Raw genomic sequence first — 55659 nt, 5'->3', positions numbered from 1 at the left:
GCACCGCGCTCGGCAGCGTGCTCGCCCTCGCGCCGGTCGCTGCTGCGAGGCCGGCAACACCGGCATATGCGCCCGCGCCGGGGGTCAATCGCGCGCCGCTGGCACCGCAGCCATTCTATGCGCTGCCCGTCGGCGCGATCCGGCCGGCGGGGTGGCTGCGCCGCCAGCTCGAGATCCAGGCCGCGGGCATGGGCGGGCGGATCGACGAGACCTGGCCCGATCTCGGCCCCGACAGCGGCTGGCTGGGCGGCAAGGGCGAGAGCTGGGAGCGCGGTCCCTATTTCCTCGACGGACTGGTGCCGCTCGCCTGGATGCTCGATTCCGCGCCGCTCAAGGCCAAGGCGCAGAAGTTCATCGACTGGACGCTCGATAATCCGGCGCCCAACGGCATGATCGGCCCGCGCAGCAACGACGATTGGTGGCCGCGCATGGTGATGCTCAAGGTCCTCACCCAATATCACGAGCTGACCGGCGACAAGCGCGTCATCCCGGTGATGACCAACTATTTCCATCACCAGCTGGCGGAAATGTCCGGCCGACCACTGCGCGACTGGGGCCGGTCGCGCTGGCAGGACGAGGTCGTGTCGGTGATCTGGCTCTACAACCGCACCGGCGATGCAAGGCTGCTCGAGCTGGCCAGGCTGCTCAAGCAACAGGGCTATGATTGGCAGGGACTGTTCGGGCCGAACTATCCTTATCGGGCCAAGACCGTCAAAACGGAGGTCGGCCTCGACAAGACCGGCGCGGAAGGCACCGCCAATGGGCTGGCGGACCATGCGCAGTCGCTGCACGGCGTCAACAATGCGCAGGCGCTGAAGGCATCGCCGGTATGGGCGGTGGTTTCGGGCAGCGCGGAGGACCGCGAGGCGATCCACACCCAGCTGGCGATTCTCGACCGCTATCACGGCCTGCCGATCGGCATCTATTCCGCCGACGAGCATCTCGCCGGGCGCAGCCCGAGCCAGGGCGTCGAGCTGTGCGCGATCGTCGAGGCGATGTACTCGCTCGAGCTGGCGCTGGCGATCACCGGCGACGGCGCGCTCGGCGACCGGATCGAGCGCATCGCCTATAACGCGCTGCAGGCAACCTTCAGCGACGACATGTGGGCGCATCAATATGATCAGCAGCCCAACCAGATCCGCTGCGCGCACGAAAAGGGGCCGTGGACGACCAACGGCCCCGAGGCCAATCTGTTCGGGCTCGAGCCCAATTTCGGCTGCTGCACCGCCAATTTCCATCAGGGCTGGCCCAAGCTGATCGCGAACCTGTGGATGGCCTCGGCCGAAGGCGGGCTCGCCGCGACGATCTATGGTCCGTGCGAAGTGGCGACCACGGTCGCCGGGGTGCCGGTGAAGCTGCGCGAGGAGACGGGCTATCCGTTCCGCGAGCAGATCGTGATCCATGTCGATCCGGCGCGGCCGCATCGCTTCCCGATCGCGCTGCGCGTCCCCGGCTGGGCAAAGGGCGCGCGCATTCGGGTGAACGGCAAGGCGATGGCTGAAGGTACGCCCGGCCAGTTCGCCCGCATCGAGCGTGAGTGGCGTGCCGGCGATCGCATAGAGCTGGCCTTCACGGCGCCACCGCAGCGTGTCTCCACGCCCGAGGGGAGCTTCGTCGAGCAGGGGCCGCTCGTCTTCGCGCTGCCGATCGAGGAGAAATGGCAGAAGCTGCGCGATCGCGGGCTCACCGCCGATTGGGCAGTGCTGCCGGAAAGCGAATGGCGCTACGCGCTTGCCGAGGGCGCGGCGATCGAGCGGGTCGAGCGACCGATCGGGCCGGTGCCCTTCTCGCGGCGCAGCCCGCCGGTGGTGCTGGTGACGCAGGGGCGGCGCGTCGCCAACTGGGCCGAACAGGACAATGCCGCCGCGCCGCCACCGGCGAAGGCGGAAGTTGTTGGCCCTCCCGAGCGGATCGTGCTGATGCCCTATGCCGCGCCCAAGCTGCGGATCACGTCGTTTCCGCTTGCGGCCAAGACGTGATGTGCCATTATATGGCACCGCATGCCATAGATTGAGCGCAGCGCGGCAAGACCGGTGCCCGAGCCGGCGAGCAATGGAGGGGAACATGCCGCGCACCGCCAAGCTGATTGCAGCCATGCCATTGAAGTTGGCGCTGTTTATGGCTGCGATTCCCGGTGCGCAGGCGCAACTTTCGGCGCCGGCGGGCGGGATGCACCGCGACGCGGTGACCGATGTCGCCGACGCTCCCACGCGGCTCAAGCCTGCCTATCCCGCGCCCTATGGCAGGCCGTCGGAGGCGGAGGTCAAGGCAGTGCTGGACCGCGTGCTGGGCTATATCGATCGCGAGACGCCGACCGCGCTCGTCGACGCCGCCGACAGGGAACAGCCGCGCAGCGGTCCGCTCGCACCCGGCGCGCGCCTGCGCTCGGCCTATCGCCTGACCAGCTATGAATGGGGCGTCACATATTCGGGCGCGCTGCTTGCCGGCGCCGTGACCGGCGATGCGCGCTACACGCGCTATGTCGCGGACCGGCTGGGCACCGTGGTCGACCTCGCCAACCGCTATCGCGAGCAACGGACCCCCGGCGAGCAGACCCCGGTCCGCCAGATGCTCGCGCCCGGCAGGCTCGACGATAGCGGCGCGATGGCCGCCGCGCTGATCAAGGCGCAGCGCGCCAATATCGTCACCGCGGGGCGCGGACAGATCGACGTCTATCTCGACTGGATCTCGAACCACCAATACCGGCTGTCCGACGGCACGCTCGCGCGCGAGGTGCCGATGCACAACAGCCTGTGGCTCGACGATCTCTACATGAGCGTGCCGGCGCTCGCGCAGATGGGAGCGCTGACCGGCGAGCGGCGCTATTTCGACGACGCCGTCCGCCAGATCCTGCAATTCTCCGGGCGGATGTTCGTCAAGGAGGCGGGGCTCTATCGACACGGCTGGGTCGACGGCATGGACCCGCATCCGAGCTTCTTCTGGGGCCGCGCCAATGGCTGGGCGATCATGGCGACGGTCGAGCTGCTCGAGGTGCTGCCCGCAGACCATCCCGGTCGGCCGGCGATTCTCGATCTGCTGCGCGCGCACGCCGCCGGGCTCGCCCGGCTGCAATCGGGCACCGGCCTGTGGCACCAGTTGCTCGATCGGCCCGACAGCTATCTCGAGACCTCGGCCACCGCGATCTACGCTTATTCGATTGCGCGCGCGATCAATCGCGGCTGGCTCGATCGCCGGGCCTATGCGCCGGTAGCCGTGCTCGCGTGGAACGCCGTGACGACCAAGGTCAACGCCGCGGGCGAGGTCGAGGATGTCTGCGTCGGCACCGGCATGGGGTTCGATCCGGCATTCTATTATTTCCGCCCGCGCCACGTTCGCGCGGCGCATGGCTATGGGCCGGTGTTACTCGCCGGGGCGGAGATCATCGCACTGCTGCGCAAGGATCCCGGCGGGCCGCGCGGAAGCCTGCTCTTTCGCTAGGCCCGGCCGGCCGGGCGGCGATCAGACCTTGGCGGAATAGATCATCCGGCCCGGGCCGAGGCGCTCGAACACCTTGGCTAGCTCGTTCTCACCGACCGCGAAACAGCCCTGGCTGCGGCCGAGCTTGCCGTGCTTCGCGATCATGTCAGTGTTCGAATACCAGGCCGAATGGACCACGATCGCGCGATCGAACGCGTTGTTGTTGGTCGGGTCGAGCCCGAGCAGGCGCTGTGAATCGCCGTGCTTGCCGACATAATAATCGGCGGTGAGGAAGGCGCCCTCGCTGGTCGCCTCCGAATTGATCGCGTTCGAGAAGCTGTGCAGCAGGCCGGTATGCTCGGGATCCGAGCCGACGCCGTGCGCGACGAGGAAGCTCTGCACTTCGCCGCTGCCGAGATGCACGATGTGGAAGCGCGCCCGCGACGACGGCGTGGCGAAATCGGCGATCGCGATGCGATCGTGCGAGGGAATGCGGACCGAATGACGGTCGAGCGCCGCGACGGCGCGCTTGAACAGCTCGGGACGGATCGTGCCGGGGACGCGCGGACCGCTCCTGGCGACTTGCGGCGCGGCCGGAATCGGCGCGACCGGGCTGGGCACCGGCAGCGGCGCAGCCGGCATCGCCAGGTTCATCGTACGCGTCGCACAGGCCGAAACTACCGCCCCGCTCGCCATAACCAGCGCCGACTTGATCAGCGCGCGGCGCGTCTGCGCCGTATCGAGATGCTTCGTCACTATGTACTGCTACCCGCTATTATGCCCCGAGCTATAACAGAGCTCTCCTTTCATATGGGATGACCATCGGGCGCATTCCCTGCGACTCGCCGCATTCATTGCCCATCTCGCCGAGTTAAAACCCGGGGATTGCAACCAAATGCCGGATCGCGGGGCAGGCGAGAGGTGATTCGCACCGCGCTTAAATATCGGTTAACCTTGTTAAGACGGGCGGGGTGCCCGTGCCGGCAAGGGGAGCGATGAGATGGTTCGTGGCGCGCGCGTGCTGGTCTTGCTGGCGGCGGGGATGCTGGTGCCGATGGCGCCGGCGGCGGCGCAATCCCCCGTGGACGCCGCGCAGCCCGCTCTCCCCAGGCTCAAGCCGGGGCAGTCGGTCTGGTTCGATACGCCGCAGCTGATCAAGACCGGCACGGCGAGCGCGCCGGTGAAGATCGTGATTGCGATCCAGCAGCAGCTGGCGATGGTCTATCAGGGCGAAAGGCTGGTCGGGGTCTCGACGGTCTCGACCGGCGCGCCGGGCTATGAGACGCCGCTCGGCGAGTTCACCATCCTCGAGAAGAAGGTGTTCCACCGCTCGAACCTCTACAGCAACGCGCCGATGCCGCATATGCAGCGGCTCACTTGGGGCGGCGTCGCGCTCCATGCGGGGCAGCTCCCCGGCTATCCCGCCTCGCATGGCTGCATCCGCCTGCCGCGGGATTTCGCGCGCGCGCTCTACGATCTGACTGCGATGGGCGGGCGCGTGGTCGTGGTCGACGATGTCGTCGATGCGCCGCTCTATCTACCGGTGACGCCGCTGCTCACCGCCGATACGCGCAGCTTCGATCCCGGCGGTATCAGCTATTCCGCGCCCGTGCTCACCGCGGAGACGCGCGATCTGGGAGGCGCGGCCTATGACGTGCTGACGATGCGCGGCGATCCGCCTGCCGAGGAACGCCCGGCCTCGTGGGTAACCGGCGGGACCCAGGGCGCGGGCCAGCCGCCGGCGGGGCGCGGCTCGCGCTAGCCTTTCCGCAATCCGTCACAGTCGCCGGCTAGAGCAGCGGCATGACGGGAATTTCCTTCGCCGCGGCAGTGCCGATGCTGATCGAGGTCGGGCAACGGCTCGACGCGCGCGGCTGGGCGCCGGCGACCGCCGGCAATTATTCGGCGCGGCTCGACGACGGCAGCTTTGCGGTGACCGTGTCGGGCACGCATAAGGGCCGGCTGACGCCTGACGGGATCATGCGCGTCGATGCGGCAGGGCGGGGGCTCACCCCCGGCAGGCCTTCGGCCGAGACCGCGCTGCATCTCGCGCTCTATCGGCTGTTTCCCGGCACGGGCGCGGTGCTGCACGGCCATTCGCCGCATGCGGTGGGCCTCAGCCGCGCGGCAGGCGAGGCCGGGGAATGGGTGTTTCGCGGGCACGAGATGCTCAAGGCTTTCCCGGGGGTGGTCTCGCACGAGGGCGAGGTGCGGCTGCCGATGGTCGACAACAGCCAGGACATGGCCGAGATCGAGGCGGCGGTGCGTTCGGCGTTGGTCGAGCCGGGCGTCGCACCGGCTTATTTGATCCGCAGCCACGGCCTCTATGCCTGGGGTGCTGACCTCGATGAGGCCGAACGCGTACTCGAGGCGACCGAGTGGCTGATCGCGGCCGAGCTCGCCGAGCAGAATTTCAGGGAAGCTCTGCGATGACCCGGCTCAGCGTCTACAGCCTCGACGGCGGGCAAAAGCTGGACACGCGCGATCCGGCGTGCATCGCCGGCGCGCTCGCGCCGCTCGGCGTGCGCTTCGAGCAATGGCCGGCGCGGCCGTTGCCCGCCGATGCCGATCCGGCGGCGGTGCTCGATGCCTTCGCGCCCGAGGTCGCGCGATTGCAGGCCGAGAATGGCTATCGCACGGTCGACGTGATCCGGATGACGCCCGACCATCCCGAGCGCGCGGCGCTGCGCGCCAAATTCCTCTCCGAGCATCGCCATAGCGAGGATGAGGTGCGCTTCTTCGTCGAGGGCGCGGGGTTGTTCATGCTGCGCGACGACGCGCATGTCCATGCGGTGCTCTGCGAGGCGGGGGACTTGATCTCGGTGCCCGCCGGGATGCGTCACTGGTTCGACATGGGGCCGCATCCGCGCTTCACCGCCATCCGGTTGTTCATCGAACCCGCCGGCTGGGTGGCCGATTTCACCGGCGACGCGATCGCCGATCGTTTCCCGCGGCACGAGCCGGTCTGAGCATGGACGTGCCGCAGGCCATTCTCCTCGATATCGAGGGGACGACGAGCAGCATCGCGTTCGTCGCGGACGTGCTGTTTCCCTATGCGCGGGCGCACCTGCGCGATTTCGTCGCGGCGCATGGCGAGGCGGTGGCGCCGATCCTCGCCGAGGTGCCGGGTGACGATCCGGTCGCGACCTTGCTCGAATGGATCGACGCCGATCGCAAGGCGACGCCACTCAAGACGCTGCAGGGGATGATCTGGGCGCAGGGCTATGCCGAGGGTGTGCTCGAGGGGCACGTCTATCCCGACACGCCGGTGGCGCTGCGGCGCTGGCGCGGCGCGGGCATTCCGGTGCACATCTATTCGTCGGGATCGATCGCGGCGCAGAAGCAGCTGTTCGGCAATTCGATCGCCGGCGATCTCCGGCCGCTGATCGCGGGCTATTTCGACACGACCAGCGGGCCGAAGCGCGAGAGCGCCTCCTATACCGCGATTGCCGCCGCGCTGGGGCTGCCGCCATCGGCGCTCCTGTTCGTCTCCGACGTGCAGGCCGAGGTCGATGCCGCGCACGCCGCCGGGTTGGGGGCGGTACTGATCGCGCGCGACGGTGGAGGCGATGTGCAGAGCCTCGATGCGGTGCTGCCATGATCCTGCAGGGCGAGCATCGCCGTTCGATTGCGCGCACCGACGACGGCGCAGGCGTGCGGATCCTCGACCAGCGGCTGCTGCCATGGGAAGTCCGCTGGGTCGAGCTGCGCAGCGCCGATACCGCCGCGGTGGCGATCCGCGAGATGTGGACGCGCGGCGCGCCGATGATCGGCGCGACCGCGGCCTATGGGCTGGCGATGGCGCTGGCGGCCGATCCGGGCGATGCGAGCCTCGCGCGCGCTTACGACACGCTGCTGGCGACGCGGCCGACCGCGGTCAACCTGCGCTGGGCGCTCGATCAGGTGCGCGCGGCGGTGATCGATCTGCCCGCGGCGGCGCGCGCTACGGCGGCGCTCGCGCGTGCCGATGCGATCTGCGACGAAGATGCGGCGCTCTGCCGTGCGATCGGCGAGCAGGGGCTCGCGCTGTTCCGCACGCTGCACGCGAAGAACCCCGATCGCCCGCTCAACATCCTCACCCATTGCAATGCCGGCTGGCTGGCGACGGTGGATTACGGCACCGCCACCGCGCCGGTCTATCTCGCGCACGATGCCGGCATTCCGGTGCACGTCTGGGTCGACGAGACGCGGCCGCGCAACCAGGGTGCGCTGCTCACCGCGTTCGAGCTCGCCAATCACGGCGTTCCGCACACGGTGATCGCCGACAATGCCGGTGGGCTGCTGATGATGCAGGGCAAGGTCGACGCGGTCATCGTCGGCACCGATCGCGTCACCGCCAATGGCGACGTCTGCAACAAGATCGGGACCTATCTGAAGGCGCTGGCCGCGGCCGACAACGGCGTGCCCTTCTATGTCGCCTTGCCCTACACGACCTTCGATCCGGACACCGCGACGGGTGCGGACGTGCCGATCGAGGAACGCAGCGCCGATGAGCTGACGCGACTGACCGGGCCGGCGGAAGGCGGAATCGCAACCGTGAAGGTCACCGACTCGCCTGCCGCCAACCCGGCCTTCGACGTCACCCCCGCGCGGCTGGTGACGGGCTACATCACCGAGCGCGGGGTTCTCGACCGGATCTAGTTGTTCTTGGTCTCGACCGTCGTGGTCGTCGTGGTGCGCGGCGCGGCGGTGGTCGCGGGCTTGCGCACGGTACGTTTCACCGTGGTCTTCTTGCTCGAATAGGAGCGAGCGGCCGGCGCGCTGGTCGTGGTGGTGATCGTCGTGCTAGATTCCTTGGCGGCAGCGGCCTCCGCGGCGGCTACCGTCGCGGCCTGCTGCGCGGCTGCGGCCTGCTGGCTCGCGGCCGCGGCCTGATTCTGCGCCTGCGCGGCCGCGCTCTCGGCGGCGGCGCGCTGCTCACGCTCGGCGGCGGCGTCCGATGCTGCGGCGTTGGCCGCTGCCTCGGCGGCGAGGCGCTGCTCGCGCTCGTTCGATGCCTGGGCGGTCTTGTTGCGCTCGGCTTCCTCGAGCGCCTGATCGGCGAGGCCCGAAGCGCGACGCGCCTCGTTGATCGTCGAATCGCGATGGTCGCGGGCGAGCTGGTCGCGGGCGACGCGCAGCGATTCCTGCGCACGGGCCATCGTTTCGGATGCATGGGTCGTCGCGCCGGCCTTCTCGGCGGCCTCGACCTTGGCGGTGGCTTCTGCGACAGCGGTACGCGCGCGGTCGATACGGCTCTGCGCCAGCGTCGGCGTCGCGACCAGCAGCGCCGCGATGCCGGCGCCCTGCATGAACATTTTGATCGTTCGCATTTTTGCAACTCCTCGTTGCCCCGGCCGGCGAACGGACTCGGGTGGCAAGGGTTGCCGCGACGACGACGAAGCGACGCTGGCTATCGGCCAAGCGTTTCCCGGGCCGCGCCGATGCGTTCGATCGCCGCGTCGAGCGTCGCATCCTGCTTGACGAAACAGAAGCGCACGATGCCGGTCACCGGCGCCTCCGCGTAGAAGGCCGAGACCGGGATCGCGACGACGCCGGCCTCGATCAGGCGCTCGCAGAACGCCACATCGTCGAGCGCGATGTCCGACGCGGCAAGATCGACCGACAGGAAATAGGTCGCGACGCTGGGCAGCACCGCGAGGCCGGCGTCGGCGAGCCCGGCGGCGAGGCGGTCGCGGCCGCGCTCGAAGCGGTGGCGCGCATCCTGCACCCAGGCGTCCTGCGTCGCGAGACCCTCGGCAACCGCCCATTGCAGGTTGGGCGGGGTGGTGAAGGTGAGGAACTGGTGCGCGCGGGCGAGGACGCGCGCGAGCGGCGGGGCGGCGCACATCCAGCCGACCTTGAAGCCGGTCAGCGCGAAGATCTTGCCGGCGCTGCCGATCTTGACGCTACGCTCGCGCATGCCGGGAAAGCCGATCAGCGGCAAATGGCGCGCGCCGTCGAAAGTGACATGCTCCCAAACCTCGTCGCAGATCGCGATCAGATCGTGCGCGACGCAGAAATCGGCGAGCATCGCGAGCTCGGCGGCGCTGGCCATCGTCGCGGCGGGGTTGAGCGGGTTGTTGAGCAGCAGGAAGCGCGTGCGCGGGGTCACCGCGGCGGCGAGGGCTTCGCGGGTGATCTTCCAGTGCGGCGGCTCGAGCCGGACGAAACGGGGCACGCCGCCGGCGCGGCGGACGAGCGGGACATAGGCGTCGTAGAGCGGCTGGAAGAGGATGACTTCGTCGCCCGGCGAGATCAGCGCGAGCAAGGTCGCGGCGAGCGCCTCGGTCGCGCCCGAGGTGACGATCACTTCGTCGGCGGCAAGATCGAGCGCCTGGTGGCGGCAATAATGGTCGGCGACCGCCTCGCGGAGCTCGGCGAGGCCGGCCATCGGCGGATATTGGTTCGATTTCCCGAGCAGCGCGCGCGCCGCGGCTTCGAGCACCGCCGGCGGGCCGGGATCATCGGCAAAGCCCTGGCCGAGGTTGATCGCCCCGGTCTCGCGGGCGCGGGCCGACATCGCCTCGAAGATCGTCGTGCCCATTTGCGCGTAGACCGGGTGCATGCACGGCTTGTGGCCGCTTGCAACCGACCACGCAACCGCCGCATTAGCGGCTCGTTGAAGCATGGCGCATCAGAAGGATGATCATGAGCAGGAAGCCGCCCGTCCCCGCCGAAAACCAGTCTCCCTACCCGATCGAGGAGCCGCCGCACGATCCTGTCCCCGACAATGAGACGGTAGCGGTGGTACGCGAGATGGCAGCCGCGAAGAAGCGGCGCGCGGGCCCGAGTTCGCGCCAGCTCGGCATCGGCGCGGCGGTGGGGATCGGCTCGGCAGCGATCGTCGCCGGGCTGCTGTTCTGGCGTGGCAATCGCAAGGACGGGAAGTAGGTCAGCCCTCGACCGGCACCGTCAGGTCGAGCGTATTCGAGCCGCGGCGTACCCGCAGCACCAGCTGCGTGCCCACTTCGGTCCGGCCGACGAGATCGCGTAGCGCGGCGGCGGTCGGGGTCTCCCGTTCGCCCGCCGAGACGACAATGTCGCCGCGGCGCAGCCCCGCCCGCTCGGCGGCCGATCCCGGCGCGACCGCGGCGATCAACGCGCCCCGTACCGGCGTATCGGCATTCGCCCCCGCCAGCGTGGCGGCGTCGAGCAGGGTAACGCCGAGGCGGCCGCGGTGGACGGTGCCGTGGCGGAGGATCTCGTTCATCACGAAGCGCGCGGTGTTTGCCGGTACGGCGAAGCCGATGCCGATATTGGCGCCGGGGCCGAACAAGGCACTGTTGATCCCCACCACGGTACCGCCCATGCCGATCAGCGGTCCGCCCGAATTGCCCGGATTGATCGATGCATCGGTCTGGATGTAGCTCTCGAACCCTTCGCGACTGAGCCCGCGCCCCACCGCGCTGATGATACCCGAAGTCACGGTCTGACCGAGCCCGAAGGGATTGCCGATCGCGAGCACCTGATCGCCGACGCGCGCTGCATCGGAATTGCCGAGCGGAAGCTGGGGCAGGTTGGCCGCGGGCAGGCGGAGCAGCGCGATGTCCGAAGGCGCGTCGCTGCCGAGCCGGGTGGCCTCGAAGCGTCGCTGATCGGGAAGCACGACTTCGATCGTCCGCGCATCCGCAACGACATGATGATTGGTCAGCACCAGCCCGCGCGCGCTGTCGACGATGACGCCGGATCCCGACGAGAGCCGCACCTGCCCGGCATCGGGAACGTCGAAATAGCGCCGGAAGAAGGGATCGCGCAGCAGCGGGTTCTGCTGCGCCGGCGATGCCTGCACGACGGCGATGCTGACCACCGCGGGTGCCGCGCGGGCGACCAGTTCGGCGAAACCGGTCGTCCCGCCGGGACGCGCGCCAGAGGTCTGGGCGGGTGCCCCGGGTGTCGCGGTCGGCGTGGGGAGGGGCTGGCCGCGATCGTTCGGCTGCGAACGACACGCGCCGAGCAGTGCCGCGGCCAGCAACACCGGGCCGATCAGGGGCGCGGACTTCCGGGCATCGCGCATGGCGGACGTTCCTTTCCGATTGCAGCGCGACGTTCAGCCGGTCGCGGATGGGCCGGGGGTGCCTGGATCGACGGGGCCCGGCTCGATCGGCGCCGGCGTGGGCGGGACGTCGACGGCGGTCTCGCGGCGCTGCTCCCGATCGCGCACCTCGACCGCATCGCTGCCGGTGCCGATCGCGATGAAGGCGGCGCCTTCGAAGAGCAGCGCGATGCCCAGCGCCACGCCCGGGACGAAGAAGCCGGCGATCGGCAGGCGGAGCATGAGCCAGACACCGCCGATCAGCGCCACCAGCCCCGAGACGATGAGCCAGCGCCAGCCACGATCGGGCCGGATGCGAAAACCGAGGATGATCTCGCCAATGCCGGTGACGAAGAGCAGCCAGGCGAGCAGCAAGGTGATCGCCAACGCGCCGGTGATCGGGCTCAGCAGGAAGGCCGCGCTACCCGCGAGATAGATCAACCCGAGCAATACGTTCAGGAAAAACCCTTTCCATGCCGGTGCGCGAAACGCCTGGATCACCTGCGAGACGCCGGCAATCGCCGCGGCGATGCCGGCGATTACCGTGGTGGCGAGCGTCGAAAGGAGCGGCGCGAGCAATGCGAAGATCCCGCACAGCGCCAGCACGATGCCGAGCAGGACGAACCAGTGCCGCTGCCCGGCGCGTGAGTCGAAGCCGGCAAGGGGCGAGGATTGAAGGGTGGAGCTGTTCATCGCGAACTCCCGCTGGGGGCGGCGGCGATACGATGGCGCACCGCAGGGCCCTGGGAAGCGTCATAGATGGGGGCTAGTCCCTCGGGGTATCGAGATTAGTCCCGATACCCGATCAGTATCGTCGTCTCGTATTTCCTTCGGTTCCAATCCCCAAGGACGGCCCGGATGCCGACCATGGGGACAAACCCGCGCATCCCGTTCGGCGCATCGCCGCCGGAATGCGAAAACAGGGAGAACCGCCGTGCAGAGTATCGCGTTGATGATCGGATTGACGATGGTGGCCACGGCGGTTCCCGCCGAACCGCAGCGCGGCCGCTGGATCACGCTGGGCACCGCCACGCTTCGCCTCGATTCCAGCCAGGGCATCATCCGTGTGCGCGGGACCGATCGCTATCGGCAGGTGCGGCTCTGCGTCGAGCGTCGCGCCGTCCGTATCGAGACCGCCCGCGTGGAATTCGCGCGCGGCACTCCGCAGGTGCTGAACGTTCGCCGGACCGTGGGTGCGGGCAACTGCACCACGGCCGAGACGCTGCGCCGGCCCAATATGCGCACCGTCCGGCTGAATGTCGGCCGGCAGAACCACGGCGCGCGCCCGATCGTCTCGGTCCAGGCGCGCTGGTAACCGCGGCGGGCGGCCGCCATCGACCGTGAAATCCGCGACAGGCTCGGTCACGATCGGGCGATCGCGGATTCGCGCGGCATCGCATAAGGACGCGCGACAGCATCGTGCGACGGTCGCGCTCTTTTCGTCGCAGGGGACAGCGCGGTCGCGTCAGCAAAGCCATTTGTGCGCCGCGAGCGCCGCCAGCCTGTCGGTGTCGAGCGGGCCGCGCTGGATCGCCGCGGCATTGGCCTCGAGCTGCGCGCATGTCCGCATGCCGACCGCCACGGTCGATACCGCGGGGTGCGACAGGGCGAAGCGCAGTGCGAGATCGGCAACCGATCGATCGGGCGCCACGACGGCAGGCGCCAGCCGCTGCACGCGCGCTTCGGTCTCGCGGCGATGCGCGTCGTAGAAATAGGCGGTGCGCCAGTCTTCGGTCGAAAAGCCGGGCATGGCGCCGTCCGGGCGGGCGGCGAGCGCGCCGAAATAGAGCGGCGATCGCACGACCACGCCGACGCCATGCCCCTGGCAGAGCGGGAACAGCGCCGCCGCCGCGCCCTGATCGAAGACATTGTACATCAGCTCGACCGCATCGATCGTGCCGCTGGCGACGATCTCCAGTCCCGCCGCGACATCGTGGTCGAACAGCGACACGCCGATGCCTGCGATCTTCCCCTCGGCGCGCAGAGTTTCGAGCGTCTGCCGCCAATCGCCTTCGCCGCGCCATTCGGGGCACCAGGCGTGCAGCTGCTGGAGCGCGAGACGCTCGACGCCGAGCCGGCCGAGCAATGCCTCGGTCGCGGCACGAAGGTGCCAGCCGGGATAGGCCTGATCGGCGGGGACATGCGGCGAGGGGAGATCGAAGGGCACCAGCGAGGCGGCGCGCGCAATCACATGGACGCGGTGGCGCGCGCCTTCGCGGCGGAGGATGTCGCCGAGCAGAGTCGCGGTTTCGGCGTCGCTCGAATCGATTTCGACCGTATTGATGCCGAGCGCGAGCGCGCGCGCCAGCATCGCGCCGGCCTCGCCGGGGTCGCGCGCCGCGCTCCGCAGCGCGGCGGTGCCGATGGCCAGCTCGGAGAGATTGAGGCCGGTGCGCCCGAGCGGGCGGAAACGGATCATGAATCGGACGCCGCGGTGATCACGATCTGCATCCCCGGCGCGTGGCGGTTGGCCCAGGCCGAGCGATGCCATGCGCCCGGCTGTGCCGGGGTCTGGACGCGGTGAATGCTCGCCGCGCCCGGGGTGACTTCGCATTCCGCTTCGCGGTCGAGGAGAAAGGGGAAGCGTCCCGAGGTCATCGCCGCCAATTGTTCGGGGCGGTGCGCCCAGAGCGTCTCGACCGGTGCGCCGGTGCGCAGCACCCGGCTGTCCATCTGGCAGAGCAGCGGGAACTCGCGGCGCATATAGGCGCGATAGATGTCGGGATCGATGTTGGCGGCCGGCGTGACGCGCATGCCGGCGGGGCGGCCGATCGGCCAGAGCAGCCGGACGGCGCGGGCTTCCTGCACCCGATCGACGTGCCAGACCAGATCGCCGGGGGCGAAGGAAGTGCGGATCGCGATCGATGCGCGTCCGCCGGCGAGGTGCGACGCGAAGCCGGCGAGCGTCGCGATCTCCTCGGCCAGGAGCGCGCGGGCGCGGACGAAGCTGGCGGGGCCGAGCAACTGATCGGAGACGAGCGCGAGCGCCGCGTCGGGCTCCAGCCGGTTGAAGTCGAGCTTGAAGCCTTGGCGCGCGAGGAGGGCGCGGACGAAATCGCGATAGGGCAGGTCGTCGAGCGGCGGTCGGGCGAGCTCGAGCGCGCCGAGCGGCGCTCGATCGAGCCGGTCGCGCGCCGCATCGTGCGGAGAGGGGAGCGACAGAGTGTCGGGCAGCGCCATGTCAGCGGCCGGGCGCGATGCAGGCGGTGACGGCGCGGAACCCGGCGAGCGCGATACAGGTGCTGCGCATCCGGACACCTCCCGGCCGAAAATCAGAGCATATCGGAGGGCGGCGCGGTTTTCGAGCCGCGCGTCGCCGCGCCGGAGGCCGGCGGGCGCGCCCGAAGACGCGCCCGCCGCCGATCAGTTGCCGAACTGGACGCGGACGCCGCCCATGATGCGGCGGCCGCCGTAGAGCAGCCGCATGACGCGCGGCGTGCCGTCGCCGAAGGGCACATAGCTCCCCGTCGAGATCGTCTGCGCCTCGCGCGTCATGTTGCGGCCCTCGAGATAGATCTGGGCGTTGCGCGTGACGTTGTACGAGATCTTCGCGTCGATGAAGGTGCTCGAGTCATTGAACCGCGGCACGCCCGGATTGTAGCCCGGCGCAACGAGGCGGACATTGGTCCATTGCTCGCCCGGATAATTGATGTCGGTCGTGTTGCCGCCGCACGGCGTGATGCACGAGAAGCGCGACGTGCGGTACTGATAGGACACGCGCATGTTGAGCTTGCCGTCGTCATACCAGAGCGACGCATTGGCATAATATTTGGACTCGTCGGGCGGCGCCATCACGTCGCCGGTCAACGGATCCTGCTGGCCGCTGGTCGCCGCCGACGAGAGGACCGAGAGGTTGGCGTCGACGCCGGTATATTTCAGGAACCAGGGCAAGAAGGTGTAGGCCGTCTTGACCGAGAATTCCCAGATGTTGCGCTTGTAGCCCGGTCCGTTCGCCCAGGTCGGAACGAGGAAGGCGATATCGGCCAGCGGGGCGCCGGTGATCGGATCGATCTCGGTGCTGCCCTCGAACGGCTTTTCGAGCACGGTCACCGCGATCGGCTTGCCGATCTTCACGTCGAGCTTGCCATAAGCGACCGAGAAGATCGTGTCCTTGTTGGGATACCATTCGAGCGAGGCGTTGTAGCTCCACGCGGTGAACGGCTTGAGGCCGGGATTGCCGACGCGATCGCGGCAGCCGAAGCTGTCCTCGGTCGCGGTGTCGAGAACGTCACGCTCGTCAACGGTGCAGGTGCCGCCGGGGATGAGGTTGTCGATGCTCGGCCGTGCCACCGTCTTGGCGCCATAGAGGCGGAAAACGACCTGGTCGTCAAAGCCCCAGAGGTTGAGGTTGACGCTGGGCAGCCAGTCGGTGGTGCTGCGCTTGAAGGTGACCGGGCGGGCGAAGGACTGGGTGGAGAAGCCGCCCGCCGCGTCCGGATTGGCCGGATTGTAGCTCGAGGTGACGCGGATCGCCTCGATCGTCTGCAACCCCGACGACTGGGTGCTGGTGAACACGCCGCGAATGCCGGCATTGCCGTTGAACACGAGGCCGAAGGGCAGGCGCTGCTCGAAGTCGAACATGCCGTAGACGTTCTTGATCGTCTCATTGGCGCGCGTCACCGGCTGGTCGTACATCTGGCCGTCGCTGCCCATGCATTGCTTTAGGCAGTCGAAGTTCATGAACTGCGCCGCGCCGAGCTCGGCGAACAGCTCGTCGGTGCGGATGCCTTGCCACGCCGGGGGCAGACTGCCGCGGTTCGGCAGATCGCCGAAATATTCCGAGGTCGGGCTCTCGAGCGTACGGGCGAACAGATCACGCAACTGATCGGGAGTGAGCGTGTCGACGCCCGAGCGGACCGCGGACGGATTGGTGCTCGGGACGAAGCCGTAGTTGCACGACAGCCCGCCCGCCGCCGACGAGCCGGTGGTCGGCTGGCAGGCGCGATAGCTGCCGCGGACGATTGCGGTGGGGACGATCACCGCCGGGACATAACCGGCCTGGCCGAAGGTGCCGATCGCCGAGGAGGCGGTGTAGCCGCCATTGCCCCATTTGCTGATCTGCTGGTTGCGGTACATCGCGCCGACCTTGATGCGCGAGATGAAGGGGACCAGCTCCTCGGTCTTGTAGGCGAGGTCGAACTTGGCCGTCTTCTCGGTCGATTCGCCGAGCGACGGCGTGTACTGAATCTGGAAGTTCGGCGTGACCAGCGGCATCTGCGATACGAGATACTGGGTCGTCCCGCCCGGGTTGGTCGCCGATGCGGCGGCGGATTGCTGGCCGATGCAGGTGGCCGGATTGGTGCCCCCCGCGACGCAGGCCGGCGGATTGAGCTGGACGAAGTTGCTCGGGTTGGTCTCGTCATAGGTGGACGGCAACGCGATGTCCCAAAGGCCGTTGGGCTGCAGCGTCAGCGTCGCGTCGCCATAGGCATAGGAGCGCGCGGTGCGCATGTCGGCGCGGCTCGTCGTCGCCTTGGTGTAGCCGCCCCACAGATCGATCTCGAGCCGGTCGCCGCGATATTCGGCGCCCGCCTGCGCATATTTGGTTTTGGTGTCGATCGTGTTCTCGATCTGGTCGATGCCAACCGAATTGTTGGTCAACGTCATCTCGGTGACGTTGTGCGCGCCGTCGACCTTGATGCTGCCCGGAACGACGTTGAGGACGTTGCCGAGCACCGGATTGGTGACGAGGCTGCTGCCGCTGCCGGTGCTGGCCGCATTGAGGCCATAGGCCGGGTCATACAGATAATAGCCCGCCGGCGCGTTGGGCGAGACCGAGCGGGTCAGCGGATACCCGCTGGTCGAGTTGACGAAGGTGCCGTTGAGATTCTGGTTGAACAGCGAGACCGGGTTGCGGCTCCGATTCTGGTCGTGAACCTTGCGGTTGGCGATCGTGCCCTTGGCGAAGATCGTGAGATTGTCGGTGAGGCGATAATCGAGACGCGCGTCGATCGAATAGCGCGTGTCGTTCTGCTCGTTCATGAAGTTGCGGATCAGCGACGGCGTATAGTCGTTCCACTGATTGAGGCAGGTCTGCTGCTCGAGAATGCGTTGCGCGCGCTGGTTGGCGAGCGTCTGCCCGGCGACCGTGCCGCCATTGCCGGTCGGGTTGTCCGGGAAGATCTGCAGACATTGCGCCTTGCTGGTGGCGCCCGCCGCGAGCGTGACCAGCTCGCGCGGGGTCAGCGTCGTGCCGTCGGGGGCCCGGCTGTTGGCGAAGGCGACGTCGGCGGCATCGGTGCCGACCGTGGCGGGATTGAAGCTGAAGGTCTTCTCGGGCGACTGATCGAAGTCGAACAGGCGCGAATAGCCGCGATTGTTGCTCGTCGTGGTCTCGAAGCCGTGGCCGTTGTTCTGGATCTTCGAATAAGTGCCGCTGACGATCACGCCGAGTCGATCGTCGAGGAATTTGCTCGCGGCGACGCCGTTGAAGTCCGGCGTCCAGTTACGGCCGAGCGAGTTCTGGCCCACGCCGGCGCGCAGCGAGAAATAGGGCTTCTTGAAATCGAGGCCGCTGCGGGTTTTGATCTGGACCGTGCCGCCCAGCGAGCCCTCGGTCATGTCGGCGGTCGAGCCCTTGACCACGTCGACGCTCTTGATCAGCTCGGCGGGCAGCTCGCGCAGATCCGCACTGCGGCCCTGGCCCGAGGCGATCGCGAGGCCGTTGGTGCTCTGCACGCCGATCCCGTCGAGCTCGACGCGCGTCAGATCGGCGCCATTGCCGCGTACCGCGACGCCGTCGCCCTCGCCGAACTCGTTGCGGCTGAGCGCGACGCCCGGGATGCGCGAGATCGCTTCGTTGACGTTGCGGTCGGGGAAGGAGCCGATGTCGTCGGCGACGATCGAGTCGGTCGCGGTGCGCGCATTCTTCTTGCGTGCATTGGCCGATTGCTGGCTGGCACGCGAGCCGACGACGACGACCTCGTCGTAGTTCTGCGAGACGCCGGGCGCCAGGTCATCGTCGGCCGGAACGGCCTGCGCGTTGGGATCCGGCGCGGTCTGCGCCGTCGCTTCGCCGCCACAGGCGAGGAGCAGCCCCAGCACCGTCCAGGAAGCAGTCGCGCCGATACGGACGCGCGAAATCGATCGTTTAGACATGGTTTTCCCCTCTCCACCCTGTGGTTCACGTACCGGTCGTGGCAGGTCTCGGTTTTGCCGATGTCCCTGTCCGGCCAGCTTTTGTTGGGGATTTCGGAGTGCCTCGCTCCGCATCCCAAAATGTGGCACGTAAACTCAGCTTTTAGAATTACTCATTTTTCGCGTCGGTGCAATAGTCTGACTAACAGGCCAATTTGCGCCGTAGCTTCCGTCGCTTAGGCTGCTCGCAAATGGGTATGCGTCTGATTTGCCGACGCTAGCTCCGCCGCGTTGGAGCAACCGCAGGAGCGAGGCGCGATCTCTGGTAAGGCCAATGCGCGAGTCGAGTCGCGAATGGCTTGACCATTTTTGCCCACATATCGTAGTATTTGTTCAAATAGTAGAACGTTGGGACGCGTGGGCGAGAGCTTCTCTTTCGCGCGCAGGAGGAGAAGGTCCGTTGAGAGCGCCCAGCCTTGCCCTTGCCGCGCTGTTGACCGTTGCCGGCGGGCCCGCGCCGGCGCACGACGCGTCCACCATGGTCAGCTCGCCGCGACGCACCTGGAACCTCAATCCCGAATGGCGGATGGCGATCGGCGAGCAGCCGGGCGCCGAGCGCGAGGGGTTCGACGATCGCGGCTGGAATCGCGTCACGCTTCCCAACGCCTTCAACGAGAAGCAGGCCTTCGCGCGCGACATCAAGGCATTGTCGACCGGCATCACCTGGTATCGCAAGCGCATCCTCCTGCCGGCGGGCGCGGCCGGCGGCCGGGCGTTGCTCGAGTTCGAGGGCGTGCGTCAGGCGGCGGAGGTGTGGGTCAACGGCAAGTCGGTCGCCCTGTCAGAGAGCGGCGCGATGGCGTTCGGCGCCGACATCAGCGCGGCGCTCAAGCCCGGCGAAAATCTGATCGCGGTGCGCGTCGACAATGACTGGAAGTACAAGGAGCGCGCGACCGGCAGCGGCTTCCAGTGGAACAACGACAATTTCAACGTCAACTATGGCGGCATCACCAAAAATGTGCGGCTGCATCTGACCGGGCCGGTCTATCAGACGCTGCCGCTCCAGGCGGGGCTGGGGACCAGCGGCCAATATGTCTGGGCCGACGGCTTCGATCTCGCGCGGCGCAGCGCGACGGTGCACGCCGAGACCGAAGTGCGCAATGCAGGCGCGGCGGCGCGGCAAATCGGCTTTCGCATCGAGCTGCGCGATCCGGCCGGTAAGATCGTCGCGAAGTTCGATGGCGCAGCCGCGACGCTGGCGCCGGGCGAGACGCGCATCCTGGCCGCCGCCGCGCGTGTCGCGGGGCTCCACTGGTGGAGCTGGGGCTATGGCTATCTCTACACGGTGACGACCAGCCTGACCGAGAACGGCAAGGTCATCGACAGCGTCGACACCCGCACCGGCTTTCGCCAGACCAAATTCGCCGACGGGATGGTGACGCTCAACGGCCGCGTCCTCCAGATGCACGGCTATGCCCAGCGCACCTCGAACGAATGGCCCGCCGTCGGCGTGTCGGTGCCGCCATGGATCAGCGATTTCTCGAACGCGCTGATGGTCGAGAGCGGCGGCAATCTGGTGCGCTGGATGCACATCACTCCATCGAAGCAGGACGTCGAATCGGCGGACCGGGTGGGCCTGATCGAGGCGATGCCCGCGGGCGATGCCGAGAGCGACACCACCGGCCGGCGCTGGGAGCAGCGCAAGGAGCAGATGCAGGCGGCGATCGTCTACAATCGCAACAACCCGTCGATTCTGTTCTACGAGGGCGGCAACGAGAGCATCAGCGAGGCGCACATGGCCGAGCTGAAGGCGATCCGCGATCGCTGGGATCCGCATGGCGGCCGCGCGATCGGATCGCGCGAGATGCTCGACAGCAAGATCGCCGAATATGGCGGCGAGATGCTCTACATCAACAAGAGCGCGAAGCACCCGATGTGGGCGATGGAATATTCGCGCGACGAAGGCGCACGGCTCTATCAGGACGCGCTGACGCCGCCGTTCCACAAGGATGCGCCCGACTATAACCGCAACCAGGACAGCCACGCGATCGAGGACGTGAAGCGCTGGTGGGACTATTATCGGGTGCGGCCGGGGACGGGCAAGCGCGTCAGCTCGGGCGGCGTCAACATCATCTTCTCGGACTCGAACACCCATTTTCGCGGCGACAACAACTATCGCCGCTCGGGCGAGGTCGACGCAGTGCGGCTACCCAAAGAGGGGTTCTACGCGCACAAGGTGATGTGGAGCGACTGGGTCGACAGCGTGACGCCCGCGACGCACATCATCGGCCACTGGAATTACGCCGCGGGCACCCGCAAGGACGTCACCGTCGTCTCGAATGGCGCCAGCGTCGAGCTGTTTCTGGGCGGTCGCTCGCTGGGCAAGGGCACGCGCAGCAGCGGCTTCCTGTTCAGCTGGAAGGACGTGCAATGGGCGCCGGGAACGCTGCGCGCGGTCGCCACCCACGCCGATGGACGCACCTCCGTGCACCGCCTCGAGACGACCGGCGCGCCGGCGGCGCTGCGGCTGACGCCGCATCTCTCGCCGCGCGGCTTCGTCATGGACGGCGCCGATCTGGCGCTGGTCGATGTCGAGGTGGTCGATGCGAAGGGCCGGCGCGTGCCGACCGCGAACCAGAGGGTCGCGTTCACGCTCGACGGCCCGGCGGAATGGCGCGGCGGCATCGCGCAGGGCGATTCCTCGGGCACGCCGCGCGCGGCGACCGCCTCGGGGCCTGCCGAACCCGCGAAGCCGGCGGGCGCCGATCAGACGACGCAATATGCCGGCACCGCGCGGGGGGAGGACAATTACATCCTCGCGCGGACGTTGCCGGTCGAGGCGGGGATCAATCGCGTGCTGCTGCGCGCCGGGACCGCGAAGGGCATGGTGCGCGTCACCGCGACCGCGCCCGGATTGAAAACCGTCACGCTGGCGATCCCGACGATCCTGCCCAAAGCGGCCCGCGGCGGACTCTCCGGCGATTTCCCCGAGGATCACCAGCCCGGGTTGCTCACGCGCGGACCGACCCCTTCCGGGCCGTCGTTCAGGATGACCCGCACCACCGCGCTGCCGGCATCAGTTGCGGCAGGATCGAACGCCGCGGAGGCAGGGCGCAGCATCGACGACAACGAGCTTTCGCGCTGGACCAGCGACGGGCGGCCCGACACCGCGTGGATCGAATATCGCTTCGATGCGCCGCTGACGCTGAGCGAGCTCGACCTCAAGCTCGTCGGCTGGCGTTCGCGCAGCTATCCGCTGCGCCTCACGCTCGACGGCCGCGTGATCTGGGAGGGCCAGACCGAACGCCAGCTCGGCTATGCCAATATCGCCTTCGCACCTGCGACTGGACGCGTGCTGCGGATCCAGCAGATCGGCCAGGTCGAGGACCGCGACGGCTTCGGCAAGATCGTCGAGCTCGACACCGCGCGCAAGGCGGGCGACACCGGCGCCGATGCCGTGCCGCCGGGCTGGCGGCTGGGGATCGTCGAGGTCGACTTTCACGGGCCTGTCGCGGGCGGGACTCGATAAGCGCGAAAGGTGGAATGGACTGGCGCGGAGCCGGCGGCGTTCGGAAAATTGCGCGACCTCGGCAGGGCAGGATCTGAAAAGGATCTCTTCGGCTCGCGCCATGGCCCCTCGGGCGCGTCGTGTCCGGCTATTCGGGCCGCGCCAACGATTGGCGCAGCGCCTCGTTCTCCGGCTCGCCGAGTTCGGAGAGAAACGCGATGCGCAATGCGTCCGGAAAGCTGGGCACGCGCAGCTTGAGCATGATGTTGGCGCGATGCACTTCCACCGTGCGCGGGCTGATTCCGAACATCAGCGCGATCTCCTTGTTCGAATGCCCCCGTGCGAGGCGATCGAGTATCTCCTGCTCGCGATCGGTCAGCACGCCGAGGCGGCGGCGGGCATGCTCGCGACGGTCAACCTGGGTCGAGAGATCCTCGAGCTGGTTGAACGCGCGCTCGACCACCTCGAGCAGCGCGTGCCGCGAGACCGGCTTCTCGAGGAAATCCAGCGCGCCGTTCTGGGTGGCGCGAACCGCGGTCTGGATATCGCCCTGGCCGGTGAGGATGATCACCGGCAGCAAGACGCCGTGCGTGTTCATCCATTCCTGCACGCCCAGCCCGTCGATGTCGGGCATGTGCAGGTCGAGGATCACGCAGGCGCGCTGCGGACGCTTGATGTGGCGGATGAACTCGGCGCCGCTCGACCAGGTCTTGGGGAAATAGCCCGCACTCTGGAGAACGAAGGCAACCGATCTGCGAATCGGCAATTCGTCGTCGACGACGTGGACGATCCCTTTCTCAGGCATGCGAGCTTCCTCCGATTTTCGCTTTTTTGAGGCTCAGTCTGATTTCGGCGTTTCTTCCTGGATCCTCCGCGATCGAGACATGTCCGCCGTGCAGGCTCATCGTCACCTGGCAGATGGCGAGCAGCCGGACATCGTCATTGTCTGATGGATAAAGCTCCGCCGGGACCCGGCCCGGCACCGCGCCGTCGAGGTCCCATGCCCTGCAGTCGAGGAAGCGGACGACGGCGCCTTCGCGGCCTTCGGGCGCAATACGGACCCTGATCGAATGCTTCGCGGCCGGCCCGGCGCGGCGCAGGCAGCGCTGCATCAGCAGGACGAGCATCGACACGAAGTGCGCATGGCTCAGCCGGACGTGCAGATCGGCGTCGCCGCCGTGCAATGCGAGCAGGGCGCCGCGCCCGCCCTGCGTCTGGCCGAGCAGGTCGTGCGCCTGCCGCACGACATCGCAGAGCGAATGCAGCTCGAGCGCGCGGTTCTGATAGCCGAAGCTCCGGCGCAGCACGCGGAGCAGCTCGGCGCAATGCAGCGCCTGCTGCCCCGCCTCGGCGAGCGCGTCCTGGACGCGCCCGAGGTCCCCGGCGCCGCCGTTCAGCAGCACCGCCGAAGTCTGCACATAGTTGACGATCGCGGCGAGCGACTGGTTGAGCTCGTGCTCGACCATTGCGCCCGCCGCGGCGAACGCGCTCTCGCGCGCCGCATCGGTGATCTCGTCCCAGCGATGCGCTTCCGTCGGACCGCTGCGCTCGAGCGGGCGCAGGTGGCAGAGCAGGTGGCGGGCGCCGCGATATTCGACGGTGGAGCCCAACAGGCACATATCCGTCGTGCTCGGGCTCGCCGCGCGCAGCCTCGCCATGCCGGTATAGCCGAAGCACTGCCGTTGCGCGAACCAGCCGGCGAGGAGATCGGCCAGTGAATCGTCGGCATCGAACTGGCTCAGGCTGGGCGCGACGCCGATCAGCGCTTTCGCAACTTCGGTGGCGAAAGCGATCCGCCCAACCCGATCGATGATGAGGTGCGCCTCCCCCGATTCCTCAAGGAATTTTTCGAGAGGTGCCGTCTCGATCAAAATGCTCAACCTCCACTGCTGCGCCGGCGAGCGTGGGATTGTGACAAGCCCCCCTCACCATTTGGAACGCGGACAGGTCCCCAAGGAACGCGAACATTTGAAGTAGATCATCACCCCCGTAATCGATCGATACGTGGTAACACCTACGTAACGCTGCGGATAGGGTGCATGCACTTGATCAGTCTGGAGGCACGGGCTGCCGCGGGGTACGGGTTATCAACTACGTGTCTTCCGTTGCGGTTTCGTCACAGACGCTCCGAACCACAGGAAGTTGGTGGCGCTTCGTCTTTTTCCGGACAAACTGACGATCCGCAAAAGTCGTCGTCGGCAATCGACCTATGGTTGCGAAGCCGTCCCGAGTGGGGCGGTCGCCGATGGGCCAGGGGGCTTTCGGTGCCATTCGAAGACAAGGAGAACACTATGCGTGTTCGTACCATCCTCAAGGCTTCGGCGGCCGCATTCGGACTCGTCGTCGCCATGCCGGCGTTCGCTCAATCGGGCGGTAACGTGAACACCACGGACAGCGACCATGTCGCCGTCATCAACGATCTCCTCGACGTGATCTTCACCGACAACGCCGCCGATTCCTATTCGGACGACGACACCAAGACGATCAGCAAGGAGAATGGCTCGTACAACGGCAACAACGCCGTCAGCGCGAACCAGTATCTGAAGGCGGTCAACATCAACCGCGAGCTCGACGAAGTCGTCGACCTCGACGGTGAGGACGACACCGATACCGCCGTCGGCTACAACAGTGGCAGCAACTCGGTGAACGACAACGCCTTCGCGGCGTTCGCCGGCATCGCCAACGCAGCCTGGAACACGGGCATCAACGCCAACACGCAAGCCGCGACCAACATCGCGGCGCAGGGCACCGTCAATTTCGGTGTCGGCGGCGGCGGCGGTGCGGGTGGCGGCGACGACGGCGGCGATTGATCCCCCCGGGGGGCCGGGCCCGCTTCCATCGGTCCGGCCCCTTCTCGTTTCCGCATTCGAAAGGCGTTTGCCATGATCTCCCTAGCATTGCGGGCGGGGCTCGCTGCTCCCGCTCTTTTCCTGTCCGCCGGCGCGCTCGCGCAGCAGGCTCCCGCTTCCGATGCCGCCACGGGCGATGCCCAGGCCGCGGCCCGGCCGGAGAGCGGCTTGTTGTCGCTCGAGGAACTGGCGCAGCTGCGCGGCGGCGAGACCATCGTGCTCAACACCCAGGTGCTGCAGGGCGTGACCAGCGGCATGCTGCTCGGCGATTATAGCGCGGGCACGATCAGCCTCAGCGACAACGCGCTCTCGAACTTCAACGGGGTAGGCAATTTCGTGATCAACACCGGCGCATTGAACACGATGCAGGCCGGCATGACCCTCACCGTCAATCTGGGCGAATGACCCCGTGCGGCGCGCGCGGCTCCTGATCGCCGCGGCGATCGGCATTGCGGCACCGCTGGCCGCCGATGCGCAGGTGCGCCTCGGGCAGGAAGCGGGGGGCAATTACACGGTCACCGTGATGAGCTGGTGGGAGATCCCGTTCCGCACCGTCATCCGCCAGCGCTACGATTTCAGCTGCGGGTCCGCGGCGCTCGCGACCCTGCTCCATTATCACTATGGCCGTGCCCTCGGCGAACGCGAGAGCTTCGCGGCGATGTGGGCGAACGGCGATCAGGATGCGATCCGCCGCCAGGGCTTCTCGCTGCTCGACATGAAGACCTATCTCGACAAGATCGGTTATCGCGCGGAGGGCTTCCGCCTCGATCTCGCCCAGCTCAAGCAGGTGCGCAGGCCGCTGATCCTGCTGCTCGACCTGCGCGGCTTCAAGCATTTCGTCGTGCTCAAGGGCATGACCGACGACAAGATCCTCGTCGGCGATCCGATGCTCGGCCTAACTCAATATCGCTGGAGCGAGTTCGGTCATTACTGGAACGGCGTGGTGCTGGCGGTGATGCGCACTCCCGACAGGCGGCTGCCGAGCTTCAACCTCGTCAGCGACTGGAATTTCCAGGGTGGCAGGGCGCTCGATCGCACGATCGGCGGGCGCACCTCGATCGCCGACGTCACCAACTATCTCCCGCCGGCATATCAATTGTCGCCCGTGATGCTGCTCGACGTGCGGGTGGGGACCGTGAATTGAAGGAGCGTATGATGTTCAGCCTGTCGAAATTGGCGCTCGCCTGCGCGATCGGGCTCGGCCCGGCATCGGCGATGGCGCAGGACGCGGTTTCGGGCGACCCGCTGGCGTCGGCGCGGCCGATGCCCGATGCGGAGCTGGCGCAGGCGCGGGGCGGATTCGAGATCGCCGGGCTGATCATCTCGCTCGGTGCGGACCTGCGGACCTATCTCAACGGCGAGCTTGCCTTGCGCACGCTGTTCACCTGGGGCGATGGCGGGGTCGAGACGCAGCAATTCGTCTCGGCCGCGCTGACCCAGGCGACCGCGGACCAGCTTCGCGCGGGAATGTTCTCCGAAGGCGGCATCCGGCTGCAGCTCGGCGACCAGCAGGTGTTCTTCGCCAATCAGGGGCAGACCGCGCTGATCCACAATGTCGAGGGCGGCATCCAGAACATGCTGCTGAACACCGCGAACAACACCGCGGTTCGCCAGGAAGTCGATCTCACCCTCAACCTGTCGGGGTACGACACCTTCCGGGACTCAATCTCGGCCGGCACGCTCCCCCAGGGCATGGCCGGCGAACTCGATGCGGCGCTGGGCGCGGCGGCGGGCAACTGATCCCGCCGCCGGCGCCGTACCGGCTCTAGAACATCGTCGGCAGGCGGATCGTGATCCCGACATCGGGCGCATCCTCGGTCATGCCGAATTCGAACCCGACATTGGCGGTCACGCGCGTGTTGAGCCGATAGGACATGCCGAGGCTGAGCGAGCCGATCTGGAGCGGAAGCGATTCCGCGACGATGTCGCCGATCTCGGTCGTCGTCTTGAAGATGTAGCTGTGGCGATAGCCGAGCGAGAAGGAGAAGCGCGGATTCAGCGCGAAGCCGAAGCCGAGATTGGCGGAGATCGCGTCACCGGGGTCGACATGGCCGACAAAGGCGCCGCCCACGGTCTTGTCGATGTCGCGGCCGAGATGCCAGAGATAGGTCGATCCGCCGAAGATCACGACCGGATCCGACGGGAGCAGGAAGCTCAATCCGGGCTGCACGCCCCAGAATCCCGATCCGGTGGCGAGCCCGGTCGCGACGCCGAACGAGTCATAGCCGATATCGAACGGCCCCTGGCCGGTATCGGATTTGACCCGGATGCTGCCGACGAAGATCGGATCCTGCCCGTGCGCGTCGTTGATCTGGTAGCGCAGCGCGAGCTCGGCATCGCCGAAGCTGCTGTCCTTGAGCGCGATCGTCCGCACGATTCCCTGATCGCGCTGCTGCGCGACCTGGATGCGATCATAGCGGTGCATATAGGGCAGCCGTCCCTCGATCTCGAGCCGGCTGGTGATCCCGTAGCGCAGCGCGAGCGTGGGCGCGAGCGAGTCCCGGCGCGCCCGGCTCGCCTCGATCAGCCCGACCTGGATGCCCGGGATCAGCTCGAAGCCGCGGAACACCAGCCGGTCGGTCGCCGACTGGGTATAGTCGAAGATCGGATCGAGGACGAAGTGCCCCGCGGGGGTGAGCACGCCCTGTTCCTGCGGGACCGCGGCGACCTCGGCCTTGAGATCGCGCTGCTCCTGCGGCGCTTCGCCCACCGGCGCGGACGGCGCAGCCTGTGGCGACGGCGTCGCCTGCGTCGTCTGGGCGGCGATCGCCGCGCCGCGTGCCTCCATCGCGCCGATGCCGGCGCCGCGATAGGTGACGAGCTCGTCGTTCGGCAGCGACAGGGCCTCGATCCGTGCCTCTTGCTGCACCAACAGGGCGCGCTGTTCCGAGAGCTCGTCGGCCTGACGGGCGACGAGCTCCTCGAGCGCGCGAACCCGCTCGCCGAGGTCCTGGGCCTGGGCGTTGGCGGGGCGGGCGCAGACCGCCGAGAGCGACAGCGCGAGCGCGCTCGCCGCGGCGAGCAGCGTGGAGCGGGGGCCGCTCATGGCCGGATCCCGGCATGGACCAGCGTCCGGCCCGGCCGTGCCGGCGGCAGCTCGTCGCAGTCGCTCTGGCCCGCCAGCAGGCCGAGCTGACCGGGCTGGCGCACGCATACGCAATGCGGGCCGTCGAGCTCGATGAAGCCGCAGCGGATGAGCTGCGAGAAGGCCCGGCTGGCGGTGTGCATGTTGATGCCGAGATGATCGGCGATGTCCTCGCGCGACATCGGCAGGTCGATCGTCGCGCCCTGGCCCGTGCGATCGGCGAAATGGAGAAGGAAGGCGGCGAGCCGCTCGACCGCGGTGCGGCGCCCGAGCATGGCGAGGGTCTGGAGCGCTTCGCCGAGGCCCTGCCGCAGCAGCGCGGCATTGCCGCTGGCGCGGCCATGGCCCTCGGCCTTCTCGAGCGGCGAGAGCAGTACTTCGGTGACGGCTTCCGCGGTCTCGTCCCAGTCGCCTTCCTCGAGCCCGATCACGTCGCCGGCGATCGCGAAGCCGATCACCTGGCGCGTGCCGTCGGCACTGTAGCGGCAACGGCGGACCGCCCCCTGCATCACCTGAAGGCAGGTATTACGATGTTCGCCTTGCGAGAAAATCACGCCTCCCGGCGAATAGCGGCGAATGTGCGGGAACGAGCTAGCCGACGTGGCGTTGTGGCTTTCACTTATACAAGAATTTTTGCCTGCGATGCTTTCACTAAAGTTGTGCATAACTTTAACCCTTTGATCGAGTACGCGTATTTTGTTATTTAAGCGGACGCGACCTGCGCAAAATATACTGTGGAAAACTCGCGGCGATTATTGGGAGTTGTTCGTACGGGATTCCCGTACCCGCTGGCGCAAAAGCCATGGCGGGGCGGGACCTTGGCGCGGATTGCTGGCACGGGGCTGGCAGGTTGCGCTGCGCCGGGGTGGCTCGGCGGCGATGCGTTGGCGCGCCCGGCAGGATTCGAACCTGCGACCATCGGCTTAGAAGGCAGATGCTCTATCCAGCTGAGCTACGGGCGCGCGCGAATCGCCTGTGCCACGGATTGCGCAGCAGCGGAACCGGCATCATAACCGCGGCATGAGCGAGGGGGCAGACAGGCCGGCGCAAGTCGCCGCGCGCGACGTGGCGGGTGGGCATTTCCGCTATTTCGACTTCGTGATGGTGGCATTCGTCGTCGTGCTGCTGCTCTCGAACATCATCGGCGCGAGCAAGCGATCGGTGATCGACCTGCCGTGGATCGGACCATGGCCGTTCGGCGCCGGCATCCTGTTCTTCCCGATCAGCTATGTGATCGGCGACGTGCTGACCGAGGTCTATGGCTATGCCCGGGCCCGGCGGGTGATCTGGGCCGGGTTCGCGGCGATGCTCTACATGGTGCTGATGTGCATCGTCGTGGTGGCGCTGCCGGTCGACGCCGGCTGGGCGGGGCAGGCGGCATACGAGCAGATCTTCGGCTTCGGCAGCATTCCGCGCATCGCCTTCGCCTCGATCATCGCCTTCTGGTGCGGCGAGTTCGTCAATTCGTTCGTGCTCGCGCGGATGAAGATCCTCACCCGCGGCAGGCATCTATGGGCGCGGACGATCGGATCGACGATCTTCGGCCAGGCCGTCGACAGCCTGATCTTCTACCCGCTCGCCTTTCTGTTCGCCGCCGGCTGGACCACCCACCAGGTGATCACCGTGCTGTTCACCCAATGGGCGCTCAAGGTGGGCTGGGAAGTGCTGCTGACTCCGTTCACCTATGCGGTAGTCGGGTTCCTCAAAAGCCGCGAGGGCGTCGACGTTTATGACGAGGGGACCGACTTCACCCCCTTCGCCACGCGGGTCTGAGCGGCCTGCAATCTGCGCACTTGCACATTGTTGCGGTTTCGGAACAGTCTCGGGAAACGCTGAGAGGGAGCAGGGCATGGCCGCCGAGGAAGCGACGTTCACGAGCACGGGTGACGCGAGCATCTTCTATCGCACCTGGCAGCCCGACGGCGCCCCCCGCGCGGTGGTGGTGATCTGCCACGGCGTCAATTCGCATGGCGGCCAGTATCTCTGGGCCGCCGACCAGCTCGTTGCGGCGGGCTATGCGGTCCTCGCGCTCGACCTGCGCGGCCGCGGCCGCTCGACCGGCGAGCGCTTCTATGTCGAGACCGTCGCCGATTATGTCGCCGATGTCGCGGGCACGATCGCGATCGCGAAGCAGCGTTTCCCGGGGCAGAAGGTGTTTCTGCTCGGGCACAGCGCGGGCGGGGTGACCTCGGCGAGCTACGTCCTCGATCATCAGAGCGAGATCGACGGGTTCATCTGCGAGAGCTTCGCCTTCCAGGTCCCCGCGCCGGGTTTCGCGCTGGCCGCGATCAAGGGGCTGAGCCACATCGCGCCGCGGCTCGGCGTGCTCAAATTGCACAACGAGGATTTCTCGCGCGATCCCGATTGGGTGGCGACGCTCAACGCCGATCCGTACATCAAGGACGAGACCCAGCCCGCCGCGACCGTCGCCGCGCTGGTCCGTGCCGACGAACGGCTGCGCGAGGAATTCCCGACGGTGACGCTGCCGGTGCTGATCATGCACGGCACCGCCGACAAGGCGACGGTCTGCAAAGGCAGCGAGTTCTTCTACGAGACCGCCGGATCGAGCGACAAGACGCTCAAGCTCTACAAGGACCATTATCACGACCTGCTCGCCGATATCGGCAAGGAGGAAGTGATGGCGGACATCAAGGCCTGGCTGGAGGCACGGCTGTAGGGCTGGCGCGACGACATTCCCGTCATCCCGGCCTTGTGCCGGGATCCGCCGCGAGGCAGGCGACGCGCTCTCGCCTCCCGCTTTTCCGGCTCGGCACGGTGGACCCCGGCACAAGGCCGGGGTGACGGTGAGTAGGAAGGCCGCGCAGCCATTTTGTAGGAATCCGCCGGTCTAGAGTCGCAAGAGTCGCGGTAGAACGACTCTCGCGTTGCGCGAGTAGGAAACAATCTTGCGCGGCGCTGTAGGAAAATCGACGATGTCAAAGAGCGCGGTCGGCGCGCGCCGGACCGGCGGCCACGGCAGCAGGCGAAATCCTACATTGCAAGGGACGAGCGAACGGCGGCTATGGGTGGGAAGCGGACGGACGGCTCTTAGGGCCGACGCGGCGATAGCTGCCGATATGCGCCTGGTCAGAATGGGTGGCCGCTCCCGCCTCACTTGCCCACTATCTACTTTCCTCTACACCACAGTTCATGAACCTGTTGCGATGGCTGCTCATGGCTTGTGGCGCGCTTTTCATATTGGGGGCGCTGGGCTTTCTCTTGTTTCTGCCTGACAGTATTCGCGAATACGCGCACGAGCCCGAGGATGCCTGGCTTCAAGGTGGATGGGCGCTTGTTTTGGGTATACTTGCCGCGTTGTGCTTATGGAGCGCTCGGAAGCTTCGTTCAACGCAACGGGTCTAACGCCCCCAGGCTGAACGCACGTCCGCTTTTGAGCAGCGTAGCGGCGACGCTGAAGACCGACTGCGGGGCGCAAGCTGCCGTTCGTGTCGGCGGATGGCAGCCGCCCTCAGGCGACCGCTTCGAGCAGGCCCTCGAACAGGCGGCGGCCGTCGAGGCCGCCATGCGCGGCTTCGATGCGGCGCTCGGGGTGGGGCATCATGCCGAGCACATTGCCGCTCGCGTTGAGCAGCCCGGCGATGTTGCGCGCCGAGCCGTTGACGTCCTCGGCATAGCGGAAGGCGACGCGGCCTTCGCCCTCGATCCGATCGAGCGTCTCGGCATCGGCGAAGTAATTGCCGTCATGATGTGCGACGGGGACAGTGATCGTCTCGCCCGACTGATAGCCGCTGGTGAAGATCGACTGGCTGTTATCGATGGTCAGCGCGACGTCGCGGCAGACGAAGTTGAGCCCCGAATTGCGCATCAGCGCGCCGGGAAGCAGACCGGTCTCGGTGAGGACCTGGAAGCCGTTGCAGATGCCGATCACCGGCACGCCGCGTTCGGCCGCCGCGACCACCGCGCGGACCACCGGCGAGCGCGCCGCGATCGCGCCGCAGCGCAGATAATCGCCATAGGAGAAGCCGCCGGGCAGGGCGATCAGCCCGACGCCGTCGGGGAGATCGCTCTCGCCGTGCCAGACCATCGCCGGCGCGGTGCCGGTCACGTCCTCGAGCGCCACCGCGATGTCGCGGTCGCAATTGGAGCCGGGGAAGACGATGACCGCGGTCTTCATGGGCGTTCGACCCGATAATTCTCGATCACCGTGTTGGCGAGCAGCTTGCGGCACATCTCGTCGATGGCGGCGTCGCTGGTGCCGTCGGCCACGTCGAGCTCGAAGATCTTGCCGGCGCGGACGTCGTCGACGCCTTCGAAACCAAGGCCGCCGAGCGCGTGCTGGATGGCCTTGCCCTGGGGGTCGAGGACGCCGTTCTTGAGGGTCACGATGATGCGGAGCTTCATGGCCGCGCCTATGGCCCGGCCGGACGAGTCCCGCAATCAGAAATAACGGCCGCGCGCTCGCGCCCGCGATCAGAAATAGCGGGCGAGCGCCGCGCGGAAGCGCACCCGATCGGTGCTGTAGAAGGGAATGTTCGAGCTGGTGCGCGCATAGGTGACGCTGAGCTCGGGCGAGAAGCCGAACACGCGGATCTTGCGATTGCCGAGCGTCGCGCGCGTGCTCCAGCGCCAGTCGCGGCGCGGATCGTTCGAGAAGAACGGCACCGCCGCGTCATAGACCGCGCGCGAGCCGGTGCCGCTGAGGCTGAAGTTGATCCCGTGCGGCAGCTCGCCGCCGACCGCGAGGCTCAGCCCGGCTTCCTTGCTCGAATATGCCGGTGCGTCCAGCCAGTCGCGCCGGCCGAACAGGCCGACCGAACCGACGAGGCTGCGCGACAGCGCATGCTCCCAATTGGCGTAGAGCCCGGTCTGCCAGCCGTCATAGCCATGGTTGAACAGCGCCACGGTGCGGCGCGCGTCGAGCTGGAGGCCGATCCGGTCGCGGGCGCCCAGTGTTGCCTGCGCGCCGGCCTTGACGCCGCCCTGGCGCGTGGCGAGATGCCCGCCATACCAACGCTGCGCCCCGACGGCCTCGATCGAGACGCTGACCGCCTGCGACAGGCGAAACTCGGGGCCGGCGGCGAACTGAACGAGATAATCGTCATAGTCGACGCCGGCATAGTTGCTGCCGGTGCCGTCGAAATCGACGAGCATCGAGAGATTCTGGCTGACCGGAAGCCGGACGCCGGCCGAGACGGTGGCGGTGAGCCCGGTGCCCGAACGCGCCCTCGCGTTGTCTTCGAGCGTCAGCGGCAGCGAATAGCCGCCGAGATTGACCGTCACCTGATCGACGCCGGTGGCGTTGTTGATGTTGCTGTCGGGGGCGATGCCGAAATCGACGTCGAGCCGCCATGCCCGCTTCTGGCGGATCACCGCGCGCACGCCGCGAATCGCCTTGGCGAGCTCGGGCGGCAATTCGCGATCCTGCCCGGCGAGGCGGAACTGCTTGTCGGCGCTTTGCGGCTTGCCCATCGCCATCATCGCCTTGCCGAGCTCGAGGCGGACGCGGGTCTGATTGGGATCGTCGGCGAGGATCGCCTTGTACTGATCGGCGGCGGCGTGGAAATCACCGCTCTCCGCGGCGATCAGGCCGGTGAGGAAACGCGTCTGGAGCGTGTAGCCGGGGGCGAGCTTGAGCGCCGCGATCAGCGGCCGCGCCTCGTCGAAGCGCCGCAGCGCGACCAGCCGCTCGGCGCTGGCGAGCAGCTGCGCCGGGGTGAGGCGCAGCTGGCAATCGCCGCCCTCGCATGGCGAGCTCTGGGCATGGGCCACCGACCCCGCTCCGAGGAGGAGCAGGGCGGCGATCAGCGACGCGCGCATATGGGCTCCGGTTGGGCTTAGGGCTTGGTGCCGGTGAACGCGCCGAGAATGTCGACGCGCTGATCGGGGATGCCGCCGACGATGCGGATGTTGCCGCCGACATCGACTGCGTTCGGGCCGAAGAAGCCGCCGTCGATCGAGCTGGCGCCCGCAGTGGGGCCGCCGGCCGAGACGCTGGCGAAGTCGACGCCGACGAAGCTGGCGCCGCTGCCGAAGCCGACATTCTGCTGGCCACCGGTGTTCTGGGTGAAGACGCCGGTGAAGCCGCCCTTGCCGGTGAGATTGACCTGCGCGGTGCCGCGCGCGGTGAAGCTCGTGCCCGCGGCGATCGGCGAGGGGACGGTCGCGCCCTGGACATAGGCCGGGCCGACGGTACCGGTGAGGGTGAGATCGACCTGGCCGGTGCCGAACTTGACCGCAACGCTGCTGTCGCCGCTGATCCACTGCATGGTCGAACGGCCGCCGCCGGTGGGATCGGCGACCATCGAGGCGAGGAAATCGCCGCGATAGGTGCCTTCGCCCGAGGTCGGGACCTGATTGAACGGCGTCTTCTGGCCGAAGACGAAGGCGCCGCGCTCGCCCTTGAAGTTGGTGGCGGTCACCGTCGGGTCGGTCGCCGGGTTGGCGGGCGGCGTGGTGGTCTGGCTCTCCTCGACGCGCGAGAAGCCGGCGAGCGACACGAAGGTCGACGCCTTGCTGCCATCGGCGCGGGTGGCGCCGGGGCGCTGATAGAAGAACACCGGCTGGGCGTTGCCTTCGAGCACCTGGAGATAGTTGAAGGTCGCGAGGTTCGGGATCTGATAGCTGGCGAACTGCCCGCCCGAGAACTGGGTGCGGTGCGCCGGATCCTGATAGTTGTAGGTCCGGGTCACATTGGCGGCGTTGTCGGTGAAGCGGACGGTGAAGATGCCGTCGCGCGGATTGTAGCTGATCGAGCCGTTGGGCGCGTTTACCGTCGCGGCGTTGCCGGCATAGAGCGAGGCGACGCGGGTGGTCGGCGTGCCGCCGCCTGCCGGGGTCGATACCGTCGTCGTCGTGTCGAGCGTCTGGAAGGATCCGACGACGTCGAACGTCGTGGTGCTGGTGACGTCGAGGAAATTTGCCGGCGTCGGCGTCGGCGTGCTGCCACCGGGAGGTGCAATACCGCCTACGGTCTGCGGCCCCGTATCGCCGCCGCACGCCGCGAGCGTGAAGGCGCCGGAGAGCGCGAGAAAGCTACCAAACGAACGCATGCGTAATCCCCCTGACCGGAATTCGTCGGAAGGATTAGGCGCGCCATGGTTAAGAAGCTGTTTAACGTGGCGGCGAAATCGCGAAGATTCCGCCGCCGGGAAACGTGCGGTTACTTGCCGCGGCGCTTGCGGTGGCTCTCGAGATCCAGCACCGCCGAATCGGCGCCTTCGGGGAACAGCCCGAGCCGGCGCGCGACTTCCTGATAGGCCTCGACCTCGCCGCCGAGATCGCGGCGGAAACGGTCCTTGTCGAGCTTCTCGTTGGTCGCGATGTCCCACAGGCGGCAGCCATCGGGGCTGATCTCGTCGGCGAGGATGATCCGGGCATAGTCATTGTCCCAGATCCGGCCGAACTCGAGCTTGAAGTCGACGAGGCGGATGCCGATTCCGGCGAACAGCCCCGAGAGGAAGTCGTTCACCCGAATCGCCATGTCGGCCATGTCGTGCAGCTCTTCCTGCGCGGCCCAGCCGAAGGCGAGGATATGCTCGTCGGTGACCATCGGATCGCCGAGCGCATCGTCCTTGAAATAATATTCGATGATCGTGCGCGGCAGCGGGGTGCCTTCCTCGATGCCGAGGCGCTTGGCGAGGCTGCCGGCGACGACGTTGCGCACCACCACCTCGATCGGGACGATCTCGACCTGGCGGATCAGCTGCTCGCGCATGTTGAGCCGGCGGATGAAGTGGGTGGGGATGCCGATCCCGGCGAGCAGGGTGAAGACATGCTCGGAAATCCGGTTGTTGAGCACGCCCTTGCCGCTGATCGTGCCCTTTTTCTGCGCGTTGAACGCAGTCGCGTCGTCCTTGAAATACTGGATCAGCGTGCCCGGCTCGGGACCCTCGTAAAGGATCTTTGCCTTGCCTTCGTAGATCTGCCGGCGGCGTGCCATCGTGGCTCTTACCCCTGAAAAGCGTCGCCCCGGCGGTGCGGAAACACCGCATGGCAGCCGGGGCTCTGGAAGAGCACGCGCCTATACTGGATGCGGTGTTGCGGTGCAATCACGCTTCGGCGGCGGGATAATATCTGCGCTTGTACCAGCGCCGCAGGGGCAGGGCGATGGCCAGACCGATCGCTGCCCAGGGCGCGAGCAGGATGAGCAGGATCAGCAGGGTGCGGCCCAAGGCGAACACCGCGCCGAGCGACGTGACGAACGCGTCGGCGAGCCGGTTCGACTGCGGGCGCGGCGAAGGCTCGACCGCGACCGCGGGGACATAGTTGATCCGGAACTGCGACAGCGCGACGCGAGTGCGCAATTGGCCGAGCCAGCCCTTGGCCTGATCGAGCTCCTCCTGCGCGGCGGCGACGCTGCGTTCGGCCTCGACCAGCTCGGAGACGCGGCCCTGGCGGCTGCGCAGCATCTCGGTGAGGCGGGCGACGAGGATCTCGCGCTGGCGGATGCGCGCCTCGGTATCGACCATGTCCTTCGAGACGTCCTCGGCGGTGATGCTGGTGTCGACCGGGCGTCCGCCGGCATCGGCGATCGCCTGGGTGAGATCGCCGCGGAAGCGCTGCGCGATGCCGCTCGCCACGCGGAGCTGGAGCGCGGCGTCCTTATAACCTTCGTCCGAGCTGCCGTTGCGCATCGACACCAGCTGGCAGCGAGTCGGCCCGAGCTTCTGGCAGAGCGTGAGATGCGCCTGCTGCGCTTCGGCGATGCGCGGGCCGGGGAGGCGATAGGCGAGCTGATAGGCATAAGCGAGCTGGGGGACGCTGACCGCGATCGGGTCGGTCGCGGCGGCGCCGTCGGCCGGCTCGCGCAATTGGGGCGCTTCGCTGCCGGCCGGCGCGCTGACCGCCATCGCTTCGGGGGGCGCCGCCACCGATGTCGGCGGGGACACCATCTCCGACGGCGGGGGTGGGGGGCTCGCCGCCTCCATCTCGCGGAGCGCGGCCGGCGACTGCTGCGCGGGCTGGCTGCCGGTATGGGCGGACTGGATCAGCAAAAGGCAGGTCGCGAGCACCACCAGCGCGGCGCAACCGCCCGACGCGATCATGATGAGCCGTTTGGGCATCCCATCCTCCTGTTGTTGTGATGATACAACATCACATTTCCAAAGGCGGTGCAATCGAGGATTTGGGGGCCTGATCGGTGCGGAAACGGGACAGTTCTCGGGCGTGAGGCCCCGCTCCGCGTCGTGGCTGCGGAGCGGGGCGCACTGGTCAGCCGGCTTCGGCGGGAAGGCGTCGCTTGCGCAGGCCGCGCAGCACGAGCACCGGCAGCGCGAGCAGGGCCAGCCAGGGCAGCACATAGATCAGCAGCGAGAGCAGCAGGTTGAGCCCGATCAGGAAGACCGCGCCCGAGCCCTGCGCGGCCTCGCCGAGCCGGACGCCGAGCCCCTGCGCCGAGGCCGCGGGGGCGATCGCGCCGTAATGGATGTCGAACTCGGACATCGCGACGCGGCCCCGGAGCTCGCCGAGCCAGCCGCGCGCCTGATCGAGCTCCTCCTGCGCCTCGGTGACGCTGCGCTCGGCGGCGACCAGCTCGGACGGCTTGCCGCTGCGGGTGCGCAGCGCCTCGGTGAGGCGGGCGACGAGCAATTCGCGCTGGCGGATCCGCGCCTCGGTGTCGACGATCTGCTTCGACACCTCGTCGGTGGCGATCCGGGCATTTTCGGTGCGGCCGCCGGCTTCAGTGACGCCGTGATCGAGCAGGATCTGGAAGCGCCGCGCCTCGGCGGTGGCGACGCGCAGCTTGAGCATCGCGCGGTTGGTCTCCGCATCGCCGATGCCGCGCTCGAGCCCGATCAGCTGGCAGCGCGCCGGCCCCATCTCCTCGCAGAGATCGCGGTGCGCGTCCTGCGTCGCGGCGATCCTGTCGCCGGGGACGAGATAGGAGAGCGCATAGCTGTAGGTGAGCTTCGGGAGCGAGATCGGCAGCTTCGTCGCATTGTCGGGGTTGGCCGGATTGCCCGACGCGGCATCGGCCGGGGCGGCCATTTCGGCGGTGGTCGGCGTGCCGCCGGCATCGCCGGCCTGTCCGGACGGATCGCCGGTCTGGGAGGAGCAGGCGGCAAGCAAGGCCGCGATCGCGAGAGGGGAAATAAGGCGCATGGGCGTATCTCCTGCAACGAGGATGATATGCCATCACATGACTGGATTTGCGTCAAGCCACAATTTCGCCACATTTAGGGCGAAACTGTGGCAAGGGGCGCGGGGACGTGGGATCGATCCCCCGGCTCACGGGCGCATATGGCGCCAGGGAGCCTCGTATTCGATCTTGTTGAGTAGCGTGAACGTGTCGGCCAGCTTTTTGAAAAGGCTGGAGATTCCATTGCTGAGCTGCTCGTGGTTGTCCGCCCAGGCGGTGCTTTCATAATCGCGGTCCATGACAAGTTCTCCTGTGCCTATGGCTCGCCTTATTTGGGCCCGAACGCGTGGCCACGCCAACAAATCGTTGGACCAAGGTAACAAGCCTGCCTTATGGATAGGGCATGCGCCGCCTGCCGCCCCTGTCCGCCGTCCGGGTGTTCGAAGCCGCGGCGCGGCACGGCAATTTCACCCGCGCCGCCGAGGAGCTGGGGATGACCCAGGCGGCGGTGAGCTATCAGATCAAACTGCTCGAGGAGCGGCTCGGCGCGCCTTTGTTCCGCCGCGACAAGCGCAAGGTGGTGCTGACCGAGGCGGGCGCGCGCGCCGCGCCGCAGATCACCCGCGCGTTCGACGCGATCGACTCGGCCTTCGCCAATGTCCGCGCCGAGGATGAGGGGTTGCTGGTCATCTCGACCTCGAACACCTTCGCCAATGCGTGGCTGGCATGGCGGCTGGGCAGCTTCCAGATGGCGCATCCCGAGATGGCGGTGCGGCTCGAGACCAGCGACGCGCTGGTCAATCTCGAGGGCGGCGAAGTCGATTGCGCGATCCGCGCCGGCCGGGGCGACTGGCCGGGGCTCGCGCCCGATCTGCTGCTGCCGATCGACTTCACCCCGATGGTCAGCCCGGCCTTTCTCGATCGCCACGGGCCGCTCCAACCCGCCGACCTGCTCCGCCTGCCGCTGATCAGCCCGCACGACCCCTGGTGGACGGTGTGGCTGCGCGAGGCAGGAGTCGACGTGCCCGACGGGCCGCTGCGGCCCGGCGTCCGGCTCGATTCGCAGGCGCATGAGGGCCACGCCGCGATCGCTGCGCAGGGCGTGGCGATGCTGACGCCGTTCTTCTGGCGCAACGACCTTGCCGAGGGCCGGCTGGTCCGCCCGTTCGAGCAGATCTCGACGCGCGGCTATGCCTATTGGTTCGTCGCGCCGGTAGGACGGCGCAACCAGCCCAAGATCAAGCGCTTCCGCGAATGGCTGCTCGCCGAAATCGGACGCGAGCGTCCCGTGCCGGTGCTCGAGAGCTATTCGGCACGGCAGGCCTGACCCGGCTCTGGCGGGTTCCGCCCGAGCGAGGCAGGATCCTCGCACGGGCGGTGTAGTTCGCGATGGTCAGAAGCGGATGCCGAGACCCGCCAACAGCTGGTGACGGCCGGCGTCGCCCGCAGTGTAGCGATATTCGGCTTTGGCGTAGAGCGATTTGCCGAGGCGGTGCTCGACGCCGATCCCAAGGCGGAGGTTGTCGTCGTTACCCTCCGAACTGAAGCTATAGTCCTCCCCGACGATTTCCGAGCGGTAGGCGGTGTCGACCCAGCCCGCCTTGACGAAAGCGAGCGTTTTCGGACCGATTTTGGTGCCGAGACGAACCGAGATGTCGGCATCATGCGCCCCGGTCACATGAAAGGTCGTCGGATCGTTGGTGGCGAACGGTCCGACCGTCACGCCGCCGGTAACCGTCCAGCCGATGCCGGCTTCGATACCAACGAGGAAATTGTTGCCGAGCGGTGCGTCATAGCCGATCGCGCCGCCGACGCGCAGGCCGCCGAGTTCCTCGCCATAGAGCGCGTCGTCGCCGGTGCGGTCGTAGCCGATATTCGCTTCGGCGCGGAAGCCGGCGAAATCCTTGCTCGCCGGCGCGGGGGTTTCCTGAGCGGAAGCGGCATGGGTGCCCAGCATCGTCAGCGAAGCGAGGACGCACGAAATCAATTTACGCATAGTTTACTTTCACTTGTGGGATTCCCCTGGTGCGGCGGGCGTAGGAAAGCCGTTCCGAAAGCCGCGCCGCTATGCGACCAGAGCCGCCCTGCGCGCGTCGGGGCCGGCGGGGTTCCGGGCGATCGGTATCGGGCGGCAGGCAGCCACGCCCGTCACCCGGCTTTGTTGCCGACGCGCCCCGGTCGGGATCGGCGGCCGAAGCGGCGGAGGTCAGCCGGCGCGGCGGAATGGACCCCGGCACTTCGGCCGGGGTGACGGATGGAGAATTGCCCGCACCCCGCGGAATGCAACCCTTGGCTTTGCGCGCCGCCCCGGGGCTGCTAGTCCGGACCGACGATGAGCCTCGACACCGAAATCCTCGAACCCGGCGGCCCCACTGACGTTCCTTTCGATAGCGCGCTTTCCGAGCGCTATCTCGTCTATGCGCTGTCGACGATCACCGCGCGCTCGTTGCCCGATGTCCGCGACGGGCTGAAGCCGGTCCATCGCCGGCTGCTCTGGGCGATGCGGCTGCTGCGGCTCGACCCGGCATCGGGCTACAAGAAGTGCGCGCGCGTCGTCGGCGACGTGATCGGCAAATATCACCCGCATGGCGACCAGTCGGTCTATGACGCGATGGTCCGCCTCGCCCAGACCTTTGCGCTGCGCTATCCGCTCGTCGACGGGCAGGGCAATTTCGGCAATATCGACGGCGATAACGCCGCGGCCTATCGCTATACCGAGGCGCGGCTGACCCAGGTCGCGATCGACCTGATGGCCGGGCTCGACGAGAATGCCGTCGATTTCCGCGCGACCTATAATGGCGAGGAAGAGGAGCCCGAGCTCTTCCCCGGGCTGTTCCCCAACCTGCTCGCCAACGGCGCCGCCGGCATCGCGGTGGGCATGGCGACCTCGATCCCGCCGCACAACGCCGCCGAGCTGATGAACGCCGCGGTGGCGCTGATCGACAATCCGCAGACGAACGTGCTCGATTATGTCAGCGGGCCCGATTTTCCGACCGGCGGGCTGGTGGTCGACAGCCCTGCCGCGATCGCCGAGAGCTATGCCACCGGGCGCGGCAGCTTCCGGGTGCGCGCGAAGATCGAGAAGGTGACCGAGAAGGGGGGCGGCTGGCACCTTATCGTCTCCGAGATCCCCTACGGCGTCCAGAAGGGCAAGCTGATCGAGGGGATCGCCGAGCTCATCAACGAGAAGAAGCTGCCGATCCTCGGCGACGTGCGCGACGAATCGGCGGAGGACATCCGCGTCGTGCTCGAGCCGCGCAGCCGCACCGTCGACGCCGAGACGCTGATGGAGAGCCTCTACCGACTCTCCGACCTCGAAGTGCGCGTGCCGCTCAACCTCAACGTGCTCGACAAGCACCGCACCCCGCGGGTGATGAGCCTCGGCGAGGCGATCGCGGCGTGGGTCGAGCACCAGTTCGTCGTGCTGCGCCGCCGCTCGCAGCACCGGCTGGACAAGATCGCCGACCGGCTCGAGCTGGTCGGCGGCTATATCATCGCCTTCCTCAACCTCGACCGGGTGATCCACATCATCCGCACCGAGGACGAGCCCAAGCCGGTGATGATGGCCGAGTTCCAGCTGACCGATCGCCAGGCCGAGGCGATCCTCAACATGCGGCTGCGCAGCCTGCGCCGGCTCGAGGAGATGGAGCTCAGGCGCGAGCAGGAGGCGCTGCTCAAGGAGCAGGCCGAGCTCGAGACGTTGCTGTCATCCGATGCGCGCCAGCGCACCCGGATGAAGCGCGATCTCGGCAAGATGATCGAGCGCTACGGGCTCGACACGCCGCTGGGCGCGCGGCGCACGACGATCCGCGAGGCGGGGCCGACGCGCGAGATCCCGCTCGAGGCGATGATCGAGCGCGAGCCGATCACGGTGATCCTCTCCCAGCGCGGCTGGATCCGGGCGATGAAGGGGCATGTCGAGCTGGCATCGGCCGAGACGCTGAAGTTCAAGGAAGGCGACGGCCCGCTCTTCGCCTTCCATGCCCAGACCACCGACAAGCTGCTGCTCGCCGCCGACAATGGGCGGTTCTACACGCTGGGGGGCGACAAGCTGCCCGGCGGGCGCGGCTTCGGCGAGCCGGTGCGGCTGATGGTCGACCTCGACGGCGAGCGCCAGATCATCGCGCTGCTGCCGGCGAGCGCCTCGCCCAAGCTGCTTGTGGCGGCGACCGACGGGCGCGGCTTCGTCGTCAACGCCGCCGACGTGATCGCCGAGACGCGCAAGGGCAAGCAGGTGGTGACGCCGCGCGCCGGCGCGCAGCTCAAGCTCGTCCGCCCGATCGCGGCGCAGGACGACGCGGTCGCGGCGATCGGCGACAATCGCAAGATGCTGGTCTTCCCGCTGAGCGAAGTCGCCGAGCTGGCGCGCGGGCAGGGGGTGCAGCTCCAGCGCTATCGCGACGGCGGGCTTGCCGACGCGCGGACCTTCCGGATGGAGGACGGGCTGAGCTGGGCGATGGGCGGCGAGACCGGGCGGACGCGGACCGAGAGCGACCTCTCGCCATGGCGCGCCACGCGCGGCGCCGCCGGCCGGATGGCCCCCAACGGCTTCCCGCGCGACAATCGGTTCTAGCGGGGTCTCGGCTTCTTCTTTCCTCCCCCGCAAGGGGCAGGTGGCGCCGACGGCGACGGAGGGGGAGGACTCACTGCGTTCAGTGATTCCGCCCCCTCCGTCACGCTGCGCGTGCCACCTCCCCCTGGCGGGGGAGGATAGATAGAAGGTTGGTTCTGACGACGGATCCCGCGCCGGATTTCTGCTCGCTTCAGCCGGTCTTAACCAATTACCGCTAGCCCCGGCGAGCAATGGCGTTCGGCAAGCTCAGGTCCGTCTCGACCGCGCCGGCGGAGTCCGCTCCGCAGGCAGCGGAGGCGTGCATCCTCGGCCCGTCCGAAACCGGGCTGATGCTCGACCTGTTGCCGGTGCCCGCGGTGGCGGTGACGCTCGAGGGCGGCAAGTTCCATTTCCGGGCGCTCAACCGCCCGTTCCGCCTCGCCGGACTGGGCACGATCGCGGCCGAATCGCCGCTGATCCGCCTGCTCGGCACCCAGCTGCGCCGCTTCCTCGAATCGGACGAGACGCAGCGCGAGATCGCGTGGCAGTTCGGCGAGGAAGTCGATTGCCGCTATTTCCGCGTGCTGTTCGCGCGGCGCGCCGCGCATGTCGGGCAAGATCGCTGCCTCGTGACCCTGGTCGACCAGACCAGCGAGCTGCGCACCGAGCACAGCCTGCGCCGCGAGATGGCGACCGACAGCCTGACCGGCCTGCCCAATCGCCCCGGATTCAGCGACGAGCTGGAAAATTCGATCAATCCCGACAATGCCGAGAGCTTCGCGGTGCTGGTGGTCAATCTCGACCGCTTCAGCCGGGTCAACGCCTGCATGGGCGGGCTGGCCGGCGACGAGTTGCTGATTTCGGTCGCGCGCCGGCTCAAGGGCGCGCTGCGCGGCCGCGACATCCTCGCGCGGATGGGCGGCGACGAGTTCGGGGTGCTGCTGACGCTCGACGACGGCCCCGGCGACGCGCTGCACGTCGCGCGGCGCATCCAGGCCGCGCTGGCGACGCCGTTCCGGCTCTCCGACTTCGAGATCCGCGTCGATTGCTCGATCGGCATCGCGCTCGGCGCCGACAATCGCGGCGAGCCCGAGGATCTGATCCGCCACGCCCAGTTCGCGGTGAAGCGCGCCAAGACCAGCGGCCGGATCGAAGTCTATCACACCCGCGCCTTCGACATCGCGCGCGAGCAGTTCAGCATCGAGACCGAACTGCGCCGCGCGATCGAGAATGGCGACATGACGCTCGCCTTCCAGCCGATCTGCAACCTCGCCACCGGCAAGATCACTTCGTTCGAGGCGCTGGCGCGCTGGACCAACGAGCGCGGCATCGCGCTGTCGCCCAATGAATTCATTCCGGTGGCCGAGGAATCGGGGCTGATCATCCCGCTCGGTCGCTGGGCAATGGAAGAGGCCGCGCGCACGCTCGCTTCGTGGGACGTCGCGGCGGGGGGCGATTGCGGTGTCAAGGTCGCAGTCAATCTGTCGGCGATCCAGCTGCAGCGCGATCATATCCCCGAAATGGTGCAGGCGGCGCTCGAACAGGCGGGCATCGCCGGTTCGCGGCTCACGCTCGAACTCACCGAGAGCGCGATCGTCAGCGATCCCGACCGGATCAGCCGGACGATGATGGCGCTCAAGGATCTCGGCACCACGCTGGCGATGGACGATTTCGGCACCGGCTATTCGAACCTCGCCTATCTGCAGAAGCTGCCGATCGACTTGCTCAAGATCGACCGCAGCTTCGTCTCGGGGATGCTCGCCGACCGCGACAAGATCGCGATCGTCCGCGCGGTGCTCAGCCTCGCCCAGGCGCTGGGGATGCAGACCACCGCCGAGGGCATCGAGACCAACGAGCTGGCCCAGACGCTCGCCGCGCTCGGCTGCACCTTCGGGCAGGGCTATCTGTTCGCGCGGCCGATCCCGCAGGCCGAAGCCTATGCCTTGCTGGCGGCGCGCAACGCCTGAGCGACGATTTCGTCGGCGAGCGCGTTGACCCGGGCCGCGTCCGGGAAGCCTTCGGCGATCCAGCGATCCTCCACCGCACGTAGCGCCCGCGCGACATCGGGGCCCTTGGCGAGCCCGCGCGCGACGAGGGCACCGCCCGAGAGCGGCAGGCGAGGGGGCTGCCAGCCGGCGATTTCGATGACCTCCGCGATCGGACGCTCGGATAGCAGCAGCTGATCGACGGCGCTGTCGACGCCCAGCCGATAGGCGAGCGGCATCGCCGCGCCCTCGGGTGCCGCGGCGGCGGTCACCAGCCGCTTGCGCTCGGCATTGGAGAGCTTGAGCCGGGCGCCGAGCTGATCGGCGAGGCCGGCGTCGCGCGGCAGCAGCGCCGAGAGGCGGCGAATCGGATGCGGCGCGATCCCCGCCTCGGCCTCGCGCGCGGCGAGATGCGCGAGCAGATCGGGCGCGACGATCTCGGGCAGCACCGGCAGCAGGATGCCGCGATCGAGCATCAGCGCGACCACGCGCACCGCGTCGCGCGCGACCAGCAGCTTGAGCAGCTCGTCGCGGATGCGCTCGCGCGACAGCGCCATCAGGTCCTTCGCGCGCGCGGTGCAGGCATCGAGCCCGGCGGGATCGGCCCGATCGCCGAAGCGGGCGAGGAAGCGGAAGAAGCGCAGGATGCGCAGATGATCCTCGGCGATGCGCTGAACCGGATCGCCGATGAAGCGGACATGGCGCGCCTCGAGATCGGCGACGCCGCCGAAATAGTCGAAGATCGCGCCGGTCAGCGGATCGGCGTAGAGCGCGTTCATCGTGAAGTCGCGGCGCGCGGCGTCCGCGCGCCAGTCGTCGGTGAAGGCGACGGTGGCGCGGCGGCCGTCGGTCGAGACGTCGCGGCGCAGCGTGGTGATCTCGATCGGCCCGCTGGCCAGCACCGCGGTGATCGTGCCGTGCTCGATCCCGGTGGGCACCGCGCGAATCCCGGCCTGTCGCAGCAAATCCATCACTGCCTCGGGCGCGTGGCGCGTGGCGATGTCGACATCGGCCTCGGTGACCTCGTTGCCGAGCAGCGCGTCGCGCACCGCGCCACCCACAAAGCGCGTCATCCCCTGCGCGACGCCGAGCGCTTCGCACAGCTCGGCGAGGCCGATGCGCTTGCGGAAGGGGGCATCAGGTAGAATCAGGCCGTCCAACGTAGTCTCCGGGAAAGATTGACGAGCATCGCCGCGGTGGCGCCCCAGATGCGGCGCTCGCCCCACACTATCTCGTAATAGCGGCGCTCGCGGCCCTGGTAGAGCGCGGTCGCCTCGACGTGGTTGGCGCTGTCGAGCAGGAAGGCGAGCGGGACCTCGAACACCGCCGCGACCTCGGCCTCGGCGGGGACCAGCGCGAGATCGGGCGGGACCACGCCGACCACGGGGGTCACCTCATAGCCGGTGACGGTGCGGTAGCGATCGGCGGTGCCGATCACCTCGACCGCCGAGGCGGGGAGGGCGATCTCCTCCTCGGCCTCGCGCAGCGCCGCGCCGATCGGGCCGTCGTCCTCAGGGTCGATGCGGCCGCCGGGAAAGGCGACCTGGCCGGGGTGGCGGCGCAGCGTCTCGGTGCGCTGGGTGAGGATGACTCCGGGCGCGGCGCGATCGGTGACCGCGATCAGCACCGCGGCGGGATTGCCGGCGATCGCGGGATCGAATTCGAAATGGTCGCCGGCGAGCAGCACCGGCCCGTCGGCATGCGCGGCGTCGAGCGCGACGCGGAGCCGTTCGGCGAGCGTCATGGCTGCGGCTCCAGCGCGAAGAAGGCGCCATTGCTCCACACTCCCGGCGGTCCGCTGCCATTCGCGAGCGCGATCTGGGCGAGCTCGTAATAGACCGGGCGCGCGATCAGCGCCTCGAGCCCGCCGCGGACATGGAGATAGGGGCGCGGGCCATCGCCGCGTTGCGCGAACCGTAGCGGGTGATCGGGGCCGGCAGTGACGAGGTCGCCGGTGTTGAGGCGGAAGGCGAGCCGCATCGCGTCGCCTTCGCCCTCGGCCTTCATCTCGACGGCGACGAAGGGCGCGTCCTCGACTGCGATGTCGAGCTTCTCGACCGGAGTGACGAGGACGAAGCCGCCGTCGGGCTCGCGGCGCAGGATCGTCGCGAACAGCCGCACCATCGCCGCGCGGCCGATCGGCGAACCCTGATGATACCAGGTGCCGTCGCGGGCGATGCGCATCTCGCTGTCGCCGCAATGCGCCGGGTTCCAGCTCTCGACCGGCGGCAGCCGGTTCGCCTCGGCGAGGCGCGCGATCTCGGCGAGCGACAGGCTGGCGAGATCGGGAGGCGGCGGCGCGGGCATCACCGACTCGTTAGGCGAGCGCGCGCGCCCCCTCAAGCTGCCTGACGGACGCGCGGCCCGAGCATCCCCGCGCAATCGGGCACCGAATCGCCGCGCGCGAGCAGCCGGCGCGGCTCGAACGGGCCGGGAAGGCGCCAGCGCCCGGTGCGTTCGGGCGTGAAGCCGAAGAAGCGGGCATAATATTCGGGGTCGCCGATCAGCATCAGCGCATCGCAGCCCGGCGCGCCGCAATCGGGCACCGCCTCGAGCATGCGTTCCATCAGCGCGCGGCCGATGCCGCCCTGCTGGCGCTCGGGCGCGACGGCGACCGGGCCGACCATCACCATCGGCACCTCGGCACCGTCGTCGCAGGCGAGCGCGACCGGCCAGCACTGGATCGTGCCGAGCAGCGCGCCGGCATCGTCGACCGCGGCGAAGCTGAGCTCGGGGACGGGCAGGGTGCCGGCGCGGACGCGATAGGCGGTGCGCGTGCGTCGCTCCGGGCCGAAGGCGCGGTCGAGCAGCGCCTCCACGGCCTCGGGTTCGACGGCAGACAGCGGCACCAATGCGATCACCTGTTCCATATCCTCGCGAAATGCCCGGCAGCATGCCGGGGCGCGCGCTTTAGCGCCGATCCGCCCTGACGCAAGGATTAACCGGGGCACGGGGCCCACTTCCCCCTGCCTCGGCTTCTGCTAAGGGGGCGCGGTTTCCACGAAAGGCCGTTAATTGCGCGATCTGCTCCAGCTCCAGGTGCACGACCTCGAAGTCGAGGTGCTGACCGGGATCTATTCCGAAGAGACTCATCTGCCGCAGCCGCTGCGAATCTCGGTGACCTGCGACATCGACATGCCCGAGCGTTTCGCGCCGGATACGCCGCTGAGCGCCTCGAAGAGCTATATCGACCTCAAGCACGCGGCGACCACCGGTCTGCCCAGGGACGTGCATTTCACGCTGATCGAGGCCGTGGCCGAGCATGTCTGCGAGACGCTGTTCGTCTCCGACAAGCGCGTCCAGCGCGTCGAGGTGCGAATCGTCAAGCTGGCGATCGCCGAGCAGGGCGAATCGATCGGCATCACCATGGTGCGTCACCGGCGCTAGGCGCCGGGCGCGCTCAGCGGCAGGGCCCGAGCGCGGCGAGCACCATCGCATAATCCTCGCGCGCGACCGCGGCATTGGCCGAATCGCCCGATTCGAGGCTCTCCGCCGGCAACTGGCGCGGCAACCCGCAGGCGAGGCGATACCAGAGCAGGGTGTTCGGCCTGGGCGGGCCCGCCGATTCGTCGACAATGTCTCCCAATGAGACAGACCAGCGCGGCTGCTCGCCCGGGCGGCGCAGGATCTGGAGCGACACCGGCGCGCCGTTCTTCGTCTGAAGAAACACCTGCGTCTCGCCTTCGCCGGGCAGCGAGCCGGGGACGTGAAAGGCATTGCCGACCCCCGTGATCGCCGGCGGGGCATCCGCCGCGATCGTCTCGCGGACGATCCCGCGGACCAGCGAATCGAGCTCTGCCGACCACGCGCGCTGGCCGTCGAGCGTGGCGAGCTGGACCTGATCGGGGCGCCCGGCGACCGGGCGTGCAAAGAGCAGGACGCGCTGCTTCTTGAGCTTGGGCTCGCGCCCGCGATCGGTGAGCGGCAGATCGGCGACATACCCGATTCTCGGAGCCACCGCGGCGCCGCGAATCACCCCGGTGACATCGGCCTCGATGTAGAATCGACCCCGCCCCGGAGCGACATTCGCTGCCTCGGCGCCTTTAATTCTCACCGCGCTGCGAATGCGCGCATCGACGATCAGGGGTGCCCCAAGGACCAACCCTGCAACAGTGGCGTAGCTGGGTAATACAGTGGGCGCAGAAGCTTGGTTTTGCGTGGGTTGCGGGGCGGACTGGGCAGGCGCAATTAACGATATCGCGCAACAAAAAGCCATCATAGGAACGCGGATCATGCTGTCGCGTTACCGGATCGCGTCGTTCTTATACAGAAATAATTCGGTCACGGAGCGGCGGTAGGCGCGGTTTGTCCGACAAAGCGTTTGCGTACCCCGAGTGCCCACGATAGAGACTCGCGCTCTGCCGCACCGACGCACCCAAGCGAAGGGCGGCCGAACTTGTGCGCGAGACATCCATGCGCTCAGGGTCGCACAGGATTAGAGGAGTGACGTTGCCGAATGGCTTACGCTGACCGGAATGTAAGTGGCAGCCGGTTCGTTGCGATCGTAATCGTCGCAATTATCGTGGCTGGCTTGGGTTATGCCTTCGTCACGGGCTTGGCATACCAATATATCAAAAAGAAGGCGGAAGAGCTGAAGACTTTCGAGGTCGAAGAGCCGCCGCCCCCGCCCGAGGAGGTGCCGCCGCCGCCACCGCCGCCGGACAGCCCCGTGCCGCCGCCGCCGACCCAGGTCGTGACGCCGCCGGCTCAGGTCGTGGTCCAGCAGCCGTCGCCGCCGATCGCCACCACCCCGATCATCCCGCCCCCGCCGCCGATCACGCCGCCGGCACCGCCTGCGCCGCCCGCGCCGCCTGCGCCGCCTGCGATCAGCAAGGCCGCAGCCGCCAAGGGCAACCCCGCTTCGTGGGTCACCCAGGACGACTATCCGCCTGCCGCGCTCCGCGCCGAGCAGGAGGGTTCCGTCGGCATCACGTTCAACGTGAACGCGCAGGGCCGCATCGAGAACTGCTCGGTCACGTCGTCGTCCGGCGCTTCGGTGCTCGACGAAGCGACTTGCCGGCTCGTCACCCGCCGCGGGCGATATTCGCCGGCGCTGGATGCGGGCGGCAATCCGATCCCGGGCGGGCGCAAGTCGCTCCGCTTCCGGTGGCAGATTGAAAAGTAACGCGATCAAGGTGGCCGAAAAGGCCAAGCTCACAGCAATTCTTGTAAGGGAATAACCGACAATGCTCACCACCATTCTCGCCGCGGCGGCGCCCAACGGCGAAAACCCGTACGGCCTTCAGCAGGCGCTCAAGGAAGGCGGCCTCATCTCGCAGACGGTGTTCGCCATCCTCGTGCTGATGCTCTTCGTCTCGCTCTACATCCTGTTCACCAAGCTGTTCGAGCAGCAGAAGATCATCAACCAGGCGAAGCGCGTGCGCGCCGGCTTCTGGGCTTCGAACAGCCTGCGCGAAGGCGCGGCGAAGCTCGAGAAGAACTCGGCCTATCGCCAGATCGTCGACGACGGCATCCAGGCGCAGGAGCAGTACAAGCAGCTGACCGATCCGGTCGAGGCGCATGACTGGCTGCACGGTTCGCTCGCGCGTTCGGAAGCCACGATCAACTCGTCGCTCGCCGGCGGCCTCGCGTTCCTCGCGACCACCGGTGCGACCGCGCCGTTCATCGGTCTGTTCGGTACCGTCATCGGCATCTACCGCGCGCTGATCAAGATCGGTGCGGCGGGCCAGGCCTCGATCGACAAGGTCGCCGGCCCGGTCGGTGAAGCACTGATCATGACCGCGCTCGGTCTCGTCGTCGCGGTTCCGGCCGTGCTCGCGTACAACTTCCTGCAGCGCCGCAACAAGGCGATCGCGGAGAATCTGAACGCGTTCTCGAACGACGTGCTCGGCTATCTGGCTTCGGACGGCCGCGTCCGCCCGGAGACCAAGAAGGTCGCCGCCGCGGCTGCCAAGCCGGCCGGCACCACCACGACCGCCGGCCAGGCCGGTGGCGTGCAGACCCGCGCATAAGCTGAAAGCATCGGGCCGCGCGTCTCGACGTGCGGCCCTTCGCCGCGGGCGTACCCGCGGCGGGATAGAAGGATAGGATAACGCCCAATGGCGATGAGCGTAGGCAGCGGCGGCGACGAAGCACCGATGTCGGACATCAACACCACGCCCCTCGTGGACGTGATGCTGGTGCTTCTGATCATCTTCCTGATCGCCGTCCCCGTGGTGATCCAGACGATCAAGCTGGAGCTGCCCAAGGTGCAGTTCGAGCCGACCACGACCAAGCCCGAGAACGTCGCGCTCTCGGTGACCGGCGCTGGCGGCCAGTGCCAGGTCTACTGGGGCATGACCCCGGTCGGCCATCAGGAACTGCTCGACAAGGGCGTGGCCAAGCTGAAGCAGGAAATCGAACGTCAGGGTGGCCCCAACGCCGCCGGACTCGAGCTTCCCGAGGTGCACATTCGCGGCGACTCGAACACCCCGTATCGCTGCATCGGCGGTGCGATCTACACCATGCAGATGGCCGGGTTCGTGAAGGTGGGCTTCATTTCGGAACCCCCCGCGGGCGCCGCAACCACCCGCTTGTGACGCGCACCGTTTAAGGAGTTACATCAATGGCAATGAGCGGTGGCCGCGACGACGGCGAACCGATGATGGAAATGAACACGACGCCGTTGATCGACGTCATGCTCGTGCTCCTCATCATGTTCATCATCACCATCCCGATCCAGACGCACGCGGTGAAGGTCGATCTTCCGCAGAACAGCAATCAGTCCGCGCCTCCGGTAGAGCCGCAGAAGAACAAGCTGTACATCGACGCGAACGGCAATGTGTTCTGGAACAGCGTCCAGATCGACGACGTCACGCTGCGTCAGTATCTCGACGCGTCGCTGGCGCAGGATCCGGAACCCGAGCTGCACTTCCAGCCCGACCCGCAGGCGCGGTACGACGTGGTCGACCGGGTGCTCGCGATCGTGAAGCGCGCGAACGTCACGAAGCTCGGCTTCGTCGGCAACGAGCAGTATCGCAACGACTTCTGATCCGCCGCGCGCACGCGCAGCCTTCAGCAACTCTGGAAAGGCGGTCCTTCGGGGCCGCCTTTTTCTTTGCGCACTTGCAATCAACGCACTTGAGGACATGCAACAAAACTGTCACATAGGAGTCATCAAGATGTCACGGAAGTTTCACCGTGATGCAATGAATCCTGGAGGGTGCCATGCGTTTTGCTCTTGTTATCCTCGCCGCCGCGCCTCTCGTCGCGGCACTTCCGGCTCAGGCGCAGGACAGCGCCGTCGCCAGCACCCAGATCGTCCAGGGCGATTACAGCGCCGCTGAAGCGAAGCTGCTCAGCGAGCTGCGGATCACCCCGGATCGTCCCGAGCTGCTGATCAACCTCGCCGCGGTCTATGCCAAGACCGGCCGCGCCAGCGAGGCGCGCAGCCTCTACACCAAGGTGCTGAGCAGCGACGACGTGCTGATGGATCTGAGCGCCGAGCGGACCGCGGGTTCGCACGCGATCGCCCAGCGCGGCCTGCGCCGGCTCGACACGGTGCAGTTCAGCGCGCGCTGACCCCGATTGCGCTCAGCCGACGACGAGCCCGACGACGAGCCCGACGCCGGCCACGGCGACGAGCACGGCATAGGGCAGCGCGACAAAGGGCTGGACGAAGACGCCGGCGACATTGCCGACCCTCCGGCGATGGGGCCATGCCTCGCTCCACGCGGCGTAGATCTGAAAGGGCGCGATCTCGGTCGCGCCCTTTTCGTCGCGGAACCACGCCTCGAGCCGTTCGATCCGGCCGACGAGGCAATATTGGAAGCTCTTCCAGATCGCCTCGAGCAGCCATAGCGACAGCGCCACCGCGATCGTCGCGATCAGGATCGCCGCGCTCGCTTCCTTGAGCCCCGCGGCGACGCCGGCGCCGAGCAGCGGCCCGGCGATCGCCTTCAGCGACAGCGCGCGCTTGTCATAATCCTCGTAGAGAGTCTGGAGCAGCAGATACTCGGCGCGGAGATCGTCGCTGCCCGCCATCGTCCGCCCCCTAGAGCCGCGGCAGCGTCACGCCGCGCTGGCCCATATATTTGCCGGCACGATCGGCATAGCTGGTCTCGCAGGGCTGCTCGCCCTTGAGGAACAGGAACTGGCAGGCGCCTTCATTGGCGTAGATCTTCGCCGGCAGCGGCGTGGTGTTCGAGAATTCGAGCGTGACATGGCCTTCCCATTCGGGCTCGAGCGGCGTCACGTTGACGATGATCCCGCAGCGGGCATAGGTCGACTTGCCGAGGCAGATCACCAGCGTGTCGCGCGGGATCCGGAAATATTCGACCGTGCGGGCGAGCGCGAAGCTGTTGGGCGGGATGATGCAGACATCGGTCTTGCGGTCGACGAAGCTGTTCGAATCGAAATTCTTGGGATCGACCACCGAGCTGTCGATGTTGGTGAAGATCTTGAACTCGTCGGCGACGCGCGCGTCATAGCCGTAGGAGGACAGCCCGTAGCTGATGCATCCCTCGCGCCGCTGCGCCTCGACGAACGGCTCGATCATGCCGGTCGAAAGCGCCTGTTCGCGAATCCAGCGATCGGAAAGAATGCTCATATATTCCCCTGCGGTGCGACGCCCGGTTTCGCGGGAAGTGCGGCGCTCCGCAAGGGCTGGTTTCGCCTAGCGGACCGGCAGCTCGAACGGCGTCGCGGGCAGGCCGGTGCCGTCATAGAGGTTGCAGATCGGGCTATCCCCCCAGCAATAGCGCACCCGATCGGCGGCGCCAGTGCCCGCCTGGACGATCACGTCGCTGCCCGAAAGCGTCGCGGGGGCGAAGCGGCAGCTGCCGGGGGCGGGGCCGCAGAGCTCGAAGCCGAACGGCTGGGCGGCGTTGTAGGTCACCAGCCCCTGGTCGGCGCCGGTGAAGCGGACGCGGACCACCGCGCCCTCGTAGCGCGCCTCGACCGGCCACGGGCCCGAGGGCGATGCCTTGCCGCCATAGCTCAGCGCCTCGGCGCCGCGGGCGAGGCGATGGCCGACGTCGAGCTTGTTGGCGGGATGGATGTCGACGACGTCGCCGAGATCGATCGTCACCGCGAGCGCGGCATGCGGATCGGCGGCGACCGCCCGGCGCTGCTCGTCGCGGATCTGCGCGAAGCCGCTCTCGACCGGCCGCGGCACGCGCGGGCCCCAGCTCGACAGCTGGGCGATCAGGAACGGCAGCTCGGGCTTGCCGAACTGGCCGCGCCACGCGCCCATCATGCTGCCGAGCTTTTCGGCATAGCCGTCGGGCGACCCGGCATTGGCCTCGCCCTGATACCATGCTGCGCCGCGCAGCCCGTACGGCCCGATCGGCGCGACCATCGCATTGTAGATGCCCGAGAAGCCGGCGATCGCCTCCCACGGCGCGTGCGGCGGATCGCCCACCCCGGCGGGGGCGCGGCGCCATTGCCAGCCCGCGGGCGCGGCGAGCGGCACGCTGCTGCCGTCGGCGAAGCGGATCGCGCGCTGCTCGGGGGTGCCGGTCAGGCCGCCTTCGCCCCACGTGTCGAGCACGCCGACCGCGATCAGGTTCTTGCCTGGCTTGAGCGTGCCCGGCGCGAGCGGATAGAGCCGCGGCACGCCCCAGGCATAGGTGACGCCGACCGGCACGCCGTTGACGAAGCTCGCGTCCATATCGTCGGCGGGGCCGAGCGCGAGGCTCGCGCCGCCCTTCGCGGCCTGCTCGGGCGTCAGCGTCACTTCGGTGCGGTACCAGAGCATGCCGTTATACTGGGCGAGCGCGGCGACGCCCCATTTCTCCCAGGGATCGAACGACGGCAGCGCAGCCCAGTCGCCCGGCGCGGTCGCCTGCCACGGCTCGGCACCGGCGGCGTCGCCCGATCTGGCGCGGTACCACGCCATCCAGCGCTCGCCGAACTGCTTGCTCGCGAGGGCGGGATCGGCGCGATAGGTGCGGAAGAGCGCGAGATCGGCCTGCGCGGTCGGGTCCTTCGCCAGCGCGCTTTCGGGGCGCCACGCGTCGATCGCGGTGCCGCCCCATGTCGCGTCGATCAGCCCCATCGGCACCTTTTGCGAGGCGCGCAGATCGCGCGCCATGAAATAGCAGGCGGCGGAGAAATCGCGGACCGTCTCCGGCGTGGTCGGCTGCCAGCGGACGGGGGCGGGGAACTGGCGTTCGGGGTTGAGGCTGGTCTTCTTCTCGACCGTCATCAGCCGCAGCTCGGGATCCTTGGCCTTGCCGATCTCGCCGGCGGCGCCGAGCACGCCGCTGACCGGATATTCCATGTTCGACTGGCCCGAGCAGAGCCAGACATCGCCGATCATCATATCCTCGGCGCGGGCGCTGCCGCCGCTGCGCGTGGCGACGGCGAGCGTGTACGGCCCGCCGGCGCGCATCGCGGGCAAGTCGGCGCGCCAATGGCCGTCCTTGTCGGCGCGGACGAGCAGCTTGCGGCTGCCGAGCGTCACTTCGACGCGCTCGCCCGCCGGGGCATCGCCCCAGACCGGGATCGGCCGATCGCGCTGGAGCACGGCATGATCCTGGAACATCGGATGGAGCAACGGCGCGGCCTGCTGCGCCGCGGCGGGATGGGCGAGCAAAATCGGCAGCGCGAGCGCGCTCCGCAACGGCGTCTTCATGGCATCTCCTCTGTTGGCGGCAGGAGAGCATGGCGGAGGCGCGAATGGCAAGCCGGGCCGCGTCGTCCGGACCGATCGCAACGATGGCCGATTTGGTCGCCGGCGCGGCGGCACGTGTCGCGCCGGGTGGTAGCGAACACGGCCATGACGGGCGGGGTGATTTTTCGGAGAAGGCGCATGACGGCGCGGAAGCGGATCGGAATTCTGGCGGCCGCCGGCCTTTTTCTGCCGCTCATGGCCGCGGCGCAGACTCGCGCGCCCACGCAGAACGAGGTCATCGAGCAGGGCAGGAAAGACATAAGGGCGAGCGAGCGCGAGGCCGCGCGCAATCTCGACCGGCGCGACAGCCCCGACCAGATTCGGCTGCGGAAAGCGATCGAGTCCGGCGACAGCGCCGAGGCGATGCGGCTCATGAACGAGCTCTATGGCGACACCCCGCTTTCCGGCGGGCCGGGCGATCTGAAGGCGGTCTACAGCGTTGGCGGCGGAAGCATCTGGGGCGGCGTCATTCCGGTTTCCCCGCCGAAACGCGCGAAGAAACCGCCGGTGAAGAAGCC

Annotated in this window: 55 protein-coding genes and 1 tRNA gene (2 of these 56 running past the window's edge); 26 read left to right on the top strand and 30 right to left on the bottom strand. The window is 67.9% G+C overall.

Going from position 1 to position 55659, the window contains the following annotated elements; genetic code table 11:
• Together E5A74_RS03515 and E5A74_RS03510 are read left to right on the top strand one after the other, a co-directional pair.
• On the top strand, positions 1–1979 hold the 3' portion of the coding sequence (locus tag E5A74_RS03515) for a beta-L-arabinofuranosidase domain-containing protein (protein WP_135982849.1). Its footprint begins 43 nt before the window's first position; 1979 of the gene's 2022 nt are visible here — the last part of the coding sequence; its start codon lies beyond the left edge, outside the window; its stop codon occupies positions 1977–1979.
• A gap of 139 nt (positions 1980–2118) precedes the next feature.
• The gene (locus E5A74_RS03510) at positions 2119–3438 is read left to right on the top strand and encodes a glycoside hydrolase family 88/105 protein (RefSeq protein ID WP_135982848.1); all 1320 of its coding nucleotides are present in this window, start codon (positions 2119–2121) and stop codon (positions 3436–3438) included.
• Between the two features lie 21 nt (positions 3439–3459).
• Here the strand turns inward: E5A74_RS03510 and E5A74_RS03505 are convergent, their stop codons facing one another.
• Complete coding sequence (locus E5A74_RS03505; RefSeq protein WP_135983192.1) at positions 3460–4113, bottom strand: murein L,D-transpeptidase catalytic domain family protein; 654 nt, start codon at positions 4111–4113, stop codon at positions 3460–3462.
• A gap of 304 nt (positions 4114–4417) precedes the next feature.
• Here E5A74_RS03505 and E5A74_RS03500 point away from each other — a divergent pair, with 304 nt between their 5' ends.
• Genes E5A74_RS03500 through mtnA form a run of 5 tightly spaced genes read left to right on the top strand, consistent with a single transcriptional unit; the run spans position 4418 to position 8058 of the window.
• A complete protein-coding gene (locus E5A74_RS03500; protein WP_135982847.1) occupies positions 4418–5179 on the top strand; it encodes a L,D-transpeptidase family protein in 762 nt (253 codons plus the stop codon).
• A gap of 41 nt (positions 5180–5220) precedes the next feature.
• Positions 5221–5850, top strand: a complete 630-nt coding sequence (mtnB, locus tag E5A74_RS03495; protein WP_135982846.1) for a methylthioribulose 1-phosphate dehydratase — start codon at positions 5221–5223, stop codon at positions 5848–5850.
• Positions 5847–6386, top strand: coding sequence for a 1,2-dihydroxy-3-keto-5-methylthiopentene dioxygenase (locus E5A74_RS03490; RefSeq protein WP_135982845.1), 540 nt, complete (start codon positions 5847–5849; stop codon positions 6384–6386). The genes mtnB and E5A74_RS03490 overlap by 4 nt, the downstream gene beginning before the upstream one ends.
• Positions 6387–6388: 2 nt before the next feature.
• Positions 6389–7018, top strand: coding sequence for an acireductone synthase (mtnC, locus tag E5A74_RS03485; RefSeq protein WP_135982844.1), 630 nt, complete (start codon positions 6389–6391; stop codon positions 7016–7018).
• Positions 7015–8058 carry an S-methyl-5-thioribose-1-phosphate isomerase gene (gene mtnA / locus E5A74_RS03480; RefSeq protein WP_135982843.1) on the top strand — a complete coding sequence of 348 codons (1044 nt, stop codon included), beginning with the start codon at positions 7015–7017 and terminating at the stop codon, positions 8056–8058. Before mtnC ends, mtnA begins: the two co-directional genes overlap by 4 nt.
• Here the strand turns inward: mtnA and E5A74_RS03475 are convergent.
• A complete protein-coding gene (locus tag E5A74_RS03475) occupies positions 8055–8729 on the bottom strand; it encodes a hypothetical protein (protein WP_208411682.1) in 675 nt (224 codons plus the stop codon). The genes mtnA and E5A74_RS03475 overlap by 4 nt on opposite strands.
• Before the next feature lie 80 nt (positions 8730–8809).
• Entirely contained in the window at positions 8810–9964 is a 1155-nt protein-coding gene (locus E5A74_RS03470) for an aminotransferase (protein WP_135982842.1), read from the bottom strand.
• An 83-nt stretch (positions 9965–10047) separates the two neighbouring features.
• Between E5A74_RS03470 and E5A74_RS03465 the strand changes: the two genes are divergently transcribed.
• A complete protein-coding gene (locus E5A74_RS03465; RefSeq protein ID WP_135982841.1) occupies positions 10048–10290 on the top strand; it encodes a hypothetical protein in 243 nt (80 codons plus the stop codon).
• Between the two features lies 1 nt (position 10291).
• On the opposite strand, the gene E5A74_RS03460 is transcribed toward E5A74_RS03465, so the two are convergent.
• Entirely contained in the window at positions 10292–11413 is a 1122-nt protein-coding gene (locus E5A74_RS03460; protein WP_135982840.1) for a trypsin-like peptidase domain-containing protein, read from the bottom strand.
• Positions 11414–11446: 33 nt separating this feature from the next.
• The gene (locus E5A74_RS03455) at positions 11447–12124 is read right to left on the bottom strand and encodes an HdeD family acid-resistance protein (protein WP_135982839.1); all 678 of its coding nucleotides are present in this window, start codon (positions 12122–12124) and stop codon (positions 11447–11449) included.
• Between the two features lie 241 nt (positions 12125–12365).
• Between E5A74_RS03455 and E5A74_RS03450 the strand changes: the two genes are divergently transcribed.
• The gene (locus E5A74_RS03450; protein WP_135982838.1) at positions 12366–12746 is read left to right on the top strand and encodes a hypothetical protein; all 381 of its coding nucleotides are present in this window, start codon (positions 12366–12368) and stop codon (positions 12744–12746) included.
• A 150-nt stretch (positions 12747–12896) separates the two neighbouring features.
• Here the strand turns inward: E5A74_RS03450 and E5A74_RS03445 are convergent, their stop codons facing one another.
• From E5A74_RS03445 to E5A74_RS03440, 3 genes are all read right to left on the bottom strand, one after another.
• The gene (locus tag E5A74_RS03445) at positions 12897–13850 is read right to left on the bottom strand and encodes an aldo/keto reductase (RefSeq protein ID WP_166745587.1); all 954 of its coding nucleotides are present in this window, start codon (positions 13848–13850) and stop codon (positions 12897–12899) included.
• A complete protein-coding gene (locus E5A74_RS20785) occupies positions 13847–14611 on the bottom strand; it encodes a hypothetical protein (RefSeq protein WP_166745586.1) in 765 nt (254 codons plus the stop codon). Before E5A74_RS20785 ends, E5A74_RS03445 begins: the two co-directional genes overlap by 4 nt.
• Positions 14612–14794: 183 nt before the next feature.
• Positions 14795–18529: a TonB-dependent receptor gene (locus E5A74_RS03440; RefSeq protein ID WP_135982836.1), complete on the bottom strand. Its 3735-nt coding sequence runs from the start codon at positions 18527–18529 to the stop codon at positions 14795–14797.
• Between the two features lie 439 nt (positions 18530–18968).
• Between E5A74_RS03440 and E5A74_RS03435 the strand changes: the two genes are divergently transcribed.
• The gene (locus E5A74_RS03435; RefSeq protein WP_240699617.1) at positions 18969–22037 is read left to right on the top strand and encodes a glycoside hydrolase family 2 protein; all 3069 of its coding nucleotides are present in this window, start codon (positions 18969–18971) and stop codon (positions 22035–22037) included.
• Between the two features lie 127 nt (positions 22038–22164).
• Here the strand turns inward: E5A74_RS03435 and E5A74_RS03430 are convergent, their stop codons facing one another.
• Both E5A74_RS03430 and E5A74_RS03425 read right to left on the bottom strand, forming a co-directional pair.
• Positions 22165–22821 (bottom strand): response regulator transcription factor, encoded by a 657-nt coding sequence (locus E5A74_RS03430; protein WP_135982834.1) that lies wholly within the window; start codon positions 22819–22821, stop codon positions 22165–22167.
• Complete coding sequence (locus tag E5A74_RS03425) at positions 22814–23896, bottom strand: histidine kinase (protein ID WP_135982833.1); 1083 nt, start codon at positions 23894–23896, stop codon at positions 22814–22816. Before E5A74_RS03425 ends, E5A74_RS03430 begins: the two co-directional genes overlap by 8 nt.
• Positions 23897–24307: 411 nt before the next feature.
• Here E5A74_RS03425 and E5A74_RS03420 point away from each other — a divergent pair, with 411 nt between their 5' ends.
• The 4 genes from E5A74_RS03420 to E5A74_RS03405 all read left to right on the top strand — a co-directional run bounded on the left by E5A74_RS03420 (position 24308) and on the right by E5A74_RS03405 (position 26605).
• Positions 24308–24826, top strand: coding sequence for a DUF2059 domain-containing protein (locus E5A74_RS03420; protein WP_135982832.1), 519 nt, complete (start codon positions 24308–24310; stop codon positions 24824–24826).
• A 72-nt stretch (positions 24827–24898) separates the two neighbouring features.
• On the top strand, positions 24899–25270 hold the full coding sequence (locus E5A74_RS03415) for a hypothetical protein (RefSeq protein ID WP_135982830.1): 372 nt from the start codon (positions 24899–24901) through the stop codon (positions 25268–25270).
• Between the two features lie 4 nt (positions 25271–25274).
• On the top strand, positions 25275–26009 hold the full coding sequence (locus E5A74_RS03410; RefSeq protein WP_135982828.1) for a C39 family peptidase: 735 nt from the start codon (positions 25275–25277) through the stop codon (positions 26007–26009).
• An 11-nt stretch (positions 26010–26020) separates the two neighbouring features.
• Positions 26021–26605 carry a hypothetical protein gene (locus E5A74_RS03405; protein WP_166745585.1) on the top strand — a complete coding sequence of 195 codons (585 nt, stop codon included), beginning with the start codon at positions 26021–26023 and terminating at the stop codon, positions 26603–26605.
• A 25-nt stretch (positions 26606–26630) separates the two neighbouring features.
• On the opposite strand, the gene E5A74_RS03400 is transcribed toward E5A74_RS03405, so the two are convergent.
• The 3 genes from E5A74_RS03400 to E5A74_RS03390 all read right to left on the bottom strand — a co-directional run bounded on the left by E5A74_RS03400 (position 26631) and on the right by E5A74_RS03390 (position 28912).
• Complete coding sequence (locus E5A74_RS03400; protein WP_206365750.1) at positions 26631–27911, bottom strand: porin family protein; 1281 nt, start codon at positions 27909–27911, stop codon at positions 26631–26633.
• Entirely contained in the window at positions 27908–28615 is a 708-nt protein-coding gene (locus tag E5A74_RS03395) for a helix-turn-helix domain-containing protein (protein WP_135982824.1), read from the bottom strand. Before E5A74_RS03395 ends, E5A74_RS03400 begins: the two co-directional genes overlap by 4 nt.
• 220 nt (positions 28616–28835) lie before the next feature.
• Positions 28836–28912, bottom strand: a tRNA-Arg gene (locus E5A74_RS03390).
• A 58-nt stretch (positions 28913–28970) separates the two neighbouring features.
• Between E5A74_RS03390 and E5A74_RS03385 the strand changes: the two genes are divergently transcribed.
• Positions 28971–29723, top strand: coding sequence for a queuosine precursor transporter (locus tag E5A74_RS03385; RefSeq protein WP_135982822.1), 753 nt, complete (start codon positions 28971–28973; stop codon positions 29721–29723).
• 76 nt (positions 29724–29799) lie between these two features.
• Positions 29800–30627, top strand: a complete 828-nt coding sequence (locus E5A74_RS03380) for an alpha/beta hydrolase (RefSeq protein WP_135982820.1) — start codon at positions 29800–29802, stop codon at positions 30625–30627.
• A 792-nt stretch (positions 30628–31419) separates the two neighbouring features.
• On the opposite strand, the gene purQ is transcribed toward E5A74_RS03380, so the two are convergent.
• The 8 genes from purQ to E5A74_RS20780 form a co-directional block, all read right to left on the bottom strand.
• Complete coding sequence (gene purQ, locus E5A74_RS03375) at positions 31420–32085, bottom strand: phosphoribosylformylglycinamidine synthase subunit PurQ (protein ID WP_135982818.1); 666 nt, start codon at positions 32083–32085, stop codon at positions 31420–31422.
• Positions 32082–32312: a phosphoribosylformylglycinamidine synthase subunit PurS gene (purS, locus tag E5A74_RS03370; RefSeq protein ID WP_135982816.1), complete on the bottom strand. Its 231-nt coding sequence runs from the start codon at positions 32310–32312 to the stop codon at positions 32082–32084. Before purS ends, purQ begins: the two co-directional genes overlap by 4 nt.
• A gap of 69 nt (positions 32313–32381) precedes the next feature.
• Positions 32382–33728: a surface lipoprotein assembly modifier gene (locus E5A74_RS03365; protein ID WP_135982814.1), complete on the bottom strand. Its 1347-nt coding sequence runs from the start codon at positions 33726–33728 to the stop codon at positions 32382–32384.
• 17 nt (positions 33729–33745) lie between these two features.
• The gene (locus E5A74_RS03360) at positions 33746–34960 is read right to left on the bottom strand and encodes a HupA family protein (RefSeq protein WP_135982812.1); all 1215 of its coding nucleotides are present in this window, start codon (positions 34958–34960) and stop codon (positions 33746–33748) included.
• 110 nt (positions 34961–35070) lie between these two features.
• On the bottom strand, positions 35071–35850 hold the full coding sequence (purC, locus tag E5A74_RS03355; protein WP_135982810.1) for a phosphoribosylaminoimidazolesuccinocarboxamide synthase: 780 nt from the start codon (positions 35848–35850) through the stop codon (positions 35071–35073).
• Positions 35851–35959: 109 nt separating this feature from the next.
• Positions 35960–36973, bottom strand: coding sequence for a DUF4349 domain-containing protein (locus E5A74_RS03350; protein WP_166745583.1), 1014 nt, complete (start codon positions 36971–36973; stop codon positions 35960–35962).
• 148 nt (positions 36974–37121) lie between these two features.
• Positions 37122–38012, bottom strand: coding sequence for a DUF4349 domain-containing protein (locus E5A74_RS03345; protein WP_135982805.1), 891 nt, complete (start codon positions 38010–38012; stop codon positions 37122–37124).
• A gap of 126 nt (positions 38013–38138) precedes the next feature.
• Entirely contained in the window at positions 38139–38288 is a 150-nt protein-coding gene (locus tag E5A74_RS20780) for a hypothetical protein (RefSeq protein WP_166745582.1), read from the bottom strand.
• Between the two features lie 104 nt (positions 38289–38392).
• Between E5A74_RS20780 and gcvA the strand changes: the two genes are divergently transcribed.
• Positions 38393–39316 carry a transcriptional regulator GcvA gene (gene gcvA, locus E5A74_RS03340; RefSeq protein ID WP_135982803.1) on the top strand — a complete coding sequence of 308 codons (924 nt, stop codon included), beginning with the start codon at positions 38393–38395 and terminating at the stop codon, positions 39314–39316.
• Positions 39317–39382: 66 nt separating this feature from the next.
• Here gcvA and E5A74_RS03335 read toward each other — a convergent pair whose 3' ends face one another.
• Positions 39383–39985, bottom strand: a complete 603-nt coding sequence (locus E5A74_RS03335) for a porin family protein (RefSeq protein ID WP_135982801.1) — start codon at positions 39983–39985, stop codon at positions 39383–39385.
• Between the two features lie 336 nt (positions 39986–40321).
• Here E5A74_RS03335 and parC point away from each other — a divergent pair, with 336 nt between their 5' ends.
• Entirely contained in the window at positions 40322–42562 is a 2241-nt protein-coding gene (gene parC / locus E5A74_RS03330; RefSeq protein ID WP_135982799.1) for a DNA topoisomerase IV subunit A, read from the top strand.
• A 329-nt stretch (positions 42563–42891) separates the two neighbouring features.
• Positions 42892–44508 carry a putative bifunctional diguanylate cyclase/phosphodiesterase gene (locus E5A74_RS03325; RefSeq protein WP_135983188.1) on the top strand — a complete coding sequence of 539 codons (1617 nt, stop codon included), beginning with the start codon at positions 42892–42894 and terminating at the stop codon, positions 44506–44508.
• On the opposite strand, the gene E5A74_RS03320 is transcribed toward E5A74_RS03325, so the two are convergent.
• Genes E5A74_RS03320 through E5A74_RS03305 form a run of 4 tightly spaced genes read right to left on the bottom strand, consistent with a single transcriptional unit; the run spans position 44478 to position 47387 of the window.
• Complete coding sequence (locus E5A74_RS03320) at positions 44478–45686, bottom strand: CCA tRNA nucleotidyltransferase (protein WP_240699616.1); 1209 nt, start codon at positions 45684–45686, stop codon at positions 44478–44480. The two genes, E5A74_RS03325 and E5A74_RS03320, sit on opposite strands and share 31 nt — an antisense overlap.
• On the bottom strand, positions 45674–46270 hold the full coding sequence (locus E5A74_RS03315) for a CoA pyrophosphatase (RefSeq protein ID WP_135982797.1): 597 nt from the start codon (positions 46268–46270) through the stop codon (positions 45674–45676). Before E5A74_RS03315 ends, E5A74_RS03320 begins: the two co-directional genes overlap by 13 nt.
• Entirely contained in the window at positions 46267–46833 is a 567-nt protein-coding gene (locus E5A74_RS03310) for a DUF1285 domain-containing protein (protein ID WP_135982794.1), read from the bottom strand. The genes E5A74_RS03315 and E5A74_RS03310 overlap by 4 nt, the downstream gene beginning before the upstream one ends.
• Before the next feature lie 32 nt (positions 46834–46865).
• Positions 46866–47387 (bottom strand): GNAT family N-acetyltransferase, encoded by a 522-nt coding sequence (locus E5A74_RS03305; RefSeq protein ID WP_135983187.1) that lies wholly within the window; start codon positions 47385–47387, stop codon positions 46866–46868.
• Positions 47388–47541: 154 nt separating this feature from the next.
• On the opposite strand from E5A74_RS03305, the gene E5A74_RS03300 reads away from it, so the two are divergent.
• On the top strand, positions 47542–47913 hold the full coding sequence (locus tag E5A74_RS03300; protein ID WP_135982792.1) for a dihydroneopterin aldolase: 372 nt from the start codon (positions 47542–47544) through the stop codon (positions 47911–47913).
• A gap of 13 nt (positions 47914–47926) precedes the next feature.
• Here E5A74_RS03300 and E5A74_RS03295 read toward each other — a convergent pair whose 3' ends face one another.
• Complete coding sequence (locus tag E5A74_RS03295; protein ID WP_338111778.1) at positions 47927–48484, bottom strand: hypothetical protein; 558 nt, start codon at positions 48482–48484, stop codon at positions 47927–47929.
• Positions 48485–48982: 498 nt separating this feature from the next.
• Between E5A74_RS03295 and E5A74_RS03290 the strand changes: the two genes are divergently transcribed.
• From E5A74_RS03290 to E5A74_RS03270, 5 genes are all read left to right on the top strand, one after another.
• Positions 48983–49651: an energy transducer TonB gene (locus E5A74_RS03290; protein ID WP_135982790.1), complete on the top strand. Its 669-nt coding sequence runs from the start codon at positions 48983–48985 to the stop codon at positions 49649–49651.
• A gap of 61 nt (positions 49652–49712) precedes the next feature.
• Complete coding sequence (locus tag E5A74_RS03285; RefSeq protein ID WP_135982788.1) at positions 49713–50498, top strand: MotA/TolQ/ExbB proton channel family protein; 786 nt, start codon at positions 49713–49715, stop codon at positions 50496–50498.
• A gap of 87 nt (positions 50499–50585) precedes the next feature.
• Positions 50586–51065: an ExbD/TolR family protein gene (locus E5A74_RS03280; protein ID WP_135982786.1), complete on the top strand. Its 480-nt coding sequence runs from the start codon at positions 50586–50588 to the stop codon at positions 51063–51065.
• A gap of 26 nt (positions 51066–51091) precedes the next feature.
• Positions 51092–51517 carry an ExbD/TolR family protein gene (locus E5A74_RS03275; RefSeq protein WP_135982784.1) on the top strand — a complete coding sequence of 142 codons (426 nt, stop codon included), beginning with the start codon at positions 51092–51094 and terminating at the stop codon, positions 51515–51517.
• Positions 51518–51693: 176 nt separating this feature from the next.
• Positions 51694–52047 (top strand): tetratricopeptide repeat protein, encoded by a 354-nt coding sequence (locus tag E5A74_RS03270; protein WP_135982782.1) that lies wholly within the window; start codon positions 51694–51696, stop codon positions 52045–52047.
• A gap of 12 nt (positions 52048–52059) precedes the next feature.
• Here E5A74_RS03270 and E5A74_RS03265 read toward each other — a convergent pair whose 3' ends face one another.
• The 3 genes from E5A74_RS03265 to E5A74_RS03255 form a co-directional block, all read right to left on the bottom strand.
• Complete coding sequence (locus tag E5A74_RS03265) at positions 52060–52509, bottom strand: hypothetical protein (protein ID WP_135982779.1); 450 nt, start codon at positions 52507–52509, stop codon at positions 52060–52062.
• Between the two features lie 10 nt (positions 52510–52519).
• Positions 52520–53074 carry a dCTP deaminase gene (dcd, locus tag E5A74_RS03260; protein ID WP_135982777.1) on the bottom strand — a complete coding sequence of 185 codons (555 nt, stop codon included), beginning with the start codon at positions 53072–53074 and terminating at the stop codon, positions 52520–52522.
• Between the two features lie 66 nt (positions 53075–53140).
• A complete protein-coding gene (locus E5A74_RS03255) occupies positions 53141–55102 on the bottom strand; it encodes a sialate O-acetylesterase (protein ID WP_135982775.1) in 1962 nt (653 codons plus the stop codon).
• Between the two features lie 114 nt (positions 55103–55216).
• On the opposite strand from E5A74_RS03255, the gene E5A74_RS03250 reads away from it, so the two are divergent.
• Positions 55217–55659 carry the 5' portion of a hypothetical protein gene (locus E5A74_RS03250; protein ID WP_135982772.1) on the top strand. It continues 439 nt past the right edge of the window, so the window shows 443 of its 882 coding nt (coding positions 1–443); its start codon is at positions 55217–55219; its stop codon lies beyond the right edge, outside the window.

Source organism: Sphingomonas naasensis (assembly GCF_004792695.1).
In the GTDB taxonomy this organism is placed as follows: Bacteria; Pseudomonadota; Alphaproteobacteria; order Sphingomonadales; family Sphingomonadaceae; genus Sphingomonas; species Sphingomonas naasensis.
This window is presented reverse-complemented; position numbering and strand designations above follow the sequence as displayed.

Excerpts from the sequence above, each read along its gene's own strand:
- E5A74_RS03510 (WP_135982848.1), top strand. The coding sequence starts at position 2,119 with ATGGCTGCGATTCCCGGTGCGCAGGCGCAACTTTCGGCGCCGGCGGGC.
- E5A74_RS03505 (WP_135983192.1), bottom strand. The coding sequence starts at position 4,113 with ATGGCGAGCGGGGCGGTAGTTTCGGCCTGTGCGACGCGTACGATGAAC.
- E5A74_RS03500 (WP_135982847.1), top strand. The coding sequence starts at position 4,418 with ATGGTTCGTGGCGCGCGCGTGCTGGTCTTGCTGGCGGCGGGGATGCTG.
- mtnB (WP_135982846.1), top strand. The coding sequence starts at position 5,221 with ATGACGGGAATTTCCTTCGCCGCGGCAGTGCCGATGCTGATCGAGGTC.
- E5A74_RS03490 (WP_135982845.1), top strand. The coding sequence starts at position 5,847 with ATGACCCGGCTCAGCGTCTACAGCCTCGACGGCGGGCAAAAGCTGGAC.
- mtnC (WP_135982844.1), top strand. The coding sequence starts at position 6,389 with ATGGACGTGCCGCAGGCCATTCTCCTCGATATCGAGGGGACGACGAGC.
- mtnA (WP_135982843.1), top strand. The coding sequence starts at position 7,015 with ATGATCCTGCAGGGCGAGCATCGCCGTTCGATTGCGCGCACCGACGAC.
- E5A74_RS03475 (WP_208411682.1), bottom strand. The coding sequence starts at position 8,729 with ATGCGAACGATCAAAATGTTCATGCAGGGCGCCGGCATCGCGGCGCTG.
- E5A74_RS03470 (WP_135982842.1), bottom strand. The coding sequence starts at position 9,964 with ATGCACCCGGTCTACGCGCAAATGGGCACGACGATCTTCGAGGCGATG.
- E5A74_RS03465 (WP_135982841.1), top strand. The coding sequence starts at position 10,048 with ATGAGCAGGAAGCCGCCCGTCCCCGCCGAAAACCAGTCTCCCTACCCG.
- E5A74_RS03460 (WP_135982840.1), bottom strand. The coding sequence starts at position 11,413 with ATGCGCGATGCCCGGAAGTCCGCGCCCCTGATCGGCCCGGTGTTGCTG.
- E5A74_RS03455 (WP_135982839.1), bottom strand. The coding sequence starts at position 12,124 with ATGAACAGCTCCACCCTTCAATCCTCGCCCCTTGCCGGCTTCGACTCA.
- E5A74_RS03445 (WP_166745587.1), bottom strand. The coding sequence starts at position 13,850 with ATGATCCGTTTCCGCCCGCTCGGGCGCACCGGCCTCAATCTCTCCGAG.
- E5A74_RS20785 (WP_166745586.1), bottom strand. The coding sequence starts at position 14,611 with ATGGCGCTGCCCGACACTCTGTCGCTCCCCTCTCCGCACGATGCGGCG.
- E5A74_RS03440 (WP_135982836.1), bottom strand. The coding sequence starts at position 18,529 with ATGTCTAAACGATCGATTTCGCGCGTCCGTATCGGCGCGACTGCTTCC.
- E5A74_RS03430 (WP_135982834.1), bottom strand. The coding sequence starts at position 22,821 with ATGCCTGAGAAAGGGATCGTCCACGTCGTCGACGACGAATTGCCGATT.
- E5A74_RS03420 (WP_135982832.1), top strand. The coding sequence starts at position 24,308 with ATGCGTGTTCGTACCATCCTCAAGGCTTCGGCGGCCGCATTCGGACTC.
- E5A74_RS03415 (WP_135982830.1), top strand. The coding sequence starts at position 24,899 with ATGATCTCCCTAGCATTGCGGGCGGGGCTCGCTGCTCCCGCTCTTTTC.
- E5A74_RS03405 (WP_166745585.1), top strand. The coding sequence starts at position 26,021 with ATGTTCAGCCTGTCGAAATTGGCGCTCGCCTGCGCGATCGGGCTCGGC.
- E5A74_RS03400 (WP_206365750.1), bottom strand. The coding sequence starts at position 27,911 with ATGAGCGGCCCCCGCTCCACGCTGCTCGCCGCGGCGAGCGCGCTCGCG.
- E5A74_RS03395 (WP_135982824.1), bottom strand. The coding sequence starts at position 28,615 with ATGCACAACTTTAGTGAAAGCATCGCAGGCAAAAATTCTTGTATAAGT.
- E5A74_RS03385 (WP_135982822.1), top strand. The coding sequence starts at position 28,971 with ATGAGCGAGGGGGCAGACAGGCCGGCGCAAGTCGCCGCGCGCGACGTG.
- E5A74_RS03380 (WP_135982820.1), top strand. The coding sequence starts at position 29,800 with ATGGCCGCCGAGGAAGCGACGTTCACGAGCACGGGTGACGCGAGCATC.
- purQ (WP_135982818.1), bottom strand. The coding sequence starts at position 32,085 with ATGAAGACCGCGGTCATCGTCTTCCCCGGCTCCAATTGCGACCGCGAC.
- purS (WP_135982816.1), bottom strand. The coding sequence starts at position 32,312 with ATGAAGCTCCGCATCATCGTGACCCTCAAGAACGGCGTCCTCGACCCC.
- E5A74_RS03365 (WP_135982814.1), bottom strand. The coding sequence starts at position 33,728 with ATGCGCGCGTCGCTGATCGCCGCCCTGCTCCTCCTCGGAGCGGGGTCG.
- E5A74_RS03360 (WP_135982812.1), bottom strand. The coding sequence starts at position 34,960 with ATGCGTTCGTTTGGTAGCTTTCTCGCGCTCTCCGGCGCCTTCACGCTC.
- purC (WP_135982810.1), bottom strand. The coding sequence starts at position 35,850 with ATGGCACGCCGCCGGCAGATCTACGAAGGCAAGGCAAAGATCCTTTAC.
- E5A74_RS03350 (WP_166745583.1), bottom strand. The coding sequence starts at position 36,973 with ATGCCCAAACGGCTCATCATGATCGCGTCGGGCGGTTGCGCCGCGCTG.
- E5A74_RS03345 (WP_135982805.1), bottom strand. The coding sequence starts at position 38,012 with ATGCGCCTTATTTCCCCTCTCGCGATCGCGGCCTTGCTTGCCGCCTGC.
- E5A74_RS20780 (WP_166745582.1), bottom strand. The coding sequence starts at position 38,288 with ATGGACCGCGATTATGAAAGCACCGCCTGGGCGGACAACCACGAGCAG.
- gcvA (WP_135982803.1), top strand. The coding sequence starts at position 38,393 with ATGCGCCGCCTGCCGCCCCTGTCCGCCGTCCGGGTGTTCGAAGCCGCG.
- E5A74_RS03335 (WP_135982801.1), bottom strand. The coding sequence starts at position 39,985 with ATGCGTAAATTGATTTCGTGCGTCCTCGCTTCGCTGACGATGCTGGGC.
- parC (WP_135982799.1), top strand. The coding sequence starts at position 40,322 with ATGAGCCTCGACACCGAAATCCTCGAACCCGGCGGCCCCACTGACGTT.
- E5A74_RS03325 (WP_135983188.1), top strand. The coding sequence starts at position 42,892 with ATGCTCGACCTGTTGCCGGTGCCCGCGGTGGCGGTGACGCTCGAGGGC.
- E5A74_RS03315 (WP_135982797.1), bottom strand. The coding sequence starts at position 46,270 with ATGACGCTCGCCGAACGGCTCCGCGTCGCGCTCGACGCCGCGCATGCC.
- E5A74_RS03310 (WP_135982794.1), bottom strand. The coding sequence starts at position 46,833 with ATGCCCGCGCCGCCGCCTCCCGATCTCGCCAGCCTGTCGCTCGCCGAG.
- E5A74_RS03290 (WP_135982790.1), top strand. The coding sequence starts at position 48,983 with ATGGCTTACGCTGACCGGAATGTAAGTGGCAGCCGGTTCGTTGCGATC.
- E5A74_RS03285 (WP_135982788.1), top strand. The coding sequence starts at position 49,713 with ATGCTCACCACCATTCTCGCCGCGGCGGCGCCCAACGGCGAAAACCCG.
- E5A74_RS03280 (WP_135982786.1), top strand. The coding sequence starts at position 50,586 with ATGGCGATGAGCGTAGGCAGCGGCGGCGACGAAGCACCGATGTCGGAC.
- E5A74_RS03275 (WP_135982784.1), top strand. The coding sequence starts at position 51,092 with ATGGCAATGAGCGGTGGCCGCGACGACGGCGAACCGATGATGGAAATG.
- E5A74_RS03270 (WP_135982782.1), top strand. The coding sequence starts at position 51,694 with ATGCGTTTTGCTCTTGTTATCCTCGCCGCCGCGCCTCTCGTCGCGGCA.
- E5A74_RS03265 (WP_135982779.1), bottom strand. The coding sequence starts at position 52,509 with ATGGCGGGCAGCGACGATCTCCGCGCCGAGTATCTGCTGCTCCAGACT.
- dcd (WP_135982777.1), bottom strand. The coding sequence starts at position 53,074 with ATGAGCATTCTTTCCGATCGCTGGATTCGCGAACAGGCGCTTTCGACC.
- E5A74_RS03255 (WP_135982775.1), bottom strand. The coding sequence starts at position 55,102 with ATGAAGACGCCGTTGCGGAGCGCGCTCGCGCTGCCGATTTTGCTCGCC.